The sequence below is a fragment of the Hydrogenophaga sp. FW305-3-2-15-A-LB1 genome, assembly GCF_058787875.1.
Genome location: NZ_JBYTAE010000001.1, coordinates 1 through 57,000, shown reverse-complemented (window position 1 = coordinate 57,000; position 57,000 = coordinate 1). Strand labels below are relative to the sequence as shown.

At 64.2% G+C, this 57,000-nt stretch carries 49 protein-coding genes and 3 pseudogenes (1 of these 52 only partly in view); 31 read left to right on the top strand and 21 right to left on the bottom strand.

Features of this window, described 5'->3' with window-relative positions; genetic code table 11:
• The 6 genes in view from AC3WPZ_RS00260 to AC3WPZ_RS00235 are tightly spaced (at most 10 nt apart) and all read left to right on the top strand, a layout consistent with a single transcriptional unit that may run on beyond the window.
• Positions 1-1,343 carry the 3' portion of an acetyl-CoA carboxylase biotin carboxylase subunit gene (locus tag AC3WPZ_RS00260; RefSeq protein ID WP_086124712.1) on the top strand. 127 nt of this gene lie to the left of the window's left edge, so 1,343 of the gene's 1,470 nt are visible here — the last part of the coding sequence; the start codon falls outside the window, past its left edge; the stop codon is at positions 1,341-1,343.
• 2 nt (positions 1,344-1,345) lie between these two features.
• On the top strand, positions 1,346-1,846 hold the full coding sequence (locus tag AC3WPZ_RS00255) for a biotin/lipoyl-containing protein (protein ID WP_492437698.1): 501 nt from the start codon (positions 1,346-1,348) through the stop codon (positions 1,844-1,846).
• A gap of 10 nt (positions 1,847-1,856) precedes the next feature.
• The gene (locus tag AC3WPZ_RS00250) at positions 1,857-3,455 is read left to right on the top strand and encodes an acyl-CoA carboxylase subunit beta (RefSeq protein WP_297393909.1); all 1,599 of its coding nucleotides are present in this window, start codon (positions 1,857-1,859) and stop codon (positions 3,453-3,455) included.
• A gap of 9 nt (positions 3,456-3,464) precedes the next feature.
• Entirely contained in the window at positions 3,465-4,328 is an 864-nt protein-coding gene (locus tag AC3WPZ_RS00245) for an SDR family oxidoreductase (protein WP_008905438.1), read from the top strand.
• Complete coding sequence (locus tag AC3WPZ_RS00240; protein ID WP_056278294.1) at positions 4,325-5,203, top strand: SDR family oxidoreductase; 879 nt, start codon at positions 4,325-4,327, stop codon at positions 5,201-5,203. Before AC3WPZ_RS00245 ends, AC3WPZ_RS00240 begins: the two co-directional genes overlap by 4 nt.
• Entirely contained in the window at positions 5,200-5,643 is a 444-nt protein-coding gene (locus AC3WPZ_RS00235) for a PaaI family thioesterase (RefSeq protein ID WP_056278297.1), read from the top strand. Before AC3WPZ_RS00240 ends, AC3WPZ_RS00235 begins: the two co-directional genes overlap by 4 nt.
• Before the next feature lie 164 nt (positions 5,644-5,807).
• On the opposite strand, the gene AC3WPZ_RS00230 is transcribed toward AC3WPZ_RS00235, so the two are convergent.
• The 12 genes from AC3WPZ_RS00230 to AC3WPZ_RS00175 form a co-directional block, all read right to left on the bottom strand.
• Positions 5,808-6,908 carry a CaiB/BaiF CoA transferase family protein gene (locus AC3WPZ_RS00230; protein ID WP_056278300.1) on the bottom strand — a complete coding sequence of 367 codons (1,101 nt, stop codon included), beginning with the start codon at positions 6,906-6,908 and terminating at the stop codon, positions 5,808-5,810.
• A 47-nt stretch (positions 6,909-6,955) separates the two neighbouring features.
• Complete coding sequence (locus AC3WPZ_RS00225; RefSeq protein ID WP_086124714.1) at positions 6,956-7,816, bottom strand: ABC transporter ATP-binding protein; 861 nt, start codon at positions 7,814-7,816, stop codon at positions 6,956-6,958.
• Positions 7,810-9,039 (bottom strand): ABC transporter substrate-binding protein, encoded by a 1,230-nt coding sequence (locus AC3WPZ_RS00220; RefSeq protein ID WP_056278303.1) that lies wholly within the window; start codon positions 9,037-9,039, stop codon positions 7,810-7,812. The genes AC3WPZ_RS00225 and AC3WPZ_RS00220 overlap by 7 nt, the downstream gene beginning before the upstream one ends.
• A gap of 69 nt (positions 9,040-9,108) precedes the next feature.
• Positions 9,109-10,161 carry a branched-chain amino acid ABC transporter permease gene (locus AC3WPZ_RS00215; protein ID WP_056278306.1) on the bottom strand — a complete coding sequence of 351 codons (1,053 nt, stop codon included), beginning with the start codon at positions 10,159-10,161 and terminating at the stop codon, positions 9,109-9,111.
• Positions 10,162-10,164: 3 nt separating this feature from the next.
• Positions 10,165-11,052 carry a branched-chain amino acid ABC transporter permease gene (locus AC3WPZ_RS00210; protein ID WP_172823112.1) on the bottom strand — a complete coding sequence of 296 codons (888 nt, stop codon included), beginning with the start codon at positions 11,050-11,052 and terminating at the stop codon, positions 10,165-10,167.
• The gene (locus tag AC3WPZ_RS00205; RefSeq protein ID WP_082586008.1) at positions 11,049-12,968 is read right to left on the bottom strand and encodes an AMP-dependent synthetase/ligase; all 1,920 of its coding nucleotides are present in this window, start codon (positions 12,966-12,968) and stop codon (positions 11,049-11,051) included. The genes AC3WPZ_RS00210 and AC3WPZ_RS00205 overlap by 4 nt, the downstream gene beginning before the upstream one ends.
• 29 nt (positions 12,969-12,997) lie before the next feature.
• Complete coding sequence (locus tag AC3WPZ_RS00200; RefSeq protein WP_056278313.1) at positions 12,998-13,798, bottom strand: ABC transporter ATP-binding protein; 801 nt, start codon at positions 13,796-13,798, stop codon at positions 12,998-13,000.
• 3 nt (positions 13,799-13,801) lie between these two features.
• Positions 13,802-14,962: an acyl-CoA dehydrogenase family protein gene (locus AC3WPZ_RS00195; RefSeq protein WP_056278316.1), complete on the bottom strand. Its 1,161-nt coding sequence runs from the start codon at positions 14,960-14,962 to the stop codon at positions 13,802-13,804.
• Between the two features lie 31 nt (positions 14,963-14,993).
• The gene (locus AC3WPZ_RS00190; protein ID WP_492437691.1) at positions 14,994-15,761 is read right to left on the bottom strand and encodes an SDR family NAD(P)-dependent oxidoreductase; all 768 of its coding nucleotides are present in this window, start codon (positions 15,759-15,761) and stop codon (positions 14,994-14,996) included.
• Between the two features lie 9 nt (positions 15,762-15,770).
• Positions 15,771-17,018 carry a thiolase family protein gene (locus AC3WPZ_RS00185; RefSeq protein ID WP_056278322.1) on the bottom strand — a complete coding sequence of 416 codons (1,248 nt, stop codon included), beginning with the start codon at positions 17,016-17,018 and terminating at the stop codon, positions 15,771-15,773.
• A 33-nt stretch (positions 17,019-17,051) separates the two neighbouring features.
• Positions 17,052-17,852, bottom strand: a complete 801-nt coding sequence (locus AC3WPZ_RS00180; protein WP_056278590.1) for an enoyl-CoA hydratase/isomerase family protein — start codon at positions 17,850-17,852, stop codon at positions 17,052-17,054.
• A 58-nt stretch (positions 17,853-17,910) separates the two neighbouring features.
• Positions 17,911-19,089, bottom strand: a complete 1,179-nt coding sequence (locus tag AC3WPZ_RS00175) for an acyl-CoA dehydrogenase family protein (protein WP_056278324.1) — start codon at positions 19,087-19,089, stop codon at positions 17,911-17,913.
• Between the two features lie 330 nt (positions 19,090-19,419).
• Here AC3WPZ_RS00175 and AC3WPZ_RS00170 point away from each other — a divergent pair.
• From AC3WPZ_RS00170 to AC3WPZ_RS00075, 20 genes and pseudogenes are all read left to right on the top strand, one after another.
• Positions 19,420-19,803 (top strand): annotated as a pseudogene (locus AC3WPZ_RS00170) (hypothetical protein); the annotation flags it as partial.
• Position 19,804: 1 nt separating this feature from the next.
• Entirely contained in the window at positions 19,805-20,245 is a 441-nt protein-coding gene (locus AC3WPZ_RS00165; RefSeq protein ID WP_416142282.1) for an AMP-binding enzyme, read from the top strand.
• A 57-nt stretch (positions 20,246-20,302) separates the two neighbouring features.
• Positions 20,303-21,487, top strand: coding sequence for a lipid-transfer protein (locus AC3WPZ_RS00160; RefSeq protein ID WP_086124716.1), 1,185 nt, complete (start codon positions 20,303-20,305; stop codon positions 21,485-21,487).
• 33 nt (positions 21,488-21,520) lie between these two features.
• Positions 21,521-21,964 (top strand): MaoC family dehydratase N-terminal domain-containing protein, encoded by a 444-nt coding sequence (locus AC3WPZ_RS00155; RefSeq protein ID WP_056278333.1) that lies wholly within the window; start codon positions 21,521-21,523, stop codon positions 21,962-21,964.
• Between the two features lie 10 nt (positions 21,965-21,974).
• Positions 21,975-22,391, top strand: coding sequence for a MaoC family dehydratase (locus tag AC3WPZ_RS00150; protein WP_056278336.1), 417 nt, complete (start codon positions 21,975-21,977; stop codon positions 22,389-22,391).
• Positions 22,392-22,474: 83 nt separating this feature from the next.
• Positions 22,475-23,302: an SDR family NAD(P)-dependent oxidoreductase gene (locus AC3WPZ_RS00145; RefSeq protein WP_056278339.1), complete on the top strand. Its 828-nt coding sequence runs from the start codon at positions 22,475-22,477 to the stop codon at positions 23,300-23,302.
• A 29-nt stretch (positions 23,303-23,331) separates the two neighbouring features.
• Entirely contained in the window at positions 23,332-24,513 is a 1,182-nt protein-coding gene (locus AC3WPZ_RS00140; protein ID WP_492437687.1) for an acyl-CoA dehydrogenase family protein, read from the top strand.
• A gap of 8 nt (positions 24,514-24,521) precedes the next feature.
• Positions 24,522-25,664, top strand: a complete 1,143-nt coding sequence (locus AC3WPZ_RS00135) for an acyl-CoA dehydrogenase family protein (RefSeq protein ID WP_492437685.1) — start codon at positions 24,522-24,524, stop codon at positions 25,662-25,664.
• Positions 25,665-25,710: 46 nt separating this feature from the next.
• Complete coding sequence (locus AC3WPZ_RS00130) at positions 25,711-27,318, top strand: acyl-CoA carboxylase subunit beta (protein ID WP_056278346.1); 1,608 nt, start codon at positions 25,711-25,713, stop codon at positions 27,316-27,318.
• 23 nt (positions 27,319-27,341) lie between these two features.
• Positions 27,342-28,534, top strand: a pseudogene (locus AC3WPZ_RS00125) (CaiB/BaiF CoA transferase family protein).
• Between the two features lie 22 nt (positions 28,535-28,556).
• The gene (locus AC3WPZ_RS00120; protein WP_056278592.1) at positions 28,557-29,717 is read left to right on the top strand and encodes an acyl-CoA dehydrogenase family protein; all 1,161 of its coding nucleotides are present in this window, start codon (positions 28,557-28,559) and stop codon (positions 29,715-29,717) included.
• Between the two features lie 6 nt (positions 29,718-29,723).
• The gene (locus AC3WPZ_RS00115) at positions 29,724-30,524 is read left to right on the top strand and encodes an enoyl-CoA hydratase/isomerase family protein (RefSeq protein WP_492437683.1); all 801 of its coding nucleotides are present in this window, start codon (positions 29,724-29,726) and stop codon (positions 30,522-30,524) included.
• A gap of 1 nt (position 30,525) precedes the next feature.
• Positions 30,526-32,529: an acetyl/propionyl/methylcrotonyl-CoA carboxylase subunit alpha gene (locus AC3WPZ_RS00110; RefSeq protein WP_492437681.1), complete on the top strand. Its 2,004-nt coding sequence runs from the start codon at positions 30,526-30,528 to the stop codon at positions 32,527-32,529.
• 82 nt (positions 32,530-32,611) lie between these two features.
• A complete protein-coding gene (locus AC3WPZ_RS00105; protein WP_056278357.1) occupies positions 32,612-33,532 on the top strand; it encodes an MBL fold metallo-hydrolase in 921 nt (306 codons plus the stop codon).
• 93 nt (positions 33,533-33,625) lie between these two features.
• A complete protein-coding gene (locus AC3WPZ_RS00100) occupies positions 33,626-34,414 on the top strand; it encodes an enoyl-CoA hydratase/isomerase family protein (protein WP_492437679.1) in 789 nt (262 codons plus the stop codon).
• Positions 34,414-35,094 carry a carbonate dehydratase gene (can, locus tag AC3WPZ_RS00095; RefSeq protein WP_200959413.1) on the top strand — a complete coding sequence of 227 codons (681 nt, stop codon included), beginning with the start codon at positions 34,414-34,416 and terminating at the stop codon, positions 35,092-35,094. Before AC3WPZ_RS00100 ends, can begins: the two co-directional genes overlap by 1 nt.
• A 27-nt stretch (positions 35,095-35,121) precedes the next feature.
• Complete coding sequence (locus AC3WPZ_RS00090; RefSeq protein ID WP_056278367.1) at positions 35,122-36,546, top strand: MmgE/PrpD family protein; 1,425 nt, start codon at positions 35,122-35,124, stop codon at positions 36,544-36,546.
• The gene (locus AC3WPZ_RS00085; RefSeq protein ID WP_291087787.1) at positions 36,546-37,715 is read left to right on the top strand and encodes an acyl-CoA dehydrogenase family protein; all 1,170 of its coding nucleotides are present in this window, start codon (positions 36,546-36,548) and stop codon (positions 37,713-37,715) included. The genes AC3WPZ_RS00090 and AC3WPZ_RS00085 overlap by 1 nt, the downstream gene beginning before the upstream one ends.
• Positions 37,716-37,775: 60 nt before the next feature.
• Positions 37,776-38,933 (top strand): acyl-CoA dehydrogenase family protein, encoded by a 1,158-nt coding sequence (locus AC3WPZ_RS00080; RefSeq protein WP_291087785.1) that lies wholly within the window; start codon positions 37,776-37,778, stop codon positions 38,931-38,933.
• 15 nt (positions 38,934-38,948) lie between these two features.
• Positions 38,949-39,926, top strand: coding sequence for an acyl-CoA dehydrogenase family protein (locus AC3WPZ_RS00075; RefSeq protein ID WP_056278375.1), 978 nt, complete (start codon positions 38,949-38,951; stop codon positions 39,924-39,926).
• Positions 39,927-39,954: 28 nt separating this feature from the next.
• Here the strand turns inward: AC3WPZ_RS00075 and AC3WPZ_RS00070 are convergent, their stop codons facing one another.
• The gene (locus AC3WPZ_RS00070; protein ID WP_492437671.1) at positions 39,955-41,922 is read right to left on the bottom strand and encodes an AMP-binding protein; all 1,968 of its coding nucleotides are present in this window, start codon (positions 41,920-41,922) and stop codon (positions 39,955-39,957) included.
• A 38-nt stretch (positions 41,923-41,960) separates the two neighbouring features.
• Here AC3WPZ_RS00070 and AC3WPZ_RS00065 point away from each other — a divergent pair, with 38 nt between their 5' ends.
• The 4 genes from AC3WPZ_RS00065 to AC3WPZ_RS00050 all read left to right on the top strand — a co-directional run bounded on the left by AC3WPZ_RS00065 (position 41,961) and on the right by AC3WPZ_RS00050 (position 46,065).
• Positions 41,961-42,707 carry a nitroreductase gene (locus tag AC3WPZ_RS00065; RefSeq protein WP_345740535.1) on the top strand — a complete coding sequence of 249 codons (747 nt, stop codon included), beginning with the start codon at positions 41,961-41,963 and terminating at the stop codon, positions 42,705-42,707.
• Between the two features lie 63 nt (positions 42,708-42,770).
• Positions 42,771-44,408, top strand: coding sequence for a class I adenylate-forming enzyme family protein (locus tag AC3WPZ_RS00060; protein ID WP_291090284.1), 1,638 nt, complete (start codon positions 42,771-42,773; stop codon positions 44,406-44,408).
• A gap of 26 nt (positions 44,409-44,434) precedes the next feature.
• A complete protein-coding gene (locus AC3WPZ_RS00055; RefSeq protein WP_297393936.1) occupies positions 44,435-45,637 on the top strand; it encodes a thiolase C-terminal domain-containing protein in 1,203 nt (400 codons plus the stop codon).
• The gene (locus AC3WPZ_RS00050) at positions 45,634-46,065 is read left to right on the top strand and encodes a Zn-ribbon domain-containing OB-fold protein (RefSeq protein ID WP_210830019.1); all 432 of its coding nucleotides are present in this window, start codon (positions 45,634-45,636) and stop codon (positions 46,063-46,065) included. Before AC3WPZ_RS00055 ends, AC3WPZ_RS00050 begins: the two co-directional genes overlap by 4 nt.
• 213 nt (positions 46,066-46,278) lie before the next feature.
• Here AC3WPZ_RS00050 and AC3WPZ_RS00045 read toward each other — a convergent pair.
• From AC3WPZ_RS00045 to AC3WPZ_RS00010, 8 genes and pseudogenes are all read right to left on the bottom strand, one after another.
• Positions 46,279-46,500 (bottom strand): annotated as a pseudogene (locus tag AC3WPZ_RS00045) (IS4 family transposase); the annotation flags it as partial.
• A 273-nt stretch (positions 46,501-46,773) separates the two neighbouring features.
• Entirely contained in the window at positions 46,774-48,462 is a 1,689-nt protein-coding gene (locus AC3WPZ_RS00040) for an FAD-dependent oxidoreductase (protein ID WP_210829913.1), read from the bottom strand.
• Positions 48,463-48,482: 20 nt separating this feature from the next.
• Entirely contained in the window at positions 48,483-49,655 is a 1,173-nt protein-coding gene (locus AC3WPZ_RS00035; protein WP_210829915.1) for an acyl-CoA dehydrogenase family protein, read from the bottom strand.
• A gap of 29 nt (positions 49,656-49,684) precedes the next feature.
• Positions 49,685-50,137 (bottom strand): MaoC/PaaZ C-terminal domain-containing protein, encoded by a 453-nt coding sequence (locus AC3WPZ_RS00030; protein WP_492437666.1) that lies wholly within the window; start codon positions 50,135-50,137, stop codon positions 49,685-49,687.
• A 27-nt stretch (positions 50,138-50,164) separates the two neighbouring features.
• Positions 50,165-52,306: an acetate--CoA ligase family protein gene (locus tag AC3WPZ_RS00025; protein ID WP_492437664.1), complete on the bottom strand. Its 2,142-nt coding sequence runs from the start codon at positions 52,304-52,306 to the stop codon at positions 50,165-50,167.
• A gap of 13 nt (positions 52,307-52,319) precedes the next feature.
• Positions 52,320-52,772 (bottom strand): Zn-ribbon domain-containing OB-fold protein, encoded by a 453-nt coding sequence (locus AC3WPZ_RS00020; protein WP_210829883.1) that lies wholly within the window; start codon positions 52,770-52,772, stop codon positions 52,320-52,322.
• A complete protein-coding gene (locus tag AC3WPZ_RS00015; RefSeq protein WP_210829881.1) occupies positions 52,769-53,962 on the bottom strand; it encodes a thiolase family protein in 1,194 nt (397 codons plus the stop codon). The genes AC3WPZ_RS00020 and AC3WPZ_RS00015 overlap by 4 nt, the downstream gene beginning before the upstream one ends.
• Positions 53,963-53,978: 16 nt before the next feature.
• Positions 53,979-54,944 carry a Bug family tripartite tricarboxylate transporter substrate binding protein gene (locus tag AC3WPZ_RS00010; protein ID WP_492437661.1) on the bottom strand — a complete coding sequence of 322 codons (966 nt, stop codon included), beginning with the start codon at positions 54,942-54,944 and terminating at the stop codon, positions 53,979-53,981.
• Between the two features lie 177 nt (positions 54,945-55,121).
• Here AC3WPZ_RS00010 and AC3WPZ_RS00005 point away from each other — a divergent pair, with 177 nt between their 5' ends.
• Complete coding sequence (locus tag AC3WPZ_RS00005; protein ID WP_247656070.1) at positions 55,122-56,780, top strand: sigma-54 interaction domain-containing protein; 1,659 nt, start codon at positions 55,122-55,124, stop codon at positions 56,778-56,780.
• Positions 56,781-57,000 lie beyond the last annotated feature (220 nt).

Sequence of the window (57,000 nt, the reverse complement as noted above, 5' to 3'; positions counted from 1 at the left end):
TGGAGGCTGACGAGTCGGTCGAATTGCACGGCTTGACGCCCGTGGCGGCCTACCTCGATATCGCGCAGTTGGTTGAAGCGTGTCGGCGCATTGGGGCACAGGCGCTGCATCCCGGTTACGGCTTCCTGTCTGAAAACGCGGCGTTTGCGCGTGCGCTGGAAGCTGCTGGCATCGTCTTCATTGGCCCGCGTCCGGACAGCATCGAACTGATGGGCGACAAGGTGCGCGCGCGCAGCTTCGTCGCCCAACGCGGCTTTCCGGTGGCACCGAGCGCCATCGAGGACGATGACCCGGCCAGCTTCGTCGAGCGCGCCAGGGCGCTCGGCGCGCCGCTGCTGATCAAGCCTTCAGCCGGCGGTGGCGGCAAGGGCATGCGCATCGTGCGTGACCTCGCCGTGTTGGATCGCGAGATCGAGACCGCACGGCGCGAAGGTGAGCGCTATTTTGGCGACGGTCGGCTGTTTGTCGAGCGCTATGTGGAGCGCCCGCGGCACATCGAGGTGCAGGTGATGGGCGACGCGCATGGCCAGTTGGTGCATTTCTGGGAGCGTGAATGTTCAGTGCAGCGACGCTTCCAGAAAATCATTGAAGAAACCCCCTCCCCGGCCCTTTCACCGGTGCAGCGCCACGATATTTGCGAAGCCGCAGCCGGCATTGCCCGCGCCGCCAACTATCGCGGCGCCGGCACCGTGGAGTTCATCTACGGCGCCGGTGGCGAGTTTTACTTTCTTGAGATGAACACGCGTCTGCAGGTCGAACACCCGGTCACCGAAATGGTGACGGGCTTTGACCTCGTTCGCGAACAGGTACGCGTCGCCCAGGGTGAGCCGCTCGGCTACACCCAGGCGGACATCGTGCAGCTTGGTCACGCCATCGAATGCAGGCTTTACGCCGAAGACGCCGAGCATGATTTTCGCCCCTCCACCGGTGACATCCTGTGCTGGCGACCACCCTCTGGTTCCGGCGTGCGGGTTGATGCCGGCGTGCGCGAAGGACAGGCGGTAACTGCCGCATTTGACCCCATGATCGCCAAAATTATTTGCCATGGAAACACGCGTGCACAGGCTATCGAACGCTCCATCCTGGCGCTTGAGCAATCGGTGCTGTTGGGTCTGACCACCAACGCACGCTACCTCACGCGGGTACTGCGCCATGCCGAGTTCCGTGCTGGGCAGGCCGACACCGGCATGCTGGCACGCTGCGCCGACGAGCTGCGCGAGTCTCTCACCCCCGATGACATCGACCTGGTACTGGCATCGGCGGTGCTCGCCGACCGCGAACTGTTGCGCGCCGTTCACTCCATTCCCGCGATGCACGCCGCCATGGGACCCTGGAGGAATTGACGATGCGCCGCCGCTATGTCATCAATGGCAAGGTCCATGACCTCGTGGTAACACGTGGAGCGAATGGCGTGTTCCACGTCAGCCATGGCGAACGCAAATTCGAGATGCAGGGGAAGACGCTGCCTGATGGCCGTTGGCGGGTCACCGTGGATCAGCGCCCGCAAGCCGTCTGGATCGCCGCGCAAGGCGACAGTCGATTCGTGCACAGTGCGGCCACCGGTGCCCTTGAAGTCGAGGTGATCGATCTCAGCGCAGCCTCCGGCGGCGACCGGGCCGGTGCCGCTTCCGACTTGCTGCAGGCGCCAATGCCCGGCACGGTGATCGCGGTTCATGTGGCAGCCGGCGAAGCCGTGCACACGGGCCAACCGCTCATCGTGATCGAAAGCATGAAGCTGGAAACCACGCTGACGGCACCGCGCGACGCCCGGGTCAAGACTGTGTACTTTGCCGTTGGCAACACCTTCGCTCTCAAGTCCACCCTCGTGACGCTGCAAGACCCCTGAGAACCGATTGATGAAACGCATCGACTCCCGCATCGACACCGCATCCGAAGCGTTCCGGCGAAACCATCAAGCCATGAGCGCCATCGTCGCGAATTTTCGCGAGCGCATGGAAATCACGCGCCACCAACGTCCGCCGCATGAGATCAAGCGCGTGCGCGCGCAGGGCAAATTACTGGTACGTGAACGGCTGGACCTGCTACTAGATCCCGGTACGCCCTTTCTTGAGTTCTCGGCGCTGGCTGCCTGCGAGGACTACAACGGCGAGGTCCCGGGTGCCAACGTGGTCACTGGCCTGGGCGTGGTCAGTGGCCGCGAGGTGCTGATCCACGCCGACGATTCCAGCGTCAAGGGCGGTGTCTGGTACACGCTCACGCCACGCAAGCTGGCACGACTGCTGGACATCGCGCTGGAGAACCAGTTGCCGGTCCTGCATTTGTGCGACAGCGGCGGCGCCTTCCTTGAAGAACTGTCAGGCGTGTACATCGAGGGTGGCCGGGTGTTCCGCAACCAATGCCTGCTGTCCAAGGCCGGCGTGCCGCAGGTCGCGATGGTGTTCGGCAACTGCACCGCCGGCGGTGCCTACATCCCGGCGCTGTGCGATTACAGCATCATCGTGCGTGGCACCGGCGGCGTGTTCCTCGGCGGGCCACCGCTCGTGAAGGCCGCCACCGGTGAGGAGCACACCGCCGACGAGATCGGAGGCTGTGATTTACACACCCAGGTATCCGGCACGGTCGACTACCCGGCTGACAATGAGGCCCACGCCATCGCGATTTGCCGCGAGATCGTTGCGCAGTTCAAGCCCGCGACGAAAAGCTACCTGCCAGAACGCGATGCCGAGCCACCCTACTACGACCCCGACGAAATGCTGGGCATCGTCTCGCCCGACCACCGGGTGCAGTTTGACCAGCGCGAACTCATTGCCCGCATCGTCGACGGCAGCCGCTTCCACGAATACCAACCCGCTTATGGCACCACGCTGATCTGCGGCTACGCCTACATCTGGGGGTACCGCGTGGGCATCCTCGCCAACAACGGCGTGTTGTTCAGCGACAGTTCCAAGAAAGCGGCGCACTTCATCTCGCTGTGCAATCAGAACCGTACACCGCTCGTGTTTCTTCAAAACACCACCGGCTACATGATCGGCCGCAACTACGAAATGGAAGGCATCACCAAGGACGGCGCCAAGATGTTGATGGCGCAGGCTGGCAGCGAGGTGCCCAAGTTCACCGTCATCACCAGCGCAGCTTTCGGTGCGGGCTATTACGGCATGTGCGGACGGGCGTGGGATCCACGGATGATCTGGGCCTGGCCGAACGTGCACATGGGGGTGATGGGCCCCGATCAGGCCGCCAACACCCTCGCCGACGTGAAAATCGCCCAGTTGCGCCGCAAGGGCCACACGCCCGATGAGGCCGAGATGGCGCAATTGCGCCAGCGCGTGTACGAAAAGGCCGAACGCGAATCCAACGCCTACTTTGCCACCTCGCGCTTGTGGGACGACGGTCTGCTGGCGCCCACTGACACCCGCAACGCACTGGGCATGGCACTCTCAGCCGCCGCACACGCCCCGATCGCCGACCCGCACTACGGAATTTTCCGATTCTGAAGGGACAACATGACAGAAGACACCACCTTCGGCTTCGACGATGAAGCCCTCGCAACCCGCCCCACCGTCTACCAGAGCGGACTCTTCGAAGGCCAGGTGGTGATGGTCAGCGGCGCCGGCAGCGGCATCGGCAAAGCCATCGCCTTCCTGTACGCGCGCCTGGGCGCCAAGCTGGTCATCTGCGGGCGCGACCCAGCCAAGCTAGAGAGCTGCGCCGAATGGCTGCGCCGGCTCGGCAGCCCTGATGTGCTGGTGCACCCTATGACGATCCGTGATCCCGAGCAGGTGGAACAGTTGATCGACGTGGCCTGGCTGCACTTCGGACGCATCGACGTGCTCGTCAACAACGCCGGCGGGCAATTCCCGCAGCGGGCGCTGGACTACAGCGTCAAGGGCTGGAAGGCGGTGATCGACACCAACCTGAACGGAACCTGGTACATGATGCATGCGATGGCGCGCCGCTGGCAGGGCACCGGCACGCGGGGCAACATCGTCAACATCGTCGCCACCTTCCAGCGGGGCATGCCGGGCGTGGCGCACACCTGCGCTGCGCGCGCCGCGGTGACTCACCTGTCTAAAACTGTTGCAGTGGAGTGGGCGCAGCATGGCATCCGCGTCAATTGCATAGCGCCTGGAGCGATCGCCAGCACCGGCTTTCGTCAGTACTCCCCCGAGGCGGTGAAGGCCTTCGCCGGAGCCAACCCGATGAAACATGTCGGTGACGTGCAGGACGTGGCCGAGGCCGCGGTCTACCTCAGCGCGCCCAGCGGCAAGTTCGTCACCGGCGAACTGCTCACGGTGGATGGCGGCGGCGTGCTCTGGGGCGAAGTCTGGACCATCGCCAAACCCGATTACTTCAAGGTGAACACATGAATTCGGCTGACTCGCAACACCCCAAGTTCGGCCCGGGCGACGAGGCCCTGGCCGCACTCCCGACGGTCTATCGCGACGACCTTTTCGCCGGCAAAGTGGTGCTGGTGTCGGGCGCCGGCAGTGGCATCGGCAAGGCGATTGCCTTCCTGTTCGCGCGGCTGGGTGCCACGCTCGCCATCTGCGGGCGCAAGGCCGACAAACTCGAGGACTGCGCCGAAAAACTGCGCGCGCTGTCGGGCCGTGAGGTAATCACCTACCCGATGACCATCCGCGACCCCGAGCAGGTGGACGCCATGCTCAGTGCCGTGTGGGAACGTTTGGGCGGCGTCGACGTGCTGGTCAACAACGCTGGCGGCCAGTTTGCCGCCCATGCGATGGACTTCAACGTCAAGGGCTGGAACGCGGTGATCGACACCAACCTCAATGGCAGCTGGTACATGATGCAGGGCGCGGCCAGGCGCTGGGTGGAGCAAGGCCGGCCCGGCAACATCGTCAACATCACCGCCGCCATCGACCGCGGCCTCACGGGCATGGCGCACACCACCGCCTCGCGCGCGGGCGTCATTGCGCTGTCCCGCACGCTGGCCATCGAGTGGGCAGAGCACGGCATCCGCCTGAACTGCATTGGCGCCGGCGCCATCGAGAGCAACGGTTTCAACAACTACCGCGAGGAAAACGTTTCCACTTTCTACTCGTGCAATCCGATGAAACGGGCCGGCGACGTGCAGGACATCGCGGAGGCGGTGGTCTACCTCGCCGCACCCTCGGGCAAGTTCATCACCGGCGAGGTGCTCAACGTCGAAGGCGGGATGCTGCTGTGGGGCGAGTTCTGGCCAGCCGGAAAGCCCGACTACTTCAAGGTCGATCAAGAGTGACCTCGCAGCCTCCTCTTCCGTCGGCAACGTACTCCCACGGGCCTTTTCAGCAGCTCGTCGGGTACGACATCCTGCACAACGAGCGCGGCCTGTATTTCCGGCTGCCGATCCGGCGCGACCACCTCAACCCCCACGGCGTGCTCCACGGCGGCGTGCCCCTGACCTTGCTCGATGCGGTCGGGGGCAGAACCCTGATCGACCGGCCGATCCCGGGCAGCGGCCAGCTCATCCAGTCGTCGGTAACGGTCACGCTCACTGTGGATTTCATGCGTGCGGTCGGCACAGGAATCCTGTTTGCATCGGCAACGCCTGACCACATCGGCAAGACGGTGGCCTATGTGTCGGTGAAGGTCACGCTCGACGCACTCGACGGAGACATCGTGTCGCGCGGCATCGGCACCTACCGCATCTACACCAAGTCACTGGTCAAAGCGGTCTGATCGGTGCTCGGCGGAGACCGCCCGGCAAAGCACTGCGGCTCAATGCAAATGATCATCGGGCGGCGGAAGGATTTTCAGCTCGCGGTTGATGCGTTCGATTTGGTCGGGCTGAAACTGCGTCGAATGCCTGTGGTCCATTTTCCCCAGCCCCCACCATTCTTCGACTACAAGAGTTCGTCGTCGTGTTCGCCAATGAACGGCGCGGGGCTTGGGCGATCAGTCACCGTCCGGCTGAACCTCGGTGCCGGTGAAGGTTGGAGCACGCCGTCTCGCTCAAAGAAAGTGCCGCGCGCACTGTTGTGTGGATGATGTGCAGCCTCTTCCAGAGTCAGCACCGGTGCAAAGCACACGTCGGTCCCTTCCAGCAACGCACACCAGTGCGCTCTCGGCTGGATGCGGAAGATGTCGGCGATCTGGCGTTTGAGCGTCGGCCAGACGGCCGGATCGCGTTGCCGTTGAAACTCGGGATCGTTGATGCCTAGCTTCTCCAGCAGCAACACATAGAATTGGGGTTCCAGTGATGCGATCGAGATCCATTTCCCGTCAGCGCACTCATAGGTGTCGTAGAAATGCGATCCGCCATCCAACAGATTGGCCTGCCGTTCATTCTTCCACATTCCCAGCGCTTTGAGGTCGCAGACGATGGAGGTCAGCAGCGCCGCGCCGTCGGTGATCGCAGCATCGACCACCTGACCACGGCCAGAGGTGCGCGCTTCAAGCAAAGCGCAAACGATGCCAAAGGCAAGCATCATGCCGCCGCCGCCCAGGTCGCCGACCATCGCCGGCGGCGCTACTGGCCCGCCGTCCGAGCGGCCAATCATGCTGAGCGCGCCCGACAGCGCGATGTAGTTGATGTCATGACCGGCGGCCTGCGCGAGCGGGCCGTCCTGGCCCCAGCCGGTCATGCGCCCGTAGACGAGTCGTGGGTGGCGTGCCAGCAGCACGTCTGGGCCCAAACCCAGCCGCTCCATCACGCCCGGGCGAAAACCTTCAATGATCGCGTCGGCCCCGTCGACAAGTGCCAGCACCCGCTGCACGTCTGCGGGCGACTTCAGGTCGACCGCCACCGAACGGCGACCGCGGTGCAACACGCTGCGCCGCCCACTGGCAAGGAAGGTGCCATCTCCGCGGTCTTTTCCCTTGTCGGCCTTGCGATCCAGGCGGATCACGTCGGCGCCCATGTCGGACAGCAACATTGCGCAGAACGGTCCGGGGCCAATGCCGCCGAACTCGATCACTTTCAAACCTTGCAAGGGACCACTCATTTGTTGTTGCTCCTCAAACCGAACTAAAACCACCAGCCAACCGACTGCTACCCCAACCAGCGCTTGCGTCGCTTGTAGTGCTTTACCTCGCGAAAGCTCTTGCGCACCCCCTCGCGGTCCAGGCCGAGATAAAACTCGCGCACATCCTCGTTGTCGCGGAGTTCCTGGGCCTGCCCCTCCAGCACGATGCGACCGCTCTCCATGACATAACCATAGTCGGCGATCTCCAGGGCGACGCGTGTGTTTTGCTCGACGATGAGCAGCGACAGCCCCTGCTCACGCAGGTGGCGCAGCACGCTGAAGACTTCCTCGACCATGCGCGGCGCCAGCCCGAGTGACGGCTCGTCGATCAGCATGAGTTTGGGCTCGGCCATGATTGCGCGCCCGATCACCAGCATCTGCTGCTCGCCGCCCGACAGATAGCCGGCCGTGCGTTTTCGCAGTTCGGCCAGGCGCGGAATCGCTTCGTACACGCTGTCCATCGCCTGGCGCATCGCCTGCGCCGATGGAAACATGTGGCCGCCGATGATGAGGTTTTGCTCGACCGTCATGTGCTGCAGCACGCGCCGCCCTTCCATCACATGAACCAGACCACCGCGCACCACGGTCGCCGGATCGTGCCCCTGAATCGGTCGGCCGTCGAAGGTGATCGACCCGCCCGAGACGCGGCCATCTTCCGAGTCAATGACGCCGGAGATGGCTTTCAGGGTGGTGCTCTTACCTGCGCCGTTGGCGCCCAGCAGCGCCACGCACCCGCCTTCGGGGACCTTCATCGACACGCCCTTGAGCGCCAGGATCACCTCGGCATACAACACCTCAACGTTGGATAGAGTCAGCACCGCCGGATCGGCAGCCGCATGGGGCGTGGTCCGTTGATCCGGTGCTGCAGCAATGGCTGAATTCACCATTTAGGCACCACTGGCACGTTCACATCGGCTGCAGCCCGAACGACCTTGCCGTCCTTCATGGTCGCGATGTTGACCTTGGCGGTGCCGGTGGGAAAGGGGGTGTCGTTGCTGAAGTCCACGCCTGGCAGTATGCCCATCAGGTCGTTGCTGGTGAACTGGCTGTTCATCAAGGTCTCGCGCACCGCTTCGCCAGTGACTTTGCCGGCACCCTTGGCCTTGATGGTGGCCTCAATCGCGCGCACTGCCACGACGCTTTGGCCCAGGCCCATGATGGTCATGGCATTCCAGCCCGATTTCAGGCCATGCTTTTCCTGCAACATGCTGTAGAACTTGCGTGCGGTCGTGTCGTCTTCGCTGGCATCGGCGATGGCGCCCACTTCGAAATCACCGGCAAAGCCATTCGGGTCGCCCAGTGCCTTAGATGATCCCACCACGCCGTTGTGCAGCGAGAGCATGATCGGGACGTTTTTGCCCAGCGCCTGCAGCGCACGTTTGGTGGCCACGGCCTGGGCGGTGTTGGTCTGGATCACGATCACATCGGTGCCAGCATTGACCAGGCGACGCACCGCCAGGGTCAGGTCGGCCGGTTGCACTTCGGTCCAGATCGCCTCGACGAAGGTGGCTTTGTCCGGGTTGGCCTTGGTGTAGCTTTGCAGGCCCTTGGCCATGTCGGCATAAGCGGGGGTGGCTTCGGAGGTGATGATCGCCACCTTGACAGGGCGCTTGCCATCGAGTTTGGTGGTGCGGAACCATTCCAGGAATCCGCCCGCCTCGTGGGCGTAGGTGGGGCGCAGGTTCAGGGCCCATTGGTTGGGTTTCCAGCCGAAGCCGTAGGTGGCGGTGGCCATGACCATGGGAATCTTGTCTTCCGGCAAGCGCTGCTGCAACGCGGCGGCATCCGGGCCACCGAGGCCGAGCAGGATCGCGGGTTTGACTTCGGCCTTGATGCCGGGCCACAGGCTGGCGGTTTGCGCCACGTCGTAGCGGGTGTCGAAGGTTTTGACGACGATCTGCACGTTGAGTTTGCTGCCGACTTCCTTGTTCCACCACTCGATCACTGCGAGTCGCCCGCCCTGCATCTGGGACATGACGTTGGCGTAGGGGCCGGCGAAGTCGGCAAAGGCGGCCACGTTGATCGTCGTCGATTGCGCATGGGCGGGCGCATTCAGCAGCAGACCAGAGGCCAGGGCGGCCGTGAGTTTGAGAAAGGTATTGCGTTGCATGCTTGTCTCCAATTGTGGTGGTGGTGAGGAAAAGGGGCGGGGGATTGCGACTCGCTGTGCCGGGCGGGCTCAGTGGTGAAACGGCCAGAGCCGGTAGTTGGTTTTCAGGATGTTCCAGCGGTGCATCAGGCCTTTCGGTTCAAGCAGCAGGAACAGCGTGATGATGAGGCCGAGAAACACATTCATGCTGGCGAAGATCAGGTCGCTGCTCAGGCTGGGGATGCGCTCGACCAGGTCGGGCCCGAGGCTGGTGATGGTTTCCTGCACACCACGGATGAGCACGGTGCCTATCAGTGCCCCGACGATCGAGCCGAGCCCGCCGACGATCATCATGGCAATGAACCAGATCGAGTTGAACAGCGTGAACTGATCGACCGAGACGAAGCGCACCTGGTAGGCCCACAGGGCACCACCGATGCCAGCGTAAAAAGCGCCGAGCACGAAGGCGCGCGACTTGGCGCCGGCCACGTCAACGCCCATCATGCCGGCGGCCACATCGTCGTCGCGCACGGCGACAAAGGCGCGCCCGTGGCGGCTGCGCAGGATACCGAAAGCGCCGATGACCATCACCATGGTGACGACAAGAAACAGGTAGTACAGCGAGCGGTCGGTGTTGAACAAAAATGTGCCCATCCGCGCCGGCTCCAGGCTGAAGCCATTCACGCCGCCGAGCCAGGCTGAAGGCAGATTCAGCACAATGAAGTGAAAGATGAACTGGGCCGCGATGGTGGTCAGCGCGAGGTAAAAGCCCTTGATGCGCGCCGCCGTCATGCCAAACAACCAGCCGGCCAGCGCCGCTACCAGGCCCGCCACCGGCACCGCCACCCAGAACGGCAGCCCGGCCTTGACCTCGACCACGCTGGCGGCGTAGGCGCCGACGCCCATGAAGGCGGCCTGGCCCAGGTTGATTTGCCCGGCGTAGCCGGTGGTGATCTGCAGCCCGACCACCACGATGGACGTGACCAGCATCAGGTTGGCTACGGCTACCAGACGCGCCGAGGCGAACCAGGGGAGGAACAGGAGAATTGCGATGAACAGTCCCAGGGTGACCCATTGGGCGCGCGTACGGATCAGCGCGCGGTCGCGCGCATAACTGGTGGAAAAAATGCCGGAGGGATCCATGGGTCAGACTCTTTCAATGCGTTTCCAGCCGAACATGCCGGTCGGACGAACCACCAGCACCACCAGCATGAAGATATAGGGGACGACGGCGGCGGCATTGCCGCCGATCAGCGGGTCGATGTAGGCGGCGGTCAGTCCCTGCACGACCCCGACGATAATGCCCGCCAGCAGCAGACCGCCGATGGACTCGAGCCCGGCCAGCAGGGCCACCGGCAGGGCGGCGAAGCCGATTTCAGAGGACAGGAAGGTCAGCGACTTGCCGCTCAGGTAGACCATCGAAGTGATGACCGACAGAACGCCGCCAAGCGCCCAAGCGAAGGCGATGGAGCGGCGCACGCTGATGCCCATGGCCAGAGCGATCTGGTGGTCTTCGGCCACCGCCGACATCGCCAGCCCGCTGCGACTGCGGTTGAAGAACCAGTGCAGCGCCACGGCCGCCAGCACCGCGATGAGGCCACCAATGGCGAGCGAGCGCGGGATGATCATCTCGCCCAAGATGATTGGCGTGAGGGGAAAGATGGCGGGGAACTGACGCTCCTGCGGACCCCAGATCGCCAGCACCAGTCCACGCATCAGGATCAGTAGCCCGATGGTGACCATGATCATAGAGAACACCGACTCGCCAATCAGGCGCCTGAACAGCAGGCGTTCAATCACTAGCCCGATCAGCACCGAAATGCACAGTGCAACAGCGATGCCCAGCACCGGATGCATGCCGCGCGACTGGATGGCCCACCACAGCAGAAAGGCGCCCAGCACGATCATCTCGCCAATTGCCATATTGAAGACCTTGCTGGCGCGGTAGATGACGACAAAGCCCATGGCCACCAGCGAATACAGCAGGCCAAGCAGCGCGCCGTTGATGGTGTAGTTGATGAATTCGATGATCATGGTGTGTGTGTCTGGTCGATGTCGGTGGCCACCACGGTTGCGCGCAACACGCCCTGGCGGCCGTCCTGGTAGGTCACGGCTATTTCGCAGGCAATGTCGGCGGCACCTGCATACAGTCCGTCAATCAGCGCCCCGTAGCGCACCTCGAGAAACTCTCGACGCAGCTTGCGCGTGCGCGTCAGTTCGCCTTCGTCGGGATCAAGCTCCTTCGGAAAATTGGCAAAACGCACCACCCGCGAGCCTTCGGGCAGCAGTTTGTTGATGCGGCGGATTTCGCCCTGCACCAGTTGCCGCACCTCGGGCCGCTGCGATAGGTCGGTGAAGGTGGAGAATGCGATGCGCCGCTCCTCGGCCCAGCGGCTGGTCACAGCCATGTCGATGTTGATCAGCGCGCCAACCCAGGGCCGGGTGGCGTCGCCCAGCACCATCACGTCCTTGATAAAGGGCGAAAAGCGCAACCGGGTCTCGATGAACTGCGGGGGATACGGGTGACCGCTGGCGAGTTTGACCAAGTGTTCCACCCGGTCGAGGTAGACAAGTTCTCCGCGCTCGGTCTTGCGCACTGCGTCACCGCTGACGTACCAGCCGTCGCGCTGGATGGTGGCGGTCTTCTCGGGCTTGCCCCAGTAGCCGAGAAAGCCGGTACCTCCGCGCAGCAACAGTTCGCCATTGTCCTCAATGCGCGATTCCAGCGGCGCGCCGAAGGCAGGGTCCACATCCAGTAGCGGGCCCACGGTTTCGAGGTCGCAGCGCTCGCCGCGGTGGCCAGCAATCAGACCAAACTCCGAGCAGCCATAAATATTGCGCAAGTGGACGCCCATGGCGTGAAATAAGCGAAACACGTCGGGTGCCATGGCGGTGCCGCCTGAAACCGCGACATCGCTGCGAATAAAGCCGAACTGATCGCGCACCGGGCGCAGGGCCAGCGCCTCGGCCACAGGCAGCAGCAGGCGCGACAGCCACGGTGCCGCGCGCCCTTCGAGTCGCGCCACATGCACGTCATGGCCGATGCGGATGCCCCAGCGGTAGATGCCGCGTGCCATCCAACTCGCGGCGAGCATGCGCGCCTCGATGGTGGCGGCGATGTTCTCCCATTGGCGCGGGCCAAACAGCACGATGTGCGGCGCAAGTTCGCGCACGTTGGGCAAGACCTGGTCGGGGCCTTCCGGGAAGTTGACCACCAGCGGCGTGATCAGCCCGAGGGTCACGCCCAGCAACTGCTCGGTGATCCAGGCCAGCGGCGTGTAAGACAAATATTCCATGCCGGCTTCCAGCGGCAACGCGCTCCTCATCCGAACCGCGTTGTCCATCAGCCAGCGGTGGCTGATCATCACGCCCTTGGGCTTGCTGGTGGTGCCGGAGGTGTAGGTCAGTAGTGCCAAATCGTCCGCTTGGCCGGCGTTGACTTCACGTTCGAAGCGCTGCGGGTGCCTCTCGTGCTGGCGCCGACCTTCAGCGGTCAGGTCATCAAAGGATTGCAGCAGCGTATGCCGGTACGACCACATGCCCGAGTTGTCCCAGTAGGCGATGCCCCGGATGTCGGGCAGCCGCTCCAGCAGCGCAAGCGCCTTGTCAACCTGCTCCTGATCCTGCGCGAAGATGAAGCGGGCCTTTGAATCCTCGCACAGGTAGTGCAACTCGTCGACGGTGGCGTCAGGGTAGACCGATACGATTTTGACGCCCAGTGACTGGGCCGCAAACAGCGCCCAGTAGTGCTCTGGTTCGTTCTCGCCGATCACAATCGCGGTTTCGCCACGCTGCAGGCCCTGCGCCGCCGCGCCAAGCGCAATGCTGCGCGTTCGATCAAATACGTCGGCCCATGTATGGCAGCGCCACATACCTTTGCGCTTGACGCGCTGCGCCAGCAACTGTGGATGTTCCCGGGCGTGGGCGAACAACTTCTGCGGCAGGGTCATGACGACTTCTGGGGCGGGGTCGGTCGCACTCATGCCGCTGCTCCCAAGTAGGCCTGGATCACGGCCGGGTCGGCCTGCACTTGTGCAGGCGTGCCGTCGGCGATCTTGCGGCCAAAGTCGAGCACCGCCACGCGGTCTGCCAGATCCATGACCACCCCCATGTCGTGCTCCACTAGCACAACCGGGATGCGCTTGGCCTCGCGCACGTCTATGATGAAACGGGCCAGATCTTCTTTTTCTTCGGTGTTCATGCCGGCCATGGGTTCATCCATTAACAGAACCTTGGGTTCCATCGCCAACGCACGGCCCAGGTCAACGCGCTTGCGAAGACCGTAGCCGAGCGCGCCTACCGGCTGGTGGCGGATATTCTCAATTTCAAGGAAGTCGATGATTTCCTCGACTGCTTCCCGGTGCAGCGTTTCTTCACGCTGGGTCCAGGGAAAGTAGAGAAATGCCTGCGCCAGATTTGATCGCATCTTGCTGTAGCGGCCGACCAGGATGTTGTCGATCACGCTCATGTTGGAGAACAAATGGGTGCCCTGAAAAGTGCGCACCACGCCTTCGCGCGCGATCTGGTGCACCGCGCGGCCTTTGATGTCTTGACCACGGTAGTGAACGCTGCCTTGTTGCGGCAGGTAGAAGCCGCTGAGCACGTTCATCAAAGAGCTCTTGCCCGCGCCGTTGGGCCCAATGATGGCCAGCAGCTCGTTGTCACGCACATCGATGGCGACCTCGGCCAGCGCGGTGACACCGCCAAAGCGCAAGGTGATGTCCCGCGCCTGCAGCACCGAAGCCTCGCTGGATGGGCTAATCGAGGAGTTAGAGGTCATGGGTTAGGAGAAGGCGTTGATGCCGGTCAGGGCGCGGCCAATGATGAGTTTCTGGATTTCGGTGGTGCCGTCGGGAATCGGCATCATGCGTGCGTTTCTGAACAACAATTCAACGCCGAAGTCTTTGGTTATGCCGTTGCCGCCGTGAATCTGCACTGCTTTCGACGTGACATTGACCGCCATCTCGGTCGCGTACCATTTGGCCATGGCGCTTTGCACCTCGCTGCGCACGCCGTGGTCGATCAGGTTGAAGGCGCGGTAGACCAGCAGACGCGCGGCGTCGAGTTCGGTCGCGGCTTCGGCAAGCATGCCCTGGATCAATTGATGGCCGCCGATGGGCTTGCCATGCTGGCGGCGTTCCTTCGAATAGGCCACCGCCTTGTCGAGCGCCGCCTGTGCGATGCCCACCGAGGTAAGACCGACCATAGGACGCGCTTTCTCGAACAGCACCATGGTGTTCTTCAGGCCGGTGCCGGGGGCTATCATCATGTTGGCGGCCGGCACGCGCGCGCCATCGAAGAACAGCTGAGCGGTCGAGGTGCTGTTGAGCCCGAGCTTGTCGATGTTGCGGCTTTCGTAGCCGTGTTCGGCGCGGTCCACCAAGATCATCGAGATGGCGCCAGAACCTTCTTGTGAGGTACGCACGATGACCATGCAAAAGTCGGAGTAGTGGCCGTTGGATATCCAGGTTTTCTCCCCGGTGACAATGTAGTGGTCGCCATCGCGCTGGGCACGGCAGGTGACTTCAGCCACGTTGGAGCCGACCCCGGGCTCGCTGATGCCGCTGCAGGCAATGATTTCGGCGCGTACCATGCGTGGCAAATATTTCTCACGCATGGCCACGTTCGTGCAGACCTCCAGCGAATAGGCGCCGAGCTGCTGAATCAACAGCGAGATTGCCACGTCGCCGGAGATGCGAGCGAGTTGCTCATACATCAGTGCATAGGTGAGCCAGGGCATGCCCAGACCACCATGTTCCTCGGCAATGATGCCGTTGCCGCCCATGCCGTAGGGCAGCATCTTCTGGAAGATCTCCAGCATCACCTCTTTTTCAATTAGCTTGTCGGGCTGGTAGCGTTCGACAATCGGACGCAGTTCGGTCTCCAGGAAGCGAGTGAAGCCTTCCACGGCCATGCGCTGTTCTTCGGTGGGGAGGAAATTCATGGTGCTGGTCTCGGTGTGTTGTCGGTCTCGTTCAGCGAGTGCTCATGCGTGCACCGGCATCAATGTGCAAACAGGTCGCATTGATATAGGGGTTCTCGACGATGGAGCGCACCAGGTGGGCCAGCTCGCTGGCTTGACCCATGCGGCGCGGGAACAGAATCATGCGGTCAACGATGGCCAGTGCGACCTTCTTTGGCAGGCCCGCGACCATCGGCGTTTCGAACAAGCCCGGCGCAACCGCTACGCAGCGGATGCCCAGATCGGCCAGGTCCCGTGCCACCGGCAGCGTGAGGCCGATCACCCCGGCCTTGCTGGCGGCGTAGGCCGCCTGTCCCATCTGGCCGTCCTGTGCGGCACCGGACGACAGGTTGATGATGACGCCGCGCTCATCACCCTCAGGCTCATTGCACGCCATCGCCACGGCTGCCAGGCGCAGCACGTTGAACGTGCCGGTCAGGTTGACGGCAATCACCTTGTCCCACAGTGCCAGGGGAAAGGGTTTTCCATCGGACAAGGTCTTGGCTGCGTCGGGCACGCCAGCGCAGTTGATGCAAATGTGAATGGCGCCAAAACGGGCCAGGGTTGCGTCGATGCCCGCCTGCACCTGTGACTCACTGGTGACATCCACCTGCTCGAACATGGCGGCAGAACCCAGTTCGTTGGCTGCCTGTACACCACGCTCGCTGTCGCGGTCGAACAATGACAACCGCGCGCCGCCTTCGGCGAGCGCATCAGCCACCGCGCGTCCCAGGCCTGAAGCACCACCTGTGATGATGGCCACCTTGTCGTGAACAATCATTTTTGCCCTTCAGCGACCGAGAATGGTGATGGCGGCCACGGCTTCTTCAATTCCGAACAGGCCCCCACCGTTTTCTGCAATGGCAAGGCGGGCCCCTTGCACCTGGCGGGCCCCCGCTTCGCCGCGCAACTGCACGACCAGTTCGTGCAACTGACCCAGCCCGGTGGCGCCGATCGGGTGCCCCTTGGACTCCAGTCCGCCCGAGGTGTTGATCGGGATGCGTCCGCCAATCGTGGTGTCGCCGCGCTCGGCGAGCGGCCCGCCTTCGCCGAACGCACAGAAGCCAAGGTTTTCACTCTGCACGATTTCGCCGATGGCGGTGGCATCGTGGACCTCGGCCAGCGAAATGTCTTGCGGGCCAACGCCTGCGAGTTCGTAGGCTTGTTTGGCAGCCTTGACGGTGATGTGTTGATCCAGGTCTTCAGGGCGGCGGGTGCTGCCGGTGGCAATGACCGATGCCAACACCTTGATGGCGCGCCCACGCTTTGCCAGGCGCGCCAGTGCTGCTTCGGAACACACGACGACTGCGGCAGCCCCGTCGCTGATGGGTGCGCACATCGGCAGCGTCAATGGGTAGGCGATGGGGGGCGCGGCCAGTACCTCGTCAATGGTGTATGCATTGCGGTATTGCGCCAGCGGGTTGTGCACCGAATGGCCATGATTCTTGGCCGACACGGCGGCAATTTGTCGCTGCGTGGTGCCGAACTCGCGCATGTGAAAGCGACCAAAGGCGGCGTAAATGTCCATGAACAGGCTGTAGGGCGCCTTGGACATGGACCCTTCCGGCGGCTCAATACCGTGCCCCATTTGCAGCAGCCTGCGTTTGTTCTCCTCGACCGTGGCCACGTCCCAGGCGCCGTCGAAGACGCTGAACATTTTGGCTTTGTCGGCGCAAAACATTTTCTCGGCACCAATGGCCAGCGCGATCTCGCCTGCCCCCGAGCGCACGTACTGCACCGCCAGGTTGAAAGCCGAGCTGGCACTGGCGCAGGCGTTCTCAATGTTGAAGATCGGGATGGACTCGAAGCCCATCGAACGCAACACAATCTGGCCACGGATCATGGTCTGGCCTTCGAGCGCGCCCTGGGTTGCGTTAGAAAAGTATGCCGACTGGATGTCGCTGATGGACAGTCCGGCATCGGCCAGCGCGGCATTCACAGCAGCGGCGGTCAGTTGCTTGATATCGCGGTCAATAAACTTGCCGGTCGGCGTCATGCCGACGCCGACTACGTAGACGGCGGCTTGCGGGCTGGTCATGGAAATGCGTCCATTCAGAACAAGTGGGTGAAATCAGTAGCCCTTGAAATCGGGCGTGCGCTTGTCGACGAAAGCCGCGAGGCCCTCTTGTATGTCGTGCGAATGGCGGTGCGCGTCGAGCACCAGTCGCTCCAGCCGCAGCGCCGAAGCCTGTGGCTGCTCCAGCCCGTCGGCCACGGCCTGTTTCATGCGGCGCAGCACCAGCGGGCTTTTACTGGCGATGCGCAAGGCGAATTTTTCGACCTCGGACACCAGCTCGGCATCCGGCACAACACGGTTCACCAGGCCCAGCGGAACCAGTTCGCGTGCGGGCATGGTGTCGCCGGTGAACAGCAGGTATTTGGCGGCGGTGGCGCCGATGCGCCGTGGCAGGATCGCCGCGCCGCCCGCGCCCGGAAACACGCCGAAGTTGGCATGTGCGTCGCCGATGCGGGCACTTTCGGCGGCGATGATGAGGTCGCAGGCCATGGCCAGCTCCAGTCCGCCAGCCATCGTCAGACCGTTCAGCGCGGCGATGGTGGGTTTGGGGCACATGCGCAGCCGATCCATCATGCCGCCGACGAGATCGAGAAACTCGCCCATCGGGTCGCTCGGGCCGGGGCCGCCAGCGCTGCTCTCGAACACGCCTTTGAGGTCGGCGCCGGCGCAGAAGGCACGGCCCGCACCGGTCAGCACGATGACGCGGATGGTCGGGTCACGCTCGCAATGCGCGGTCGCATCGCGCAATTCGGCGCACATTGTCTCCGACAGCGCATTCATCGCATCGGGCCGATTCAGCGTGATCCACGCCACGGCACCACGTTGCTCAAAGCGGATGGTCAACGAGGGTTGCATCTTCAAGGCCTGCTTGTTTGTGTGGTGGTCAGCTGCGCTTGCCATGCGGGTCTGGGAATCAACCGCGCAGCAGCTCTTCGGCGATGATCATCTTGCGCACCTCGGATGTGCCTGCACCGATCTCGAGGATCTTGATGCAACGGAACAGCCGGTTGATTTCGGACTCCCAGATGTAGCCGCTACCGCCATGCACTTGCACGGCCTTGTTGAGCACCCGGTTGCAGGCTTCGCCAGCGTAGAGGATGGACGCTGCGGTGAGCTTGTGCACATCGCCGCGGCCTCCGCCGCCCACCTCCAGATCATTGACCTCGGCCAGGGTGCGCCAGACCAGGGTTTTCATGGCTTCGATCTCGGTGTACATCTCGGCCAGCATGGCCTGCACCATCTGGAAGCTGCCGATGGGCTTGCCGAACTGCACGCGCGTCCTGGCGTACTCGACGCTCAATTCGAGTGCACGTTCGCAGATGCCCACGCATAAGCCAGCCACCAGCGCGCGCTCCAGATCGAGCCCGCTCATGACGATTTTGACGCCTTCGTTTTCCTTGCCCACCAGGTTGGCTGCCGGCACGCGGCAGTTGTCGAACACCAGCTCGCCAGTCTGGCTGCCGCGAAAACCCATCTTGATGAGTTTTTGAGCCACCTTGAAGCCGGGGAAATTCTTCTCGACGATGAAGGCTGAAATGCCCTTGGCACCTAACTCTGGCGCGGTCTTGGCGTAAACCAACAGCACATCGGCCACCGGGCCGTTGGTGATGTAGATCTTGGTGCCGTTGAGGATGTAATGATCGCCCTCGCGGCGCGCGCTGGTGCGCATGGCGCCCAGCGCATCCGAGCCGGCGCCGGGTTCGGTCAGGCCGAGCGCGCCGATTTTTGTGCCGTTGCACAGATCGGGCAGGTATTGGCGGCGCTGCGCCTCGTTGGCGTTGCGGAAGATGTTGTTAACGCACAGGTTGTCGTGCGCCGCCCAGGACAAGGCGATGGCGGGGTTCCAGCGTGCAAAGGCTTGGCAGATCAGGCCCGAGCTGAACAGGTCCATACCCGCGCCGCCATGCTCGGCAGGCACGGTGGCCCCCATGAAGCCAGCCGCGCCAATTTTCTGGAAGATATCCGACGGCCACCACTCCTCGTCGTCCATGCGGCGGGCGAGTGGTACGAATTCCTTGCGCGCGAACTTGTCGGCGGCTTCGAGTACGGCGCGGTCGTCGGCGGAGAGAGCAAAACTGCGAGTGGCGGCCATATAGGGATGCCTATCAATGCGTGGGTTGGGTCAACGGGCCGCGGCGCGCACCAAAGCTGCGCGGACAAGATCTCTTTGGGCTTACCCAATTTAATTGGGCATTGCAAAACTGTCAAGCGTTAGGTAGGATTCATCGCTGACATTCATTTGTTGTGCCAGAACTGGAGGCGGCGTAAGCGGAGGACGGAATTGGTGCGTATTCATTGACGGTAGCCGTCCGTGACGCATTCACCCGTGAGACCTATCGGGTCGTGCCGCTCGCGGCGAGACCATTCATCAGCGTCAAACGAGCTTCAACCTAACGAGACAGCCTTGACCCACGTACTCGAGATGAACCTGCTGCGCCGCCAGAACGTGAGCGACAACCTTCGCCGCGCGGCGAAGGCCGCTGGCCCCAACTTCGGCGCGTCGGATCTTCGCTGCGCGACCAAGCTGGGCACTTGGGCCTCGACGATCCCCAAGTCAATGATCGATGGATGGAAGCAGGCGGCGCCGTCGTCGCGCTTCTTTTCGGTGCAGGGGTTCAGCGAATTGACAGCCTCTTTGTTGACCGGTGGCTGCGTGGACGGTTGGGAGCAGATGCCCGACCAGGGCGGCCGCTGGGTGGGCTGCGTCGCCTCGGTGGCCGCCGACGTGCGTCTGGTCAACGATGAAGGCAAGGACGTAGCCGACGGTGAATCGGGCGAGCAGATCGTGCGCGGCCCGGTCATCATGAATGGCTACTACAAGAACGACGAGGCCAACCGCCGTGTGTGCCGCGACGGCTGGTTCCATACCGGCGACATCCTGTTCCGCGACGCGGCCGGCAACTACTTCTTCGCCGACCGCAAGAAGGACATGGATCAAGACCGGCAGAGAGAACGTTTATTGCCGGGAGGTCGAAAGCGTCCTGGGCGCCCACGCAGGCGCGATGCCGTGCGCCGAGTTCGGGCTGCCCAACGAGCACTGGGGCGAGGCCGTGACGGCCACCGTCATCGCCAGGCCAGGAACCATGGTGACCGAGGCCGAACTGATCGAGTTCTGTCGTGGCCGCCTGCCCGGCTTCAAGGCGCCGAAGCGGATCCACTTTCGCAGCTCGCTGCCGATCAGTGTGGCCAACAAGATCCTCAAGCGGGGTCTCAAGACCGAGTACGCCGATGAGGCCAAGGGCGGTTGAGGCCGATGGCCTCTCAGTGTCGGCGTCCGAAATATTTCAACCCAAGGAGTTAGTGCGATGAACCAGAAAGTCGTTGTTGCCGGTGTCGGGATGGTCCCGTTCACCAAACCGGGCGCCAGTGAACCCTATCACGTGATGGGAGAGAGGGCAGTGCGCCAGGCCCTTGCCGATGCGCGCGTTGAGTACGCCATGATCCAGCAAGCCTATGTCGGCTATGTGTATGGCGATTCCACCTGCGGCCAGCGGGCGCTCTACCCCGTGGGCATGAGCGGCATCCCCATCGTCAACGTCAACAACAACTGCTCCACCGGTTCGACGGCTCTGTTTCTGGCGCGCCAGGCAGTCGAAAGTGGTGCCGTCGAGTGTGTTCTGGCCCTGGGCTTCGAGCAGATGGCCGCAGGTGCCATCAAGGCCCAGTTCGAGGACAGGCCGACGCCGTTCGAGGAGTTTGACCGGGCCACCGCCGAACTCGTCGGGCGCCCGGAAATTCCGTTGGCTATTCGTTACTTCGGCGGTGCCGGCAAGGCGCACATGGACAAGTACGGCACCAAACTGGAGACCTTTGCCAGCATTCGCGCCAAGGCCAGCCGTCATGCTGCGAACAACCCTCTGGCGCTGTTGCGCAAGGAGATCTCGGTCGACGACGTGATGAACGCACCTGTGCTGTGGGAGGGCGTGATGACCCGCCTGATGGCTTGCCCACCGACCTGCGGCGCCGCTGCTGCGGTGATCTGCTCCGAAGCCTTCGCCAAGAAGCACGGGCTCGACACTCGCGTTTCCATTGTCGCCCAGGCGATGGCAACCGATCTTCCCAGTACCTTCGAGTCGCACGACATGATGCGCGTGGTCGGCTTCGATATGGCGCGCGATGCGGCGCAAAAGGTCTATCAGCAAGCCGGCATCGGCCCGCAGGACGTGAACGTGGTTGAGCTGCACGACTGCTTTGCACAGAACGAGTTGATCACCTATGAGGCGCTGGGCCTGTGCCCGCCCGGCGGTGCGGAAAAGTTTGTGCTGGACGGCGACAACACCTATGGCGGCAAGGTTGTGACCAACCCGTCGGGCGGCCTGTTGTCGAAAGGGCACCCTCTGGGCGCCACCGGCCTGGCGCAATGTTATGAGCTGACTCACCAACTGCGCGGCACGGCGGACAAACGCCAAGTTCAAGGCGCACGTGTGGCCTTGCAGCACAACCTCGGGCTGGGCGGCGCTTGTGTTGTCACGCTTTACCAGGCCGCCTGAGCACAGGCGCAGAAGACCAGGATCTGGAGTCCCATGATTGACAAGCAATTCATCGGCTACGAGGTGCCGCCCACGCTGTGGGATGTGGAGAAGGGCCGCATCCGCTTTTTCGCCCAGGTGATCGGTGCCACCGACCCGATCTACTTCGACACGACTGCCGCCAAGGCCGCTGGCTACCGCGACGTCGTGGCGCCACCGACTTTCATCTTTGGCGCCGAGAGCGATTCGGGGGTGTTGATGACGTTGCTCGACACGCTCAAGATCGATCTGCGGGAGGTCTTGCACGGTGAGCAGCGCTTCGACTACCACGCCCCGGTGTGCGCTGGCGACACGCTGCGTTTTCAGACCCGGGTCGCCGACATCTACGACAAGAAGGGCGGCGCGCTCGAGTTTGTCGTCAACGACACGAAGGTCACCAATCAACTTGGCGAGCATGTCTCCGACATGCACTCAGTGATCGTCGTGCGCCACGCCTGAAGGAATATTCATGAACGCTCAAGTAAAAATCATGGATGTCGGTGCCGACATGCCCGTGCTGGAATTGCCGCCGATCAGCCGCACCACCCTGGCACTGTTCGCCGGTGCGTCGGGCGACCACAACCCGATCCACATCGACATCGACTTCGCCCACGGTGCGGGGATGAAGGATGTGTTCGCGCACGGCATGCTGTCGATGGCCTACCTCGGGCGCGCGCTCACCGAATGGGTGCCGCAGCGCCAGATCCTCAGCTATGGCGTGCGCTTCGCGGCCCTGACCCATCTCGGCGACCGCGTGCGCTGCACCGGCAAGGTGCTTGAACAGATTGAGCATGCAGGCCGACCCTGCGTGCGCGTTCAAATCAGCGCTACGAAAGCGACAGGCGAAATCACGCTGTCCGGCGAGGCGCTGGTTGCCCTGAACTGAGAGGCTGAGACCGCCGTTTGGCAGCCCGGCTCCTTATTCTTTTCCCTTTCATTTCCTTTTCATCAAAAACAAGGACACACATCATGAAAAAACTCGAAGGCAAAGTGGCCATCGTTTCAGGTTCGGGCCGCGGCATCGGCCGTGCGATCGCCATGAAGTTGGCCATCGAAGGCGCCAAGATCGTGGTCAACGACCTCGACGCAGCTCCAGCAGAGCAGACCGTGGCCGACATCAAGAAGGCAGGCGGCATGGCCGTGGCCTGCGTGGGCAGCGTCACTGCCGGCGATTTTGCTGATCGCTTCGTCAAGACCGCGATTGACAGCTTCGGCGGCCTGGACATCATCATCAACAACGCCGGCTACACCTGGGACAACGTGGTTCAGAAGATGACGGACGAGCAATGGAACGCGATCATCGACGTGCATCTGACCGCGCCGTTCAAAATTTTGCGCGCTGCCGCAGAGTTCATTCGCGTCGCCTCGCGCAAGGAAGCCGAAGCCGGGCAGGAGGTGTTCCGCAAGGTGGTCAACATCTCGTCTATCGCCGGCACCGGCGGCAACGCCGGCCAGGCTAACTACTCAGCGGGCAAGGCCGGCATCATTGGCCTGACCAAGGCGCTCTCCAAGGAGTGGGGGCGTTACAAGGTGAACGTCAACGCCGTCGCTTTTGGCATGATCAAAACGCGGCTGACCGAAGCTTCGGCCAGCGGCGACGCATCCATTGACATCCAGGGCCAAAAGATCAAGGTCGGCGTCAACCCTGATCTGCTGGAAATGATGGAGCGCACCATTCCGCTGGGTCGCGGCGGCACGCCCGAGGAAGCGGCCGGATCGGTCTACCTGCTGTGTATTCCCGAGTCGAACTACGTAAGCGGCCAGACGCTGATCTGCGGCGGCGGCATCTCGATCTAAAGCGCAAGCCGAACGCATAAAGGCCCACGATGGACATCGATTTCAGCCCGGAAGACATGGCGTTCCAGCAAGAGGTTCGCACTTGGTTCAAAGGCCACACACCGTCCGATCTCAAGCGCAAGACCGTCACCGGGGAAATGCTGCAGAAGAACGACATCGTTCATTGGCAGCGCCGACTCGATGGCCAGGGCTGGCTGGTCACCGGCTGGCCCAAGGAGCATGGGGGGCCGGGCTGGACGCCGACGCAGCGCTATATTTTCGACCTTGAGCGCGCGGCGGCCAGTGCGCCGGTGGGGCTGTCGATGGGCGTCATCATGCTCGGGCCGGTGCTGATTGCCTTCGGCACGCCAGAGCAAAAGGCGCAGTACCTGCCGCGCATCCGTCGCTGCGAGGACTGGTGGTGCCAAGGCTATTCCGAGCCGGGTGCAGGCTCCGACTTGGCCAGCCTGAAGACCACGGCCGTGGCCGATGGCAGCGATTACATCATCAACGGCTCCAAGATCTGGACCACTTATGCGCATTGGGCCACGCACATGTTCTGCCTGGTGCGTACCGCCAACACCGGCAAGAAGCAGGAAGGCATCTCCTTCCTGCTGATCGAGATGGACCGCTCCGGCATCGATGTCAAACCCATTGTCTCGATCGACGGCGAACACCACCTGAACCAGGTGTTTCTCACCGACGTTCGGGTGCCCAGAAAAAACCTGGTCGGTCGCGAAGGCCAGGGTTGGGAAATTGCCAAGTACCTGCTCACACACGAGCGCACCAGCATCGCCGGCGTGGCCGACTGCAAGGCGCATTTAGCCAACTTGTATGCCGCGGCAGGTGAGCGCCGCTCGGGTGGCCAACCGCTGATGGAGGACGCGGCGATGCGGCTCAAGCTGGCGCGCGCCGAGATCGAACTGATGGCGCTCGAACACACCAACTTTCGCGTGCTGGCCGCCACCGCCTCGGGCAAGGCGCCGGGGCCGGAATCCTCGCTGCTCAAGACCATGGGCACGGCGGTGCAACAGACCTTGGCCGAGCTGGGCGTCGAGATCGCCGCCGAGCAAGCCTGGCCCTGGCATGACGGCGGCGAGTTTGGAAGCGGACGCCATGCCCATGCGATGCCGCACTACTGTTTTTCGCGCGCCGCCACGATTTACGGCGGCAGCGACGAGGTGCAAAAGAATGTATTGGCCAAGATGCTGCTGGCCGGCGGCACGCGGTAAGGATCGTCATGAACTTTGATCTCTCCGAAGAACAAAAGATGCTGCGCGACGCGGCACAGAAATTTCTGCGCGCCGAATACCGCTTCGATGCGCGCAACCAGATCGTCGCGTCGGCGTCCGGCATGAGCCACGAGCACTGGCAGCGATTCGGGGAATTCGGCTGGCTTGGGCTCGGACTGCCCGAGGCCGATGGCGGTTTTGGCGGCGGCCTGCTCGAGACGATCCAGGTCGCCGAGGCCCTGGGCGCCGCGCTGGTGGTCGAACCCTACCTCGTCAGCGCCGTGCTCGGCGCGCAGGCGGTGGCACGCGCGGGCACCGCGGCGCAGCGCGCGACCTGGCTGCCCGGGCTGGTCTCGGGCCAGCGCATTGTCAGCCTAGCGCACACCGAGGCCGATGCGCGCCACGACCTCGCCCATGTTCACACCAGCGCCATGGCCAAGGGCGGCCGCTGGGTGCTGTCGGGCCGCAAGAGCGGTGTGCTGGGCGCGCCCTGGGCCGACGGCTTTGTTGTGGCCGCCAGAACCTCGGGCGCCGTCAGTGAGCGCCGGGGAATCAGCTTGTTTCTGGTCGAAGCCCACACGCCGGGGGTGCAGGTGGCGGGCTACAAGGTCTACGACGGCAGTCGGGCTGGTGATCTGCAGCTTGATGCTGTCGTGCTGGGCCCGGACGCATTGCTGGGCATGGAAGGCGAAAGCCTGGGACTGCTCGAGCACTTGGTTGATCTTGGCATTGTTGCCGCCTGTGCCGACGCCCTGGGTGCCATGGGCGCGCTGTTGAGGAAAACCGGCGAGTACGTCGGCACGCGCAAACAATTTGACGTGCCGATTGCCAGTTTCCAGGTCATCCAGCACCGGCTGGTCGACATGTTCGCCGCGGTCGAGGCCAGCCGCTCCCTGGTGTTGATGGCGGCCCTGCATGCCGAGCATCCCGACGCAGTCACCCGTTCGCGCGCCGTCTCGGCCGCCAAGGCCGCCATTGGTGAGCGAGCCCGCTTCGTGGCGCAGCAAGCGGTGCAGCTGCACGGCGGCGTGGGCATGACCGAGGAGCTTGACATCGGCCATTACTTTCGCCGCCTGACGCTCTTTTGCAACCTGTTGGGCAGCACCGACCACCACCTGCAGCGCTTTGCGACGCTGCGTGTGGTGGCCTGATTGCCTGATGACCGACCCATACCGAGTCACTGGAAGGGCTGCCTAAATGAGTTTGATGACATCCACCGCCACGCCGAACTCGCCCGAATTTCAGCGCAACCGCGAAGCCTATGAGCTGCGCATTGACGACTTGCATGAACGCCGCGAACGTGCCCTGATCGGCGGCCCCGAAAAGGCGCGCCTGCTGCACAAGAAGCGCAAGCAGTTGCTGCCGCGCGAGCGCCTGGCTGCCGTGCTCGACCCCGGCTCGCCCTTCCTCGAGTTCGGGCAGCTTGCCGGCGACGGCCTGTACGAGGGCGTGCCGCCGGGCGGCAGCATCATCACCGGGGTGGGGCTGGTGTGCGGGCGCGCATGCATGCTGATGATCCACGATGCCACGGTCAAGGGCGGCACCTACTACGGCATCACCGCAAAAAAACATGTGCGGGCCCAGATGTTCGCCTGGCAGCACCGGCTGCCGTGCATCACCATGGTCCAGTCGGGCGGCGCCAACCTGCCGGAGCAGGCGCATATTTTCCCCGACGACGGCCAGTTCGGCTCCATTTTTTACAACCAGATCCGCATGTCGGCCGAGGGCATCACCCAGATCGCGACCGTGCATGGGCCCTCAACCGCTGGCGGCGCCTATCTCCCGGCGCTGTGCGACGAGGCGGTGATCGTGCGCAACCAGGGTGCGATGTTCCTCGCCGGGCCCGAACTGGTGTATGCCGCCACCAAGGAAGAGGTTGACATTGAAACCCTGGGCGGCGGCGAGATGCACAGCCGCATCAGCGGCGTCACTGACCATCTGGCCGAGAACGATGGCCATGCCATCTCCATCGTGCGCGGCATCGTGGCCAACCTAGGTACCGTGGCCAAGCAACGCTGGGACGTGGTTCCGCCGCTGCCGCCCCGCCATGACCCGCGCGAGATTTACGGCATCGTCAGCGCCGACAACCGGCATCCGACCGACAACCGCGAAGTGCTGCTGCGGCTGATCGACGACAGCGAACTACAGGAGTTCAAACCCCTGTACGGCGACACCATGATCTGCGGCTTCGCCCGCATCAAGGGTTTCCAGATCGGCATTCTGGCCAACAACGGCGTGATCTTCTCCGAGAGCGCGCTCAAGGGCGCGCACTTCATCGAGTTGTGCTGCCAGCGCGACATTCCGCTGCTGTTCATGGCCGATGTGTCGGGCTTCATGGTCGGCAAAGCGGTGGAGCAGCAGGGCATTGCCAAGCACGGCGCCAAGTTCATGACGGCCATGGCCTCGGCCAACGTGCCGCGCTACACGCTGATCACCGGAGGCTCGTACGCAGCGGCCTACCTGGCGATGTGCGGGCGCCCGTTCAAGCCCAACGTGATGATGATGTGGCCTACCGGCCGCGCCGCGCTGATGGGCCCCGAGCAGGCCGCCACCACGCTGGGCCTGGTGCGCGAGAACATCCACCGGCGCGAGGGCACAAGCTGGAGCGACGAAGAACGCGAGCAATTCAAGCAACCGATACGCGAGCAGTTCGAGAGCTTTTCCAGTCCCTACAACTACGCCTCCAATCTGTGGTGCGACATGGTGATTGACCCGCTGGAAACGCGCGACACCATGGCTTTGCTGCTGGAGCTGGCGGGCCGTGTGCCGGCGCGCGACACGCACTTCGGCGTGTTCCGCATGTGATCTTTTAGTCCACAGTATTGAACATGCTCGAAGCCATTCTCTCCGGCTGCCGCGTGCTCGGCCTGACGCAGAACGTGGCCGGCCCGTTCTGCACCCATATCCTCGGCGACCTCGGCGCCGAGGTCATCAAGATCGAACGCCCGGGCAGCGGCGACGATGCGCGCCAGTGGAAGCCGCCCGAAGTGGCCGGCGTCTCGACCGGCTTCGCGGCGCTGAACCGCAGCAAGAAGAGCGTCTGCATTGACCTCGACAGCGCGATTGGTCAGCAGCTGGTCGCGCGCCTGGCGGCCGGTGCCGACGTGCTGGTGCATTCGCTCAAACCCGGCAGCGCCGAAGCGCGCGGCCTCGGCGACGGACACCTGCTGCCGACCAATCCGCGCCTCGTGTATTGCGCGATCAGCGCCTTCGGCGAGGTCGGCCCGATGCGCGCGCTGCCCGGCTACGACCCGCTGATGCAGGCCTTCGCCGGCATCATGAGCGTCAGCGGCCACGAAGGTGACGAGCCGGCGCGCGTCGGCGTGTCGCTGATCGACATGGGCACCGGCATGTGGGCCACGATGGCGATCCTGGCCGCGCTGCTGCGCCGCGCCACACGGGCGAAGGCATGCGCGTGCACGCCAGCCTGCTCGAGACCGGGCTGTCGTGGATGATGGTGCCAGTCGCGAACTATCTGGCCACCCAGCGCCTACCGCGCAAGATGGGTTCGGCGATGGCGATGATGGCGCCCTACGAGCTCTTCGAAAGCGCCGACGGCAAGGTCTTCATCGCTGCGGCCAACGACCGGCTGTTTGGCCGCATCTGCAGCGCGCTGGCTTGTCCAGAGCTGACGCAGGATCCGCGCTTCATCGACATGTCGGCGCGCATCGGCCACCGCAAGGCGCTGCACGCCGAGCTCGAGGCGCGCACCCGGCAGCGCAGCACCGCAGACTGCGCGGCGGCGCTGCGAGCGGCCGGTGCGCCCTGCAGCGAGATGCACGACGTGGCCCAGATGCTGGCGCACGAACAGGTGCAAGCGGTCGGCATGCTGGGCGCGCTGCCGCTGCCGGGCGCACCGCAACACCAGACGATGGGCCTGCCCATCAGTTCGCAGGGCCGTCGCGGGCGCAGCGGCCCGCCGCCGCCAGTGCTGGGCGGGAACACCGACGAGGTGTTGACGGCGCTGGGCCTGCATGCCGATGAACTGGCGGCGCTGCGACAGCAACGCGTCGTCGATTGACAGAGACAAGGCCGAGATCCCCATGAACTTCGACTACACCGAGACCCAGGGTCAGATCCGCGCCGCCGTCAAGGAGCTGTGCAAGGGCTTCGGCCCCGAGTACTGGCGCCAGTGCGCCCAGGACGGCGCCTATCCGGAAGCCTTCGTCGACGCGATGGCCAAGGCCGGCTGGCTGGCCGCGCTGATTCCGGAGGAATACGGCGGCGCCGGGCTGCCCCTGCTCGACGCCTGCCTGATACTGCAGGAGATCAACCAGAACGGCGGTAGCGCGGTGCACTGCCATGCGCAGATGTACACGATGGCGTCGATCCTGCGCCATGGCAGCGAAGCGCAGAAGCGCGCGACGCTCCCGCGCATCGCCGACGGTAGCCTGCGGCTGCAGGCCTTCGGCGTGACCGAGCCCGACGCGGGCTCCAACACGCTGGCGATCAAGACATTCGCGCGCAAGGTGCCAAGTGGCTACGTCGTCAACGGCCAGAAGATCTGGACTTCGCGCTACAGCCACTCGCACATGTACCTTTTGATCGCGCGCACCACGCCGACCGACGCGGTGAAGAAGAAGACCGATGGCCTTAGCCTGTTCCTGATCGACATAGCGAAGGCCGGCGCGTCGCTGAAGGCCACGCCGATTCGCACGATGATCAATCACCACACCTTCCAGGTCTTCATCGACAACCTGGAGCTCACCGACGACGACCGCATCGGCGAGGAAGGCAAGGGCTTCCACTACCTGCTGGATTCGCTGCATTCCGAGCGTCTGCTGGTGGCCAGCGAGGCCATCGGCGACGGCCACTGGTTCGTCGGCAAGGCCGCGCGCTACGGCAGCGAGCGTGTCGTCTTCGACCGCCCGATCGGCGCCAACCAGGGCGTGCAGTTCCCGATCGCGCGCGCCCACATGAACATCGAGGCTGCCGAACTGATGCGCAACAAGGCAGCGACGCTGTTCGACGCCAGCCTGCCCTGCGGGCGCGAGGCGACGATGGTCAAGTACCTGGCCAGCGAGGCTGCTTGGGAAGCCGCCGAGGCGGCCATGACCACCTTCGGCGGCTACGGCGTGGCCTGCGAATACGACATCGAGCGCAAATGGAAGGAGAGCCGGCTGTTCCGCACCGCGCCGATCTCCAACAACCTGGTGCTGGCGCAGGTGGCCGAGCACCTGCTGGGCATGCCCCGCTCTTACTGAAGCACCATGGACCACACGACACTACGCGTTGAAGCCGCGCCCGGCACCGAGCTCGCTGATGGCATCCGCACCCTGGTGCTCAACCGCCCCGAGGTGATGAACGCGATGAACACGCAGATGTTCATCGACCTGCGCAACGCCCTGCACGAACTGGCCTTCGACGACGGCCTGCGTGTGCTGATCATCACCGGCGCCGGTGAGCGTGCATTCTCGGCCGGCGGAGACCTCAAGCAGCGCGACGGTATGACCGACGGTCAATGGCGGCGCCAACACCAGCTCGCCGAAGAGGTGTTGCTGGCTGTCAAGGATTTCCCGCAACCGGTGATCGCCGCCGTCGAAGGCCACGCGCATGGCGGCGGCTGCGAACTGGCGTTGATGTGTGACTACATCGTCGCTTCGCGCGCTGCGGTATTTTCGCTGCCCGAGCTGCGGCGCGGCATCATGCCCGGCGGCGGCGGTATCCAGAACCTCGTGCGCGCCGTCGGCGCGCGGCGCGCCAAGAAGCTGCTGTTCACCGCGCGCCGCTTCTCGGCCGAAGAAGCCGCCGAATGGGGCATGGTCACAGACCTGGCCGAGCCGGGTACGGCGCTGGCCGCCGCAGTCGCCGACGCGCGCGACATCGTACTGGCCGCACCGATGGCCACCCACTACGCCAAACTCGCCGCATCGCGCGGCGGCGAGATTGACTTCCACAGCGGCTACATGCTCGACGTCGCCGCCTACAACGTGCTGGTGTCCTCGGCCGACAGGCTGGAGGGCGTGAAGGCCTTCAATGAAAAGCGCCCACCGCGCTGGAGCGGACTCTGACATGTTCAAAAAAATCCTGATCGCCAACCGCGGCGAAATCGCCTGCCGCATCGCACGCACCTGCCGGCGCCTCGGTATTGCGGTGGCCGGTGTGCATTCGAGTGCTGATCGCGATGCGCTGCACGTTGACCTGATCGGCGAGTCGATCGAAATCGGTGGGGCAGCGCCGGCCGAGAGCTACCTGCGCATCGATGCGGTCATTGATGCGGCCCGGCGGACCGGGTCGCAGGCCATTCATCCTGGTTTTGGCTTTCTGGCCGAAAACGCGGTCTTCGCGCGCGCGGTCGAGGCAGCCGGCCTCGTCTTCGTCGGCCCGACGCCCGAGGTCATTGAGCGCCTGGGCGACAAGGCGTCGGCCAAGCGCGAGGCCCGCGCCGCTGGCGTGGCCGTGCTCGGCGGCAGCGAGCTGCCGAGCCGCGATGCGGCCGAAGTGGCAGCCACCGTGCGCGGACTACCGCTACCGGTGATTCTGAAGGCGGCCGCCGGTGGCGGCGGCAAGGGCATGCGGGTGGTGCAGCAGTTGGACGGGTTGATGGAGACCATCGAGGCGGCCATGCGCGAGGCCGGGAGTTCCTTTGGCGACACTGCGTTGATCGTCGAAGCCTTTGTCGAGCGCGGGCGCCACATCGAGGTGCAGATCGTCGGCGACGGCCATGGCGAAGTGATTCACTTGTTCGAGCGCGAATGCACGCTGCAGCGGCGCCATCAGAAAGTCATCGAAGAGGCTCCAGCGGTGAACCTCGCCCCGGCGCTGCGCGCGGCGATGCTCGGTGACGCGGTGCGCTTGGGACAGCGGCTGCGCTATCGCGGTGTCGGCACGGTGGAATTCATCGTGCAGGGCGACAATCACCACTTTCTCGAAGTCAATCCACGGCTGCAAGTCGAGCATCCGGTGACCGAGGAGGTGACCGGGCTGGATGTGGTCGAGATCATGCTGCGCATTGCCGCCGGCGAGGGCTTGCCCTTGCGCCAGAGCGAAGTGCAGGTGCGCGGCCACGCGATTGAGGCGCGGGTCTGCGCTGAAGATTCAGAACAAAATTTCCTGCCCTCCACCGGTGAACTGATCGCTGTTCGGTTCCCGACTTCTGGCGTGCGGGTTGAATCGGGTGTGCGCGCCGGCATGGCGGTCACGCCGTACTACGACTCGATGCTGGCCAAGCTGATTGCGCATGCGCCCACGCGCGAGGCGGCGCTGGACCGTCTGAGTGGGGCGCTGGGCGAAACCCAGGTGCACGGCGTCGAAACCAACTGCGCCTTTCTGCAGCGCCTGCTGGCCCTGCCCGCCACGCGCGACGCCAGCTTCCACACCCGTCTGATTGACGAGGTGCTGGCCGAGGGGAGTCAGGGCGCGAGCAGTGCGCCGCTGGAGCGGCTGGCCGCTGCAGCGGCTTGGTGGTTGCTCGACGCGCGGTGCAACGGCAATCAATTCGGCGCCTGGTCGGCCCTGGACGTGACGGGTTGGCAGATGCACGCCGGCGACGATCGGCTCACGCCGGTTCCGGCGCTGTTGCTGCGCTCGGGCGGCACAACGCACGAGGCCCGGTTCGGCGCCGTCTCGCCCGAGTCCGAGGTGACGGTGCAAATCGGCACCGAACGAGTCCGCTTGGCACTGACCGCCATCGCCGGGGGCAATTGGCGTTTGCGCATGGGGGATCGACATGAGGTGCTGACCATCGTGCGCAGCGTCGATACCGTGTTTGTGCAGAGCGGCGGCACTGCCCACGCCATCGGCGTGACCTCTTACCTCAACCAGGCCATCACCGGCCGCCAGACCAGCGACCAGTTGCGCACGCCGATGATGGGGATGATCCTGAAGATCCATGTGGCGGTTGGCGAGCGCGTACGTTCCGGCGACGTGGTGGCAACGATGGAGTCGATGAAGATGGAGCTGCGCATCAATGCCGACCACGATGGGGTGGTGCGCTCGCTGTCGGTGCAGAACGGACAAATGGTCGAGCGCGGCCTGGTGGTGGCCGTGGTTGAGTCCGAGGGCACTGCGGAATAAGCGGCGGCAAACCCCGCATGCGCGCCCATCTTTACAAACCTGGTGTTATCCACCGTTAAAAATGACGTGTCCGAGACGGCCCATGACCAGCATCCAACTTCCGAACGGTATTCAGGTTTTTGAGCGCGGTTGGCTGTCCTCCAACAACATTCTGTTCCTTGGATCGGCATCCAGCGCACTCGTTGACAGTGGCTACAGCACACACGCGGAACTAACGGCCGGGCTGGTCAGCGCCGCTTTGCAGCAGCGGCCGCTGGACTTGCTGCTCAATACCCATCTGCACAGCGACCACTGCGGCGGCAATGCCGCCCTCCAGGGCAATTACCCAGAACTTCAAACCCTCATTCCGCCAGGCCATGCATCACTTGTCTCGCCGTGGGACCCCGTCGCCCTGAACTATGTGCCATCCGGGCAACACTGCCCCCGGTTCAAGTTCGATGGCCTTCTGTCGCCGGGCACGGACATCCAGCTGGCCGATACCGCGTGGCAAATCCATGCGGCACCGGGCCATGATCCCCATTCAGTCATTCTGTTTGAGCCGCAGTCCCGAACCCTGATTTCGGCCGATGCCTTGTGGGAAAAAGGCTTCGGCGTGGTGTTTCCGGAACTCGATGGTGAAACCGCGTTCGATGAAGTGGCCGCCACATTCGACCTGATCGAGCGGCTTGACCCGCGCTGGGTCATTCCCGGCCACGGCCCGGTATTCCGCTACCGTGCCGAGGTGCTGGCCTACGCGCGCGAGCGCCTCAACGCCTTTGTCAAGAACCCTGAGCGGCATGCGCATCACGCGGTCAAGGTGTTGCTGAAGTTCAGACTGCTGGAGCAGCAGCAACTGCCTTTTGCTGATTTTGTCGAGTGGGCCGCCAACACACGCTACTTGCGGCTCATTCACCAGAGGTTTGTTCCTTCGGTTCCCATCGACCAGTGGATGGAGCAGTTGACTCAGGAGCTCGTGCGTTCCACCGCTGCGCGCAGAGACGGCAACAGGGTCTACAACGCGTGAAATGGACCACGTCGTCAGCCACTGAACCAGGGCCCTGACAAAAACCAGCGGCCGCATGCGAAAGCCAAGCCATCTTTTAACCTGGAGATAAACATGAGTGAAGCAGAAACCGTTTTGTATCACGTGCGCGATGGTATCGCCACCGTCAAGATCAACCGCCCCGAGATGCGTAACGCGCTGTCACCGGCCGCTGCCAATCGGCTGCACGATCTGTGGTGCGAAGTCGATGCCGATAAAAATGTGCACGTGGCCATCCTGACTTCTGCCGACTGCGGCACTTTCTGCGCCGGGCTCGACCTGCGCGAGGCTTCTCGTGTCAAGAAGGACGAGGGCGTGGACATCCTGACCAAGATGAGGGACCCGTTTCACGGTCGCCAGCGCCGTGTGGCCAAGCCCATCATCGCGGCCATGACCGGGCACCTGATTGCCGGCGGCATGATGCTGAGCCTGAACTCGGATTTGCGCGTAGGCCTCAAGGGCACGCAGGTCGGCATCACAGAAACCCGTATCGCCGGGCGCGGCAGCCCCTGGGCCATTCCCCTCCTGTGGATGCTGCCGCAGCCGCTGCTGATGGAGATGGTGCTGACCGGCGACCTGTATCCGATCGAAACCTTCCATGGGCTGGGTTTCATCAATTACCTGGAAGACACGCCTGATGCGGTGCGCGCTCGGGCCACCGCGCTGGCCGAACGCATCCGCGACAACGCTCCGCTGTCGGTGATGGCGGGCAAGGAATCGATCATGACGGCGATGAGCGCCGGTTGTGAGGCCGGCATTGCGCTGGCGCACAACATTTATCGCACCGCCTACGCCAGCGAGGACGCGCAGGAGGGTCCGCGTGCCTTCGCCGAGAAGCGCAAGCCGGTTTGGAAGGGGTGCTGATGTCGCTGCGGGGAGATGCCATCTCCAGCCTGGCCCCTCTGTTGGAGAACAACCGTGCCTGGTCGGCGCGCTGCGCTGCGGAAGACCCGCAGTACTTCGAGCGGCTGGCGCACCAGCAGATGCCACGCTACTTGTGGATCGGCTGCTCCGACAGCCGGGTACCGGCCAACGAAATCCTGGGGCTGCGGCCTGGCGAGGTCTTCGTGCACCGTAACGTCGGCAACCTGGTGGTGCACTCCGACCTGAACTGCCTGACGGTGTTGCAGTATGCGGTCGAGGTGTTGAAAGTCGAGCATGTTCTTGTGGTGGGTCACTACGGCTGCGGCGGCGTGCAGGCGGTGATAGAACAGCGCCGCACCGGTCTGGCCGAGAACTGGCTGCGCCATCTGGAGGACGTGGCGCGGAAACACATTGATCGGCTCGACGGCATTTCCGGCGTTGACGAGCGCGCGGCGCGGCTTTGCGAGATGAACGTGATTGAGCAGGTCAGCAACGTGTGTCGCACCACCACCCTGCGCCGCGCCTGGGAGCGCGGGCAGCAAGTCGAGGTGCACGGGCTGGTTTACGGCCTGCGCGACGGCTTGCTGCGGCCAGTCGGGGGCAGCGTCAATGGGGTCAGCGAGTTGCAAGAGCAGTACACCCTTTCATTGGCCATGCTGGACGCCGGCCCGGCCGTTTGATCGCATCAAGAAAGAAGGAAAATCCCTGTGCCAACCGACACGACAGACCCCGCGACCGACAACATTGCCACCCAGTTGGCCGCCTTTGCACACGGTCTCAAGCCTGGCATGTTGCCCGCAGTCGTGGTGGAACAGGCCAAGCTGCTGATGCTCGACGCTCTGGGCATCGCCCTGGCCTCGTCTCAGCACGACTTCGCGCACTGCGCTTACCGCGGCTTGCGCGCCCTGGGTGGCGCGGGTGACAGCGCCGTCATGGGCGCCTTTGCACCCCTGCCGCTGCGCGATGCGGTGCTGATGAATGGCATCCTGGTCCACGGGCTGGACTTCGACGACACCCACCCCGGCGCGATCACACACCCCAGTGCCAGCGCCTTTCCGTTGGCGCTGGGTCTGGCAGCGCAACGGCATGCCACGGGGCCCGAGATGATCACGGCCTATGTGCTCGCGATTGAGGTTGCTGCCCGTCTGGGTGCGGCGGCCGGGGGCGGCTTCCACGACGTTGGCTTTCATCCGACCGGCCTGGTGGGAGCTTTTGGGTGCGCGCTGGCGGCCGGCAAGCTGATGGGGCTGGATCAGGTGGGCCTGGAGCATGCGCAAGGCGTGGTGCTGTCGATGGCATCCGGTAGCATGGAATTTCTGAGCGACGGCGCCTGGACCAAGCGCATGCACCCGGGCTGGGCCGGTGTCAGCGGGCTGACCGCCACGGCGCTGGCCGGTGCCGGTTTTCGGGGGCCTTCACAGCCTTATGAAGGGCGCTTTGGTCTGTACGCCAGTCACTTGGCCGCGCGCGGCTTGTTGGCCGATTTGTCGTTGTGCACGCGCGGCTTGGGCGAGCGCTGGGAGCTGCTCGAAGTGGCGGTAAAGCTGTACCCAACCTGCCACTTCACGCACGCCAGCATCGATGCCGCGCTGGCGCTGCGGGCGACGGGGCTGCGTGCCGAGGAGGTGGCATCGGTGCAGGTGCTGCTGCCGCCAGGGGTGCACCCGGTGGTGTGCGAGCCGGTGGCGGCCAAGCGACGACCGGCCAACGTCTATGAATCGCAGTTCAGCATTCACCACCTGGTCGCGCTGGCCCTGCTGCGCGGCGAGCTGGGGCTGGCCGAACTGGATGCCGCCAACCTGAGCGACCCGCAGGTGCAGGCGCTGGCTGACCGCATCGAACACGCGGCCGACCCCGATGCCGATTACCCCACCTTCTTTTCCGGCGAACTGCACGTGCGCACGAACGACGGGCGCGAGCTGCGCTGGCGCGAGTCAGCGCACCGCGGCGCACCGGGCCGGCCGATCACGGCCGCTGACATCGAGGCCAAATTCATGGGCAATGCACTACTGGCATTGCCGCGCGATCAGGCGCTGCGCCTGCGCGATGCGCTGCTGTCGGCCGATCGCGCCGAAGACGCCGCCACTCTGGCGCATACCCTGACCCATTCCAACACCTCCGGATCCCTTTAATGACTACCAGCCCGCCCATCGCCTTTGATGCGGAAAAAGAAACTCTGGTGCTCGACGCCGTCGAGCGCTTTGTCGACCGCGAGATCAAGCCGGTGGCGCAGCGGCTCGAGCACGCCGACGAATGGCCGGCCGACATTGTGGCCGGCATGCGCGAGATGGGCCTGTTCGGCTGCATCATCCGCGAGGAATATGGCGGCCTCGGCCTGTCGGCCAGCACCTATGCCAAGGTCGTGGAGCGCATCGCGCGGGTATGGATGTCGGTTTCGGGCATCATCAACTCGCACCTCATCATGGCCGCCTGCGTGCAGCGCAACGGCACCGAGGCGCAGCGTCAGTGTTTCCTGCCGCGCTTTGCCAGCGGCGAACTGCGCGGCGGGCTGGCGCTGACCGAGCCCGACTGCGGCACCGACTTGCAGGCGGTGCGCACGGTGGCGCGCCGCGACGGCGACCACTACGTCATCAACGGCACCAAGACCTGGATCTCCAACGGCGTCCATGGCCAGGCCTTTGCCGTGCTGGTCAAGACCGACCCCGCAGCGCAACCGCGCCATCGCGGCATGAGCCTGTTCATCTGCGAAAAAGGCCCCGGCTTCACGTCCACTCGCAAGCTCGAAAAGCTCGGCTACAAAGGCATCGACAGCGCCGAGCTGGTGTTCGACAACTTTCGCGTGTCGGCCGCCAACTTGGTCGGTGGCGTGGAAGGACAGGGTTTCAAGCACGTGATGGGCGGACTGGAACTTGGGCGCATCAATGTGGCTGCGCGCGGCGTGGGTGTGGCGCGCGCCTGCCTGGAGGAGTCGGTAGCCTATGCCCAACTGCGTCGCACCTTCGGCAAGCCGATCTGCGAACACCAGGCGATCCAGCTCAAGCTGGCCGACATGGCCACTCGGGCGGAGGCGGCGCGTCTGCTGGTTGAACAGGCCGCGCGGGCTTATGACGCTGGCCAGCGTTGCGACATGGAAGCCGGCATGGCCAAGCTGTTCGCCAGCGAGGCGGCGGTCGAGAACTCGATGGAGGCCTTGCGCATCCACGGGGCTTATGGCTACTCGAAGGAAATGAACGTCGAGCGCTACTACCGAGACGCGCCTCTGCTGTGCATTGGCGAAGGCACCAACGAATTGCAGCGCTTGATCATTTCCGCCCAGCTGGTGGAGCGCAGCCCGATCTGATGTATCGCCTGGGGCGGCGCCTCAACTCGGCGGTGAATGAACCCCTCGGAGGAAAATTTCTTGAACAACCTGCTGTCCGCTTTCCGGTTCGCCGCCCTGCCCGCCGGGACGAATTCATTTCGCGCCGAGGTAAAGGCCTTTCTCCAATCCAGTTTTGAGCCAATGCCCGCCGACATCCGGGCCCGTTCATGGATGGGTTTCAATGCCGCTTTCAGCAAGAAGCTGGCCGCACGGGGCTGGGTCGGCGTGACCTTGCCAGCGCAATACGGTGGCGCCAGCCTGGACGCCTTCTCGCGCTTCGTGCTGGTGGAAGAACTGCTGGCCGCCGGTGCCCCGGTTTCCGCACACTGGATCGCCGACCGCCAGAGCGGGCCCCAGATCCTCAAGTTCGGAACCGAGGCGCAACGCCAGTTCTATCTGCCCAAAATTTGTGCCGCCGAGGCCTTCTTTTGTATCGGCATGAGCGAGCCCAATGCCGGCTCCGACCTCGCCAGCGTTGGCACACGGGCCAGCCGCTGCGAAGGTGGCTGGCGTTTGAACGGCCACAAGATATGGACCACCAATGCGCAGCACTGCCACTACATGATCGCGCTGGTGCGCTCGTCGGGCGAGTCGCAGGATCGGCAAAAGGGCCTGTCGCAGTTCATTGTCGACTTGGCATTGCCCGGCGTGACGGTGCGCCCGATCCGGGATCTAACGGGGGACGCGCATTTCTCAGAAGTGTTTTTCGACAACGTGCTACTGGCCGACGACGCGCTGATCGGCAATGAAGGCAGCGGCTGGGCGCAAGTCAATGCCGAACTGGCCTTCGAGCGCAGCGGCCCGGAGCGGGTGTACTCCAGCATCGTGCTGCTGGAGCACTGGATCACCTGCCTGCGCAATACACCGGCGGTCTCGGCCCATGCCGCCACCATCGGGCGTTTCGCCACGCACCTGGCCACGCTGCGCAACATGTCGATCGCCGTCACGGCCAAGCTCGTCAACGGGGAAAGCCCGTTGGTCGAAGCGGCCTTGGTAAAGGATATAGGCACCGAATTCGAGCAGAGCATTCCCGCCGTGATCGGAGCCGCCATCGCTATGGACCCGGACGCCCTGGTCGATGCCGAGTTGTACCGCGCCGTGGCTTATGTAAGCCAGATTGCGCCCACCTATTCCCTGCGCGGCGGCACGCGCGAGATCCTGCGCGGCATGATCGCGCGCGGTCTGGGCCTGCGTTGAAAACGAGAGCATTCCATGTTTGCACAAGCGATTGAAGATATCCTCGAGGATCAGTGCACGCCCGCCGTGGTGCGCGCGATTGAGGCGGGCGGCTCGACCGCTGCGCTGTGGCAGGCGCTGCAAGGCGCCGGCTTCCTCGAACTGCTAGCGTCCGAGGACGCTGGCGGTGCCGGCCTCCCGCTGGCCGATCTGTTCCCGATACTGTGCAGCTTCGGCCGCTACACGGTGCCGGTGCCGGTGGCTCAGACGATTGTGGCGCGAGCGCTGCTGGGGTCGCAGTTTGCGATGCCCAACGGCATGATTACGCTGGGCGCTGCGTTGCGGCGCGAGGCCGATGGCGCCATCGTGTGCTCATTCACACCTTACGGCCGGGTGGCCGATTTCGTGCTGGCCCAAGATGGTGATGCCTTGTTGCTGCTGCCTTGCGCAGCGGCGCAGCGTGAAGCAAGCGGCGTGCATGGGAGCCTTGCCGCCAACCTGCGCTGGCCCGATGAGCGCATCGCGACGCACGTGCCCGGCGCTGGCCCACTGCTGCCGACATTCGCCGCGGCCTTGCACGCCGCCCTGCTCAGCGGGGCCATGACACGGGTCTTCGAAATGACACTCCAATTCTGCAATGACCGCATCCAGTTCGGCAAAACCCTGGGCAAGTTCCAGGCGGTGCAGCACCAGTTGAGCGTCATGGCCGAACATGTGGCTGCTGCCTCGATAGCCGCCGAAGCAGCGTTCCGTACCGACACGACCACGCCCTCCTTGCTCGCCGCTGCCATGGCCAAATCCCGCACCAGCGAGGCGGCGGTGCTGGTTGCCTCCATTGCCCACGCGCTGCACGGTGCCATTGGCATTGCCGAAGAATACGATCTGCAATTGCTGACCCGGCGTTTGCATGAATGGCGCATTGCCCATGGCTCGGAAGCGCACTGGAACGCATTGATCGGCAATAGCGTGCTGGCTTCAGACGCGTCTATTGCCGATTTTGTACGGTCGGTTTAGCGGGCGAGCGGCCTCGCCAGCCCAGCCACTACCCTGCCAGCTTGCCCTGCAGCTCGGTCACCGCCTCCGGGTTGACCAGCGAGGACAGGTCGCCCGGACCGTCGCCCCGGTACACGGCCCGCACGACGCGACGCATGATTTTCATGTTGCGTGTTTTGGGCAGGTCGCTGACCAGCAGCACCTGTCTGGGTCGGTAGGAGGCGCCCATGCCATGGACAACCGCTTGAGACAGTTCAGCTTGCAGCGCCGCGTCCGCCGCCACGCCGGGCATGGGCACGCAGACGCAGACGATGGCCGAGCCCTTGATCTCGTCGGGCACGCCGATCACTGCCGCCTCTGACACCTTGCCGGTGCCGGTGAGCAGGGTTTCAATCTCCGACGGGCCGGTGCGCTTGCCTGAGACCTTGATCGTGTCGTCGCTGCGGCCGAGGATGTAGAACAAGCCGTCCGCATCGTGCATCGCAAAGTCGCCATGCACCCAGACGCCGGGCAGCGTGCGCCAGTAGCTGTCGAGGTAGCGCTCGTCGTCGCGCCACAGGCTCTTGGTGAAGCCGATGTTGGGGTTGCGCAGCACCAACTCGCCGACCTGGCCCGCGCCGACCGGCTGACCGTTGTCGTTCACGATGTCGACCCCGGCGCCAAGCCCGCGCGCGCCGAACGAGCCTGGTCGCAAGGGGTGGTGCAGGGTGCCGGTGAAGTTGCAGCCGCCCACCTCGGTGCCGCCGACAATGTTGAGCAACGGCAGACGCTCTTTGCAGATGTGCTTGAAGAACCAGCGCCAGGGCGCCTCGGTCCATGCCTCGCCACCGGAGCAGGTGATGCGCAATGCAGACAAGTCGTAGCTTTCGACCTCTGTGTCGCCGTAGCGCATCAGGCTGCGGATCAGCGTGGGCGCGACACCCAGATAGGTGACTTTGTGATCCTGCACCAGACGCCAGAAGCGTCCTGTGTCGGGGTAGTCGGGCGTGCCTTCGGCCACCAGCAGGCTGCCGCCGAAATAGCTCGGGATGCAGGCGCACATGGCACCCACCATCCAGCCCATGTCGCTCATGAAGAAGAAGCGGTCGCTCTGCTTGAAATCGGCGCAGATGTGCATGTCGCGCGTGACCATCGAGCCCAGGAAACTCACGTGGGTCCAGATGCAGCCCTTGGGCTTGCCGGTGGTGCCCGAGGTGTAGAGCAATACGGCGGGTGCCTCGGCGGCCATCTCGGCGGTCGGCATGTCACGGGGTTGGGCGGCGACCAGGCTGGCCCAGTCGTGGTCGCGTTCCGGCGTCATCGGGCATGGGGACGCTTCACCCAGGTGGCGCAGCACCACCACGTGCTGCACGCTGGGTACCTCGCGCAGAGCTTCGTCCAGCACCGACTTCATGACGCCGGGGGTGCCGCGTCTCCAGGTGCCATCCACCGTCAGCACCGCCTTGGCTTGTCCGTCGTTCAAACGGGCGACAATGGGTTGCGGCCCGAAGCCCGAAAACAAGGGCATCAACACGGCGCCGATCTTCAGGACCGCAAAGAACGCGACAAAGGTCTCCGGCAGGTTGGGCATGTACAGGCCGACCCTGTCGCCCCGAGCAATGCCCAGCGACTGCAACGCTCCGGCCAGGCGGCAAACCTCGGCATCAAACTCGCGGTAACTCAAGGACTTGCGGTTTTTCGGGTCTTCGCCCTCCCACACCAGGAAAGGCTGGTCCCACACCGGCGTTCCGCGGTGCCGGTCCAGGCAGTTCAGCACGATGTTGGTGGTACCGCCGACACACCAGCGCGCCCACTCGATGCCGCGCGAGGTGTCAAGCATCTGCGTGTAAGGTTGATAGAAGCGCATGTCGCAAAACTCGAACACCTCTTGCATCAACCAGGCCGGATCGGCATCGGCGCGAGCGCTCAGGTTCTCGAAGCTCGATTCGCCCACTTTGTGCAAGAAGGCGGTCAGGTTGGACCGCGCCATCAGTTCAGGAGCGGGCTTCCATTCAAACGGTTGTTTGGTAGAATTCATGCTGCCATCCTATCCGAACGTCGTATGGGAGTCCAGCGGTGCAAGTCTCACCGCGTCGTTTCTTCTCCGTAGCTCTACGCAGTCAGAAAGGCAGTCCGTCCGTGCATGTTGATGAAGCGATTCGCAGTCGAAAATCGGTCAGGCGGTTTCTACCCACGTCCGTTCCTTCCTCGGTTGTGCAGCACATTTTGAACGTGGCGGCGCGAGCCCCGAGTGGCAACAACGTGCAGCCGTGGAAGGTGTATGCGGTGGCGGGCGAGTCCCGGCAGCGTCTGTGCGATGCCTTCATTGAGGCGGCCACGCACGAGCCAGACCGCCACCAGCCTGAATACGCCTACTACCCCACCACCTGGGTCGAGCCCTACCTGGATCGTCGGCGGCGCTGCGGTTTTGGCCTGTATGCCAGCCTGGGCATCGCCCGCGACGATGCGGCGGCGCGCGCGCATCAGATGCTGCGCAACTACCTGTTCTTCGACGCGCCGGTGGGCCTGCTCGTCACGCTCGATCGCCGCCTGAACACCGGCAGCTTCATGGATCTGGGCATGTTCATCCAGAACATTCTGGTGGCCGCCCGCGCACAGGGCCTGCACACCTGTGCGCAGGCGGCGCTTGCTTGGTACCACAAAGTGGCGCGTGCCCAACTGCCTATCAGCGACCACGAAATCCTCGCTTGCGGCATCGCCCTGGGACACGAGGACCTGTCGGCCCCGGAGAACGCCTTCATCACCGAACGAACCGATGTGGAGACGTTTTCCAGCTTCCATGGTTTCGACGCGGCTCGCTGAGCTCACGCGCCAGCGATTGAACCTTTGATTCATTCCGACAAGCACACCCAAAGGAGCCGAGCGATGATTCTGCACACTGCTGAGACCTTGAAGCGTTACACCGAAAGCGGCCACTGGGGCCGGCGCACCCTGCTCGATTTGCTGCGCGAGACGGCGGCCAAGGCGCCGGAGCGGCCCGCCGTGGTCGACCCGGCTGATCGGCCTGATCTGACCGGAACAGCAGCACAGAACCTGAGCTATCGGGAGTTCGCCGCGGCCGTCGACGCCATCGCGACCGGGCTGCTGGACATGGGTTTGCGCAAGGATGAAATCGTCGTCGTGCAACTGCCCAACGTATGGGAACTGGTTGCCATGTTTCTTGCGGTCAGCCGCGCCGGCGGCGTGCTCTCGCCGATGCCGATTCAGTGGCGCGACAACGAGTTCCAGAATGTCAAGAAACTCACCGAGGCGCGCTTCTTCTTCGGGATGCGCGATTTCAAGGGTGCCGATCAACTCGCCATCGCCGAGAAGACCGGATTTGTCGCGCTGCCGATCGAGCGTATTGCCGAGATGGCGCGTGGTGCGGCCGACGTGGCCAGGCTCGACGCCATCGGTGTCGACGCCAACGACATTTTCAGCCTATGCTGGTCGTCCGGCACCGAAGCCCTTTCCAAGGGCTGCCCGATGTCTCACAACAACTGGCTCTTTCAGATGAACCTGATCCCGCTGACGGCCGGGCTGCACGAAGGGGACCGGGTGCTGGCGACCGCGCCGGTGGTCAACATGACCGGTGTGGCGACCTGGCTGGCTTCGCTGGCCATCGGGGGCACGACGCTCTTGCATCACCCGCTGAACATGCCGCTGCTTCTCAAGCAGTTGATGCATGACCAGGTGCATTTCACCCTGCTGGTGCCTGCCCTGCTGAACATGATCCTCAAGTTGCCCAACGTCGATCAGCTTGACTTCTCCAGCGTGCGCTGCATCGCCTCGGGTTCGGCGCAACCCTCGCGCTGGAGCATGGAGGAGTTCAAGCGGCGCTGGAACATCGAAATCCTGCACGCCTGGGGACAGACCGAAGGCACCGCGGTGTTTGCAGGGGCGCGAGACGTGCCCGATTTCGCCAAGCGGGCAGATCACTTTCCGTGGTGGGGTCGCCCGGGCGTCGAGTGGCCCTCGGACATCCAGGGTGTAGAGATGAAGCTGCTCGATGAGAGCGGTGCAGAATGCACGCAGCCCGGCCAGGTGGGCGAGCTGGTCTACCGCGGACCCAATGTGTTTGCTGGCTATTACCAGCGGCCGGACCTGGCGATAAGCACGTTCACCCCCGACGGCTTTTGCCGCACAGGTGACTTTTTCATCGTGCGGGACGTTCACCACATCGGTTTCTTTGACCGCAAGAAAGACATCATCATTCGCGGTGGCTTCAACGTTAGCGCAGCCGAGGTCGAGAACCTGGTTCTCACCCATCCCGGCGTGCAGGAGGTGGCGGCGGTGGCGGTGCCCGACGAGATCATGGGCGAGAAGACCTGTATCTTCGTCGTTCCGAAGGACAAGGCCCAGCCGCCGGCGCTGGAGGATATCGTCGGCCACCTGAAGCAGATCGGCGTGGCGGCTTACAAGCTGCCCGAGCGCATCGAGTACCTTGACGCCATCCCGCGCAACCCGGTAGGAAAAATCCTGAAGGCAGAACTGCGCAAGCACCTGCGCCCCGCGGCTGCCTGAGCCCACTCCGACCCACGAACCCAGTTATGGCAAACATCAAATCCGCACCCTCGTCGCATACGCTTCGCGGTAAAACCGCGATCATCGGTGCGGGCATTTCCGCCGTCGGCCGCGTGCCGGGCAAGAGCGCGCTCGCGCTGGCCGCCGACGCAGCGGGCAAGGCGCTGGCCGAGGCCGGCATCGGCAAGCACGAGGTCGATGGCGTGCTCTCAAGCTCCGCCTTTGCCTCGCCGTTCCACCGCTTCAGCGTGGCTTTCAGCGAATACCTGGGCATCCAGCCAACGTTTTCCAACACGCTGCAGGTCTCCGGCGCCACGGCGGCCACCATGTTCAACATCGCCGCCGCCGCCATTGCCGGCGGCCTGGCCGAGACGGTGCTGGTGGTGGGGGGCGACAGCCTGCTGACCGGTCTGTCCCCCGACCTTGCCCTGCGCTCGATGACCGAAAGCCGGGACCAGCAATACGAAATGCCCTTCGGCATTCCCGTGGCCAACACCTTCGCCATGACCGCGCATCGGCACATGAAAGAGTTCGGCACCACCTCCGAGCAGTTTGCCAAGGTGGCGGTGATCCACCGCGAACACGCACGCCGCACGCCGGGGGCGCAGATGACCGATCCGCTGAGCGTCGATGACGTGCTGAATTCCGGCTGGGTGACAACGCCTTACCACAAGCTCGACTGCTCTCTCATCTCCGACGGCGCAGCAGCCTTCATCGTCACGTCGGCCGAGCGCGCCAGGGCGCTGGGAATTGCCAAGCCCATTTACATCCTCGGCGGCGGCGAATGCTACACGCACGAGCACATCTTCCTGATGCCCTCGCTGACCACCACGGGCGCGGTGCAGTCGAGCGCCAGGGCCTACGCCATGGCGGGCTGCGGGCCGAAGGACATCGACGTGGCCGGGGTCTATGACTGCTTCACCGGCACGGTGATCATGATGCTGGAGGACCTCGGGTTCTGCCCCAAGGGCGAAGGTGGGCGCTTCGTCGAGGACGGGCAGATCACCTACGGCGGAGCCATCCCCTGCAACACCCATGGCGGCCTGCTGTCGTTTGCGCACTCGGGCATGCCGGGCTCGCTGTTTCATTTCTATGAGGTCGTCAACCAGCTGCGCGGAAGCTGCGGTGAACGCCAGGTCGCGGGTGCTGAACTTGGCATGGTGCACAGCCTGGGCGCCGGTTTTGCGACCAACGCCACCACCATCCTGGGAACGGAGGCCACGCTGTGATCAACCCAAAAGACGCCCACCTCAAGCCGCAGCCGATGCCGGATGCGGATTCGGAAATCTATTGGCGCGGCATTCAGGAAGGCGAGCTGCTGCTGCAGCACTGCCTTGCGTGCGGCCACGTGCAGCTCTACCAACAGGCGATCTGCCGTGAGTGCGGTAGCGAGCGCCTTGATCACCGCGCCGCCAGCGGTCGCGCCAAGGTGTATTCGTTCAGCGTGGTCCACCGGGCGCCCGGCCCGGCCTTCAAGCAGGACACGCCCTATGCCGTGCTGCTGGTAGAACTCGAAGAAGGTCCGCGGATGATCAGCGCCTTCGTCGGTCCAGATCCTTCGGTGGTCACCTTCGACATGGCTGTCGAGCTGGTTTGCGAGCCCGTCGGGGGCGGTGTGTCGCTGCCGCGATTCCGGGCGGCCGGACTTCAAGCGTGAAACACGCGTCTTCGCGTGCCATCTGAGGAAATGACCCATCCAAAAGCGACATTTCGCTGGCCCCATTTCGCTGCGTCGTCCTCCCAGGCGGTAGTCGAGGGGGCGCCCCCTGACCTGACCACGGCCACGGTTGCGCGGCGGGCGATTGAGCCCTTGTCAATGCATGATCGGATCGTGGCAATCGTTGCGCCGGTCGGTTATGGCAAGATGCCATTGACACGAGCCATCGGCCCCCAGTGTCTGGCGCATGAACATGGACAGCGTAACTGTGGGCGCGTATGGCCGTTCACGGTGTTCGGGCCGCAGCGCTTCTGTGGCCTGCAGCAGTTCCTCGCTGGTCAGTACGTTGAAGAACTCCACTGCACCGGTCGATCCTGAGCGCGGCGCAAGGCGGCTGCGGCGTTGATGCAAATCGGCTCGCATTTTACGACCCATGGTGGCTAGCCTAAGGAAAGATGGTTTGGATGCTTCGTAACCAACCCTCCTATCGGTCAAGGCAAGGGTCAGCCACCTCTTTGCTTTCAAGCACTTACGCGCGTTTGCGATGACCGGCGCGCCAAGGTAAGTTCTATTCGGATTAACCCTGAATTTTCTTACCATGGTTAAGTTCGGTGCATTGCCTGTTCGGTTCTTGAGCGCCATTCGTTCATGGACCGGCGTATCTGGCCGCAGCGATGGACCTGTGGAAGAACATGCGCACGGGCAAGTTCAGGTGTCCAAGTGTCTGGCCGCGATGTAAGCGAAGGTCATGGCCGGGCCGATCGTGATGCCTGCCCCCGGGTAGGCTCCGCCCATGACGCTGGCCATGTCGTTGCCCACGGCATACAGGCCCTGGATCGGCGTGCCGTCCGTCGCGCGCAGCACGCGCGCGTGCTCATCGGTCTGAAGTCCCTGGAACGTCCCCAGGTCGCTGGGTTCCAGGCGCACCGCGTAAAACGGTCCCCGCTCGATAGGCGCCAGGTTGGGATTGGGCTTGCAGGAGGGATCGCCGCCGAAATGGTTGTAGACGTTGGAGCCCTTGCCGAAATCGAGGTCCTTGCCGTCACGGGCGAACCCGTTGTAGCGCTTCACGGTGCTGTCCAGGGCCGCGGGTTCGATGCCGAGTTGACTCGCCAGCCCGGCCAGGGTGTCGCCCCGGATCAGGTACCCGCGGTCGACGTAGCGCGTGATCGGCATGGGAAAGGGCGGCACCACGCCCATGCCGTAGCGGCGGATCGTGGCGTGGTCGCAGATCAGGAACGCCTCGACGCGGGCATCGTTCGCACAGGCCTTCACCATGGCGGGGACGAAATCGTGGTAAGAGTCCGCTTCGTTCGCGAAGCGCTGGCCCCGGCGGTCCACCGCGATGAAACCGGGCTTGCAGCGATCGATGAAGTGGGGGTATGGCGTGAACGTGCCGTCGCCGTTGGGCAGATTGGACACGGGCGTCCAGGCCGCGGGATTGGAGGCCCCCTTGGAAAACCCCGCACCATGTGCCTGTGCCAGTTGCGCCCCGTCACCGGTGTTGCCGGGTGGGGCCAGGCTGACGTGGTTCTTGCCCTGGGCCACGTGCGGGTAGCGCTCGCGGCGCCACGCGTCGTTGCGGGGGAAGCCGCCGCTGGCCAGGATAACGCCCTTGCGAGCGACCACCTCGACGGTGCGGCCGTCGCGGCGCACCAGGCCGCCGCTCACCCGGCCGTCCTGTTCGATTAGGCGCACCAAGGGTGAGCCCGTCCAGAGCGGCACACCCTTCTCGAACAGCGACAGCGCCAGGCGCGCCACGAGCGCGTTGCCATTGGCGATGGCGGTGCCCCTCGGCCAGCTCAGGCGATCGCGCGCGTAACGAGCGAGCATGCACAGGACGTGAACACCCGAGCGCAGGGAGCGTGTGGCATTGAAGAGGTGAGGGATGTCCGAGCGCGAGACGGACATGCCGCCGAACAGCATCATGGTTGTGATCGGGACCCGCAGTTCCCGAAAGCGCTGGCCCAGCCGGCGGCCATCGAAGGGCTCCGGCAACAGGGAGCGCCCGCCACTCGATGCGCCGGGACGCAGGGGGTGGTAGTCGGCCCAGTTCGGAATCAGCTGGTAGCGCACATGGCTGCGCGCCAGCATGTGGTCCAGCATCCGGGGTGCGTTCTCGACGAACGCGCGGGCCTTGGGTTCATCGAAGAACTCACCAGCTTCTTCCTTCATGTAGGTCAAGGCGTCCTCGGGAGAGTCCTTCAAGCCGGCCTGCCTGGCCAGGCTGTTGCCGGGAATCCAGATCACCCCCGCGGAGTAGGCCGTGGTGCCGCCGAACACCGGCTCTTTTTCCGCCACGATGACATCCAGCCCGCTGTCCGCCGCGGTGAAAGCCGCCGTCAAACCGGCGGCGCCGGAGCCGGCAACCAGCACATCACACTCGATCTTTTCCATGCTTGTGGTCTCGTTGGTCATCAAAGGCCCATCAGTTGGGCAATGATGTTGCGCTGGATCTCGTTGGCCCCGCCGCCCACGGGGCCGATGCGCGAGTCTCGGAAGAAGCGCTGCATGTCGTGCTCCATCATGTAGCCGGCCCCGCCCATGATCTGCATGCCCAGGTTGGCGCAGTCGAAGTCGTTGTCGGTCGACACCACCTTGGCCATCGCGGTCTCGATTCGCGGCTCGACACCGGCATCCAGCATCTCCGCCACGCGGTATGTCATCAGGCGCGTGGTCTCGGCCTTGATGCGCATGTCGGCGAACTTGTGCGCTATCGCTTGGAACTGGGTGATTGGCTGGCCGAACTGCACGCGCTGCGTCGCGTAGTCCTTGGCGTAGTCGATCACGTGCTGCGTGTTGCCGGCGCCGGCCGCAGCCAAGCACAGGCGTTCCATGTTCAAGCACTTCATCAGGCCGCGCCAGCCTTTATTCTCTGCGCCGATGAGGTTCTCCGCTGGCACTTCCACGTTGTCGAAGAAGACCTCGTTGGCGCGGGTGGTGCGGCGGCCCAGGGTGTCGAGCATGCGGATGGTGACGCCCGGCGCGTCGGCCGGGATGAGCAGCATGCTGATGCCCTTGTGCCCAGCGAACTGGGGGTCTCCCGACGGTCCGGTGCGCACCGCTGTGACCAGGTGGTTTGCCACGTGGGCACAGGTGATGTAGAGCTTCTGGCCGTTGACCACGTAGCGCTCGCCACGTCGCTCGGCCTTGGTGGCGATCGCCGCTGCGTCGGATCCCGCGCCTGGTTCGGTCAGCGCGATAGCCATGCGCAGGCGGCCGTCCATGATGCCGGGCAGGTACGTGCGCTTGAGCTGCTCGCTGCCGTGCAGGGCGATGTGCTGGCCGGCGTAAATGACTGCGGTCAGATAGGCCGTGGCCACGCTGGCGTAGTGGTAGGCCATGGCCTCCACCAGCACCGCGAGGTCCTTGTGCGAGCCGCCCGAGCCGCCCTCGGCCTCGCTGAATGGCAGGCTCATCCAACCAGCGTCGGCCAGCGCCTGGTAGGCCTCGAAGGGGAATTCACCCGCGCGGTCGAGTTCGCGGATTTTTTCCACAGGCAGCTTGGCCTGCAGCAGGTCCAGCACCGAGTCGCGAATCATGCATTGCTGCTCGGTGAAGCCGAAGGTGTTCCAGTCTTGTCGCGCCATGGCGGTGTGTCTCCAGTAGTGAAATGGGTTTAGGCGCGGGTGCGCACCAGGGTCGCGAACAGGCCGGACTGAACCACCTCGTCACGCTGATTGAGGATTTCCATGCGGCGCTTCACCACCCCGGCCTGGCCGTTCGAGGTCAGCCGCTTCTCGGTAACGCTCCAGCGCAGGCGGATGCAGTCGCCGAAAAACACCGGGGCCAGGAACCGCCAGTCCTCCATGCCCAGGAAGGCGAGCGCAGTGCCCTGCAACTGCCCGGCCTTGGCCGATAGACCGGTCGCCACCGAGAGCACCAGCAGGCCGTGCGCCACCCGCTGACCGAGGGGCGAGCGCTCGGCGTAGTGGGCGTCGGTGTGCAGGGGGTTGTCATCTCCCGACAGCGCCGCGAAGGCCAGGACGTCGGTTTCGCTGATGGTTTTCTCCGGCGTGACGACGGGAGTGGCCTGCGGGTCGAAATCTTCAAAAAACCATCCCATGGGCATGTCCTTTTTATGTTCTTTGATGAGGGGCTATGTCGGCCGGCGCACGATCAGGGCGTCCACCGCGACAAAGCGATTGCCGCGCGCCATCACGGGGTTGAGGTCGATTTCGTCGACGTCGTTGCACAGGTCCATGCACATGCGCGAGAAACGCGCCACCAGATCGGCCAGGGCATCGAGGTCGACGCCCGGATTGCCGCGATAGCCCTGGAGCAGCGGGTAGACCTTCAGTCGCCGCAGCATCGCGGCCGCCTGCGACGGGTCGACCGGCGCCAGCTCGGTCGCGACGTCGCCAAACATCTCGATCAGCACGCCACCCAGGCCCACCATCACGAGGGGGCCGAAGACTGGGTCGCGCTTCATGCCCAGCACGAGTTCGAAATCCCCCTTCTCCATCGGTTGCAACAAGAAGCGGCCAGGGCCCGCGCCGGGCGCATGTTCGCTCAGGGACGCCAGCATCTGGTGAGCCGCCCGCGATACCTCGTCGGCGCTCGCCAGGCTCACCCGAACCAGGCCCAGCTCGGTCTTGTGCGCGATGCCGGGGGCGTCGTACTTCAGCACGAGAGGAAGCGGCATCCCCCTGGCCTGTTGCTCCACCTCTCGCACGCTGGCCGCCACCCGCTCCTGCACAACGGGCAGGCCGTACAGCGCCACCAGTTGTTTCGCCACCTGCTCGGTGATCACCTGCGGTTGCTGCCGAAGCAAGGCAAGCGCGGGCGATGGCGCGCCGGCTGGCGCCCCCACGGCGTGCGTGGGCCGTGGCGTATCGCGCCAGCGATGCCAGTCCTGCCAGGCTGCCAGCGTGCGAAAGCAGCGTTCGGTGTCGCGGAAGAAGCCGATGCGCTCGTCGCGCATGTAGGTGATCGCGCCCGGGCCTTCCAGCCAGTGGGGCAGCCAGACGATGCACACGGGCTTGCCGGCCTCGCGCGCCAGTGCCGACACCACCGGGCAGCGCTTGTCAGCGATGACCTGTCCCGCCGTGACCTGCGGCAGCACCAGCACACCGTAGTGGTCGTCACGCAACATCGCGCGCGCGCAGGCCTCGAACGCCTCGGGGCTGTTGAGCACCTGGCCGGTGATGTCACACGGGTTGTGCGGCGAGCCGAACTCCGGCACGGTGGCGTCCAGCACCGCTTGCGCCTCGGCATGGGGTTGCGGCAGATCGATGCCATGGTTGGCGCCTGCGTCCGCGCACATGATGGCGGCGCCCCCGGATGTGGCCATCACCGCCACCCCCGGTGCCACCGGGGCCGGCGCCTTGGCGAAGAAGTCCGCCATTTCAGTCAGTTCGGCGAGTGAATGTGCCCGCACGAAGCCGCCGCGCCGCATCGCCGCCTCGAAGGCCTGCGACGAGCCCGCCAGGCTGCCTGTGTGCGATTGCGCCGCCGCCGCCGCGGCTTCGCCCACCGCGGTCTTGTAGACGATCACCGGCTTGCCCCGCTCGCGCGCGGCGTCGGCCAGCGCCTGCAGGCGTTCGGCGTCACCGGCCGCTTCGAACACGCAAGCCACGCTGCGGCAGTCGGGGTCCTGCACCAGGTAGTGGGCCAGGTCCAGGACGTCGACGTCGCAGGAATTGCCTGCCGTCAGCAGGTGCGTGTAGGCCATGCCGTTGTGGGCGCCCTGCAGCAAGGCGTAGCCCAAAGCGCCGGACTGGCTGACCAGGCCCACGCGGCCCGGTGGTTTCGGCAGTTGCGCATACCCCATCTGGAACAGCAGGCCCGCGCCGAGGGCCACGTGGGCGATGCCCAGGCAATTGGGCCCGAGGATGCGAAGGCCGCTGTCGCGCGCGATGTCGGCCATCGCGTCCTGCAAGACGATGCGTTCGGACAGGCCTGTTTCGCTGAAGCCCGAGGCGTAAACGATGGCGCCGCCGGCGCCGGCATCGGCCGCCTCGCGCACCGCATCCAGCGCGGCTTGCCAGGGCAAGGCAATGACGACGCAGTCGGGCGCAGCCGGCAGGGCCTTCAGGCTGGCGTGGCAAGGCCGCCCGGCCAGTTCGTCGTAGCGTGGGTTTACTAGGTGGATGTCGCTCTGATAGTGGGCCAGGTTCTCCAACGTGCGGTTGGAAAATGAGCCGGGTTTGGCGCTGGCGCCGACGATGGCGATGCTGCGCGGAGCAATCAGACGGTGCAGTTCGTGCGGCGCGTACAGGCGCCGTTGGGCAGAAGGCATGGGAGCGTTGGTGTCAAAGGGGGTCGATAAGGCGGGCGGCAAACAACGGGCCGTCCTCGTAAGTCAGCACCGCCAGTTCGACCTCGCGGTCAAGGAGTCGGGCGGTGGGCGTGTCACCCAACAGGCGCGTCGCAATGCGCAGGCCGGCCCGCAGGTCGATGATGCCGACCTGATACGGTGCCTCGGCCCCGAACACCTTGGGGGCCGCATGGATGGTGGTGGCGGAATAGACCACGCCACGCGGTTCGATGGCCCGCCACTGCACGCTGCGGTGCCAGCAGTGAGGGCAGAAAGGCTTGGGGGGAAAGGACAGGCGATCGCAGGCCGTGCAGTGTGTGGCCATGAAGCGGCCCTCGTCGAGCCCGCGCCAAAACGCGCTGGTGAAGCTCGACTGCGCCGGAGGGTAGGGGCGCGTGCCAGCCATCGGCAGGCGCGGCATGGCGGGCATTTGTGCGGCATCGCTCATGCGGCGGCCTCCAGGATGTGCACCAGCGCTGCGTTGTAGTTGCCCAGTTCGCAGGCGGCCATGGCAATGGCGGCGTCTGGCACCTGGCGCGCACCCGCGCGTCGGGTCAGCTGCTCGAACAATTCCAGATAGGAATAAAGGGGCGTGATGAAGGGCGGGTGTCCGCGCGCGATCAGACCACCCGAGGTGCAGATGGGAATGCGCCCACCCAGGGCGGTTTCGCCGGCCGCCGCCTGCGCGGCGCCGCGCCCGCGCGGCGTCAGGCCCAGGGCTTCGCTGACAAGGACCTCCACGATGGTGCAGGGCGCATACAACTCCGCGACGTCGATGTCGTCGGCCTGAAGGCCTGCAGCTCGATAGGCCTGGCCGCCGGCGCGCACCGCCGCGTTGAAGGCAATCATGTCGGTCGGCACTTCGGATATCTGGTGAGCGCCTTCGTGATGAAAGCCGCGTCCGATCACGCGTGCGTACGGCTTGCCCAGCGCGCGCGCCACCTCTTCGCTGGCCAGCACGATGCAGGCGGCGCCGTCGGACCGGGGCGGCACCTCGTACAGTCCGAAGGGTTCGACGATGGGGCGCTGTGCGAGCACCTCCTCCAGCGTCACCAACTCCTGGTACTGGGCCAGTGGGTTCAGCGCCGCGTGGCGGCGATTCTTCACCGTCACGCTGGCGATCTCGGCCCGCGTGGCGCCGGTTTCGTGCATGTAGCGCATCGCGTCCATCGCGTACCACGAGATCGGCGTGAAGCCGAATGGCGTGTGGAAGGCGACGTCGCCAGTGGCGCGCATCGAGCGGTTCATGTGCTCAGCGCTGCCGATGGCGGTCTCGAAGTTCACGCCGAGTGCCAGCGCCACGTCCGCGCGCCCGGTCTCGATCATCTGCGCCGCCTGGTCGAACGCGAGTCCCCCGGTCATGCCGTTGCCCACCACCTCCATCACCACGCCATTGCTCGGCAGGCGCAGGTAGTTGGCCATAAAGGTGCCGAAGTAGAGCTGCTGGGTGTAGGGCCGCGGGTGGCACAGCACCATGGCGTCGATGGACTCCTTGCTCACGCCCGCCTGGCCGACGGCCTCAAGCACGCAGGCGGCCAGGACCTCATGTTCCAGCACCTGGAGGTCGAGGCCGGGTGCGGTCTGCACCCGACCACAGGGGATGCCGGCGGCGCCGACGATGGTCACTTGCCTGCTCATCAGATTTCCGCGTCTCTCAGGGTTGCTTGAGCAGGCCGGCTCGCTCGACGAAGCGGCGCTCCTGCTGGTACGCCTCAACGGTCCATTTCGTGTATTGCTCGGTCGAGCGATACCAGGGGACCTGATACAGGTTATCGAGGAGGGCCTTGTTGTCCGGCGTCTCCATCGCGGTCTTGAAGGCGTCGTGCAGCCGCTTGACCACTGCACCCGGCATATTGCGCGGTCCCACCAAGCCGTAGGGCGATGAATAGATGATGTCGTAGCCCAGCTCTTTCGAGGTGGGCACATCGGGCAGGCGGGACAGGCGCTCCGCGTCGAAGATGTTGAGGATCCGCACCTTGCGCGCCTCGGCCTGGGTGATCACGCTGCCGACGTTGTTGAGCGTGACCATCACATGGCCGCCCAGCATGGCCGTGGTGGTTTCGCCACCGCCCTTGAATGGCACGTGCACCGCCTGAAAGCCCGCCTGGTGAGCCAGCGCTTCCATCAGCAGATGCAAGGATGAGCCCTGACCGGGGGTGCCATAGGTAAGCTGCCCCGGGTTTGCCTTGGCCCAGACGATCATGTCCTTCAAGGACTTGAGCGGCGAGTCGTCCCGCACGGCAATCGCGAAGGTGTAGCCGCCCAGGCCGATGATCCAGGTGAATTCGTTGAGCGGGTTCCAGTCCACTGGCTGCATGTGCGGCTGGCGCAGCAGGGACACCGTGCTGGCGGCGACGGTGTAGCCGTCGGGCTTTGCTAGGCGGGCCATCTGGACGGGGCCGATGGTGCCGTTGCCGCCAGGCTTGTTCTCGATGACGATGGATTGCCCCAGGCTACGGGACGCCAGCTCGGCCAACTTGCGGTACTGCGCATCCGTGGGGCCGGCGCTGTACGGCACGACGAGCGTGATCGGGCGAGTGGGGAACTCCTGGGCCATTGACGAACCTGCGGCCGTCAGCAGCAGAGATGCAACGCAAATGTGTCTGCGCAAGGGATTCATATCGTCTCCTTTTGTCGTGGTGGATAGCTCCCTCCTGTTGCGAATGCGCCAAGCAGGGGCAGATGACAGGGGTGTATGTGCAAAGTCTGTGCCATCAGTCTGGCATCCCCAAAATCGCCTTCTCGGCTAAAATACGTCCTCAATGACGACACTGGTATGTCCCGTATGAATGCATCAATGAATAGCGTCTCTCATGAAGACATTGCAAGCGCAAGGGAGTCCGTGGGCATCTGGATGCGCGATCTGGAAACCGGCCAGGAGCAATTGCATGGCACCGCGTGCTTGGCATCCATCCGCCGGCAGGTTCTCCCCGAGCTGGAAAAGTGGCTGCAGCGCGGCCTTGACGCGGGCCTGTTCGCCACCGAAGGCGCCACCCCATTGATCGTCGTGGTCTGGCTGGTGGACTCTGCTCAGGTAATGCTCATCAAGCCCGCGGGAGAAGATGACGCATTGATGCGTTTCATAGCCACAGTGCCGTTCGCAGCACCGGTCCTGAACCATATTCTGACCAGCCCGCACGACGCCATCTCGGTCGTCGATTGTGGCGGCATCATGCGCTACATCAGCCCGACACACGAGCGCTGGCTGGGCCTGCGCTCGGGTGAGGCAGTTGGCCGGCCCGCGCACCAGATCATTCCCAACTCGCGCATGGCGGAAGTTGCCGCTTCCGGCGTCGCGGAGATCGGACAACCTTATTCCGCGGACGGCGTGGCCACCCGCATCGTCAGCCGGATCCCGATCCGGGTCGGAGGAGCGGTCGTGGGTGTCGTGGGACGGACCTTGTTCAAGGGGCCCGAGGTCGTGCAGCGCATGTACCGTGAGGTATCGCGCCTGCAGAACGAAGTCACGCGCTACCAGCGAACCCTGGGCGTGATGGCGCCCGAACCGGAGTCACTGGGCCGGCTCGTCGGGAACAGCGCACCGATGCTCGACCTGAAGAAGGAAATCCGGGTCGTCGCCGAACTCGACGTTCCCGTGCTGATCCTTGGCGAGAGCGGTGTCGGCAAAGAGCTGGTGGCGCAGGCCTTGCATGACTTGAGCCCCCGTCGGAAACAGCAGATGGTCTCGCTGAACCTTGCCGCCTTGCCGGCGAGCCTGCTGGAAGCGGAACTGTTCGGCTACGCGCCAGGCAGTTTCACGGGCAGCCACAAACAGGGGCGTATCGGGAAATTCGAACTCGCCGACAAGAGCACCGTGTTCCTGGACGAGATCGGCGACATTTCTGCAGACATCCAGGTGAAGCTGCTGCGGGTGCTCGAGGACTACACAGTCGAGCGGCTGGGTGAGCACCGCTCCCGCAAGGTCGACTTCCGGCTGGTGGCCGCCACCCACCGGAAAATGGACGACCTCGTCGCTTTGGGACAGTTCCGCCTCGATCTGTTCTACCGCCTTGCCGGCGTGACGCTGCACGTTCCCGGTCTGTCCGAGCGGCTGGAAGACATTCCGGAACTCCTGACCCACTTTATTCAGCAGTTCTGCGCTCGCAATCGCTGGGAAGTGCCAGAAGTCCACCCCGAAGTTGCCCCGTTTCTGGCCCAGCAAGCCTGGCCCGGCAACGTGCGCCAGCTGCGCCAGCGCATTGAGGAGGCCCTGGTCTTCTCGGCGCGGCAGACGCTGGAGCGCCGCCATTTCGAACGCCATGGCGCCAGCCGGCAGCCGCGCGTTCATGCCCCAGCGCTGGCCATGGCGGTGCCTTTGGAGAACCCACTGACCATGACGCAGCACATGCAAAAAGCGGTACGCGAGGCGGTAGAGGCTCACGGTGGCAACAAGCAACGAGCGGCCAGGGCACTCGGCATTTCCCGCTCCCATCTTTACCGACTGCTGGGTGGTTGAGGAAGACCTCAATGCACCGAACTTGAGCCAAGTCGACTAGAATCGATGGAGACAAATGCTTGATTTATTTGATTATTTCTTCAATTTCTCCGAACAAGGCAGATGGCCACGGCAAGAAAATTCAAGGTTAACCCTAGATTTGCTCTTATATGGACGCCTCCCAAGTTGCAAGCGCTTTGTGTGTTGGCCGTATTGGCGGGCTGCATTCTTATATCCGGCC

Coding starts and splice junctions, on each gene's coding strand:
- AC3WPZ_RS00175 (WP_056278324.1), bottom strand. CDS start 19,089: ATGGCCGCCACTCGCAGTTTTGCTCTCTCCGCCGACGACCGCGCCGTA.
- AC3WPZ_RS00055 (WP_297393936.1), top strand. CDS start 44,435: ATGGCAAACATCAAATCCGCACCCTCGTCGCATACGCTTCGCGGTAAA.
- AC3WPZ_RS00255 (WP_492437698.1), top strand. CDS start 1,346: ATGCGCCGCCGCTATGTCATCAATGGCAAGGTCCATGACCTCGTGGTA.
- AC3WPZ_RS00140 (WP_492437687.1), top strand. CDS start 23,332: ATGGACATCGATTTCAGCCCGGAAGACATGGCGTTCCAGCAAGAGGTT.
- AC3WPZ_RS00205 (WP_082586008.1), bottom strand. CDS start 12,968: ATGACCCTGCCGCAGAAGTTGTTCGCCCACGCCCGGGAACATCCACAG.
- AC3WPZ_RS00015 (WP_210829881.1), bottom strand. CDS start 53,962: ATGAGCAGGCAAGTGACCATCGTCGGCGCCGCCGGCATCCCCTGTGGT.
- AC3WPZ_RS00070 (WP_492437671.1), bottom strand. CDS start 41,922: ATGAATTCTACCAAACAACCGTTTGAATGGAAGCCCGCTCCTGAACTG.
- AC3WPZ_RS00105 (WP_056278357.1), top strand. CDS start 32,612: ATGACCAGCATCCAACTTCCGAACGGTATTCAGGTTTTTGAGCGCGGT.
- AC3WPZ_RS00150 (WP_056278336.1), top strand. CDS start 21,975: ATGAACGCTCAAGTAAAAATCATGGATGTCGGTGCCGACATGCCCGTG.
- AC3WPZ_RS00145 (WP_056278339.1), top strand. CDS start 22,475: ATGAAAAAACTCGAAGGCAAAGTGGCCATCGTTTCAGGTTCGGGCCGC.
- AC3WPZ_RS00180 (WP_056278590.1), bottom strand. CDS start 17,852: ATGCAACCCTCGTTGACCATCCGCTTTGAGCAACGTGGTGCCGTGGCG.
- AC3WPZ_RS00120 (WP_056278592.1), top strand. CDS start 28,557: ATGAACTTCGACTACACCGAGACCCAGGGTCAGATCCGCGCCGCCGTC.
- AC3WPZ_RS00130 (WP_056278346.1), top strand. CDS start 25,711: ATGAGTTTGATGACATCCACCGCCACGCCGAACTCGCCCGAATTTCAG.
- AC3WPZ_RS00155 (WP_056278333.1), top strand. CDS start 21,521: ATGATTGACAAGCAATTCATCGGCTACGAGGTGCCGCCCACGCTGTGG.
- AC3WPZ_RS00245 (WP_008905438.1), top strand. CDS start 3,465: ATGACAGAAGACACCACCTTCGGCTTCGACGATGAAGCCCTCGCAACC.
- AC3WPZ_RS00035 (WP_210829915.1), bottom strand. CDS start 49,655: ATGGCGCGACAAGACTGGAACACCTTCGGCTTCACCGAGCAGCAATGC.
- AC3WPZ_RS00085 (WP_291087787.1), top strand. CDS start 36,546: ATGACTACCAGCCCGCCCATCGCCTTTGATGCGGAAAAAGAAACTCTG.
- AC3WPZ_RS00230 (WP_056278300.1), bottom strand. CDS start 6,908: ATGAGTGGTCCCTTGCAAGGTTTGAAAGTGATCGAGTTCGGCGGCATT.
- AC3WPZ_RS00100 (WP_492437679.1), top strand. CDS start 33,626: ATGAGTGAAGCAGAAACCGTTTTGTATCACGTGCGCGATGGTATCGCC.
- AC3WPZ_RS00005 (WP_247656070.1), top strand. CDS start 55,122: ATGAATAGCGTCTCTCATGAAGACATTGCAAGCGCAAGGGAGTCCGTG.
- AC3WPZ_RS00225 (WP_086124714.1), bottom strand. CDS start 7,816: ATGGTGAATTCAGCCATTGCTGCAGCACCGGATCAACGGACCACGCCC.
- AC3WPZ_RS00185 (WP_056278322.1), bottom strand. CDS start 17,018: ATGACCAGCCCGCAAGCCGCCGTCTACGTAGTCGGCGTCGGCATGACG.
- can (WP_200959413.1), top strand. CDS start 34,414: ATGTCGCTGCGGGGAGATGCCATCTCCAGCCTGGCCCCTCTGTTGGAG.
- AC3WPZ_RS00190 (WP_492437691.1), bottom strand. CDS start 15,761: ATGATTGTTCACGACAAGGTGGCCATCATCACAGGTGGTGCTTCAGGC.
- AC3WPZ_RS00215 (WP_056278306.1), bottom strand. CDS start 10,161: ATGGATCCCTCCGGCATTTTTTCCACCAGTTATGCGCGCGACCGCGCG.
- AC3WPZ_RS00060 (WP_291090284.1), top strand. CDS start 42,771: ATGATTCTGCACACTGCTGAGACCTTGAAGCGTTACACCGAAAGCGGC.
- AC3WPZ_RS00165 (WP_416142282.1), top strand. CDS start 19,805: ATGGCTACTACAAGAACGACGAGGCCAACCGCCGTGTGTGCCGCGACG.
- AC3WPZ_RS00030 (WP_492437666.1), bottom strand. CDS start 50,137: ATGCCCATGGGATGGTTTTTTGAAGATTTCGACCCGCAGGCCACTCCC.
- AC3WPZ_RS00195 (WP_056278316.1), bottom strand. CDS start 14,962: ATGAATTTCCTCCCCACCGAAGAACAGCGCATGGCCGTGGAAGGCTTC.
- AC3WPZ_RS00025 (WP_492437664.1), bottom strand. CDS start 52,306: ATGCCTTCTGCCCAACGGCGCCTGTACGCGCCGCACGAACTGCACCGT.
- AC3WPZ_RS00160 (WP_086124716.1), top strand. CDS start 20,303: ATGAACCAGAAAGTCGTTGTTGCCGGTGTCGGGATGGTCCCGTTCACC.
- AC3WPZ_RS00075 (WP_056278375.1), top strand. CDS start 38,949: ATGTTTGCACAAGCGATTGAAGATATCCTCGAGGATCAGTGCACGCCC.
- AC3WPZ_RS00210 (WP_172823112.1), bottom strand. CDS start 11,052: ATGATCATCGAATTCATCAACTACACCATCAACGGCGCGCTGCTTGGC.
- AC3WPZ_RS00115 (WP_492437683.1), top strand. CDS start 29,724: ATGGACCACACGACACTACGCGTTGAAGCCGCGCCCGGCACCGAGCTC.
- AC3WPZ_RS00010 (WP_492437661.1), bottom strand. CDS start 54,944: ATGAATCCCTTGCGCAGACACATTTGCGTTGCATCTCTGCTGCTGACG.
- AC3WPZ_RS00240 (WP_056278294.1), top strand. CDS start 4,325: ATGAATTCGGCTGACTCGCAACACCCCAAGTTCGGCCCGGGCGACGAG.
- AC3WPZ_RS00135 (WP_492437685.1), top strand. CDS start 24,522: ATGAACTTTGATCTCTCCGAAGAACAAAAGATGCTGCGCGACGCGGCA.
- AC3WPZ_RS00040 (WP_210829913.1), bottom strand. CDS start 48,462: ATGGAAAAGATCGAGTGTGATGTGCTGGTTGCCGGCTCCGGCGCCGCC.
- AC3WPZ_RS00200 (WP_056278313.1), bottom strand. CDS start 13,798: ATGACCTCTAACTCCTCGATTAGCCCATCCAGCGAGGCTTCGGTGCTG.
- AC3WPZ_RS00220 (WP_056278303.1), bottom strand. CDS start 9,039: ATGCAACGCAATACCTTTCTCAAACTCACGGCCGCCCTGGCCTCTGGT.
- AC3WPZ_RS00110 (WP_492437681.1), top strand. CDS start 30,526: ATGTTCAAAAAAATCCTGATCGCCAACCGCGGCGAAATCGCCTGCCGC.
- AC3WPZ_RS00020 (WP_210829883.1), bottom strand. CDS start 52,772: ATGAGCGATGCCGCACAAATGCCCGCCATGCCGCGCCTGCCGATGGCT.
- AC3WPZ_RS00250 (WP_297393909.1), top strand. CDS start 1,857: ATGAAACGCATCGACTCCCGCATCGACACCGCATCCGAAGCGTTCCGG.